At 51.2% G+C, this 57,027-nt stretch carries 56 protein-coding genes and 1 pseudogene (2 of these 57 running past the window's edge); 33 read left to right on the forward strand and 24 right to left on the reverse strand.

Annotated features, from left to right (window positions below):
• On the reverse strand, positions 1-634 hold the 5' portion of the coding sequence (locus tag ACJHX3_RS07970; protein ID WP_000559277.1) for a YciK family oxidoreductase. Its footprint begins 125 nt before the window's first position; the window shows 634 of its 759 coding nt (coding positions 1-634); its start codon is at positions 632-634; its stop codon lies off the left edge, out of view.
• Positions 635-853: 219 nt separating this feature from the next.
• On the opposite strand from ACJHX3_RS07970, the gene sohB reads away from it, so the two are divergent.
• Positions 854-1,903 (forward strand): protease SohB, encoded by a 1,050-nt coding sequence (gene sohB, locus ACJHX3_RS07975; RefSeq protein ID WP_000422045.1) that lies wholly within the window; start codon positions 854-856, stop codon positions 1,901-1,903.
• Positions 1,904-1,938: 35 nt separating this feature from the next.
• Here the strand turns inward: sohB and ACJHX3_RS07980 are convergent, their stop codons facing one another.
• The gene (locus tag ACJHX3_RS07980; protein WP_001031530.1) at positions 1,939-2,190 is read right to left on the reverse strand and encodes a YciN family protein; all 252 of its coding nucleotides are present in this window, start codon (positions 2,188-2,190) and stop codon (positions 1,939-1,941) included.
• Between the two features lie 379 nt (positions 2,191-2,569).
• Between ACJHX3_RS07980 and topA the strand changes: the two genes are divergently transcribed.
• The 6 genes from topA to acnA all read left to right on the forward strand — a co-directional run bounded on the left by topA (position 2,570) and on the right by acnA (position 10,029).
• Positions 2,570-5,167 carry a type I DNA topoisomerase gene (topA, locus tag ACJHX3_RS07985; protein ID WP_001295576.1) on the forward strand — a complete coding sequence of 866 codons (2,598 nt, stop codon included), beginning with the start codon at positions 2,570-2,572 and terminating at the stop codon, positions 5,165-5,167.
• A 210-nt stretch (positions 5,168-5,377) separates the two neighbouring features.
• Positions 5,378-6,352 carry an HTH-type transcriptional regulator CysB gene (gene cysB / locus ACJHX3_RS07990; protein WP_000776253.1) on the forward strand — a complete coding sequence of 325 codons (975 nt, stop codon included), beginning with the start codon at positions 5,378-5,380 and terminating at the stop codon, positions 6,350-6,352.
• A 318-nt stretch (positions 6,353-6,670) separates the two neighbouring features.
• Entirely contained in the window at positions 6,671-6,811 is a 141-nt protein-coding gene (locus ACJHX3_RS07995; protein ID WP_001300896.1) for a YmiA family putative membrane protein, read from the forward strand.
• A gap of 2 nt (positions 6,812-6,813) precedes the next feature.
• Positions 6,814-6,981, forward strand: coding sequence for a protein YciX (yciX, locus tag ACJHX3_RS08000; RefSeq protein ID WP_001469241.1), 168 nt, complete (start codon positions 6,814-6,816; stop codon positions 6,979-6,981).
• 113 nt (positions 6,982-7,094) lie between these two features.
• Positions 7,095-7,190, forward strand: coding sequence for a small membrane protein YmiC (gene ymiC, locus ACJHX3_RS08005; protein ID WP_001605341.1), 96 nt, complete (start codon positions 7,095-7,097; stop codon positions 7,188-7,190).
• A gap of 163 nt (positions 7,191-7,353) precedes the next feature.
• Positions 7,354-10,029, forward strand: coding sequence for an aconitate hydratase AcnA (gene acnA, locus ACJHX3_RS08010; protein WP_094321745.1), 2,676 nt, complete (start codon positions 7,354-7,356; stop codon positions 10,027-10,029).
• A 63-nt stretch (positions 10,030-10,092) separates the two neighbouring features.
• Here acnA and ribA read toward each other — a convergent pair whose 3' ends face one another.
• Positions 10,093-10,683, reverse strand: a complete 591-nt coding sequence (gene ribA, locus ACJHX3_RS08015) for a GTP cyclohydrolase II (RefSeq protein WP_001176295.1) — start codon at positions 10,681-10,683, stop codon at positions 10,093-10,095.
• 169 nt (positions 10,684-10,852) lie between these two features.
• Between ribA and pgpB the strand changes: the two genes are divergently transcribed.
• The 5 genes from pgpB (at position 10,853) to yciH (ending at position 14,505) form a co-directional block, all read left to right on the forward strand.
• The gene (gene pgpB / locus ACJHX3_RS08020; RefSeq protein ID WP_001256550.1) at positions 10,853-11,617 is read left to right on the forward strand and encodes a phosphatidylglycerophosphatase B; all 765 of its coding nucleotides are present in this window, start codon (positions 10,853-10,855) and stop codon (positions 11,615-11,617) included.
• A 148-nt stretch (positions 11,618-11,765) separates the two neighbouring features.
• Positions 11,766-12,074, forward strand: coding sequence for a lipopolysaccharide assembly protein LapA (gene lapA / locus ACJHX3_RS08025; RefSeq protein WP_000876284.1), 309 nt, complete (start codon positions 11,766-11,768; stop codon positions 12,072-12,074).
• Positions 12,075-12,080: 6 nt separating this feature from the next.
• The gene (gene lapB / locus ACJHX3_RS08030) at positions 12,081-13,250 is read left to right on the forward strand and encodes a lipopolysaccharide assembly protein LapB (RefSeq protein ID WP_094321746.1); all 1,170 of its coding nucleotides are present in this window, start codon (positions 12,081-12,083) and stop codon (positions 13,248-13,250) included.
• A 191-nt stretch (positions 13,251-13,441) separates the two neighbouring features.
• Positions 13,442-14,179, forward strand: coding sequence for an orotidine-5'-phosphate decarboxylase (pyrF, locus tag ACJHX3_RS08035; RefSeq protein ID WP_021501139.1), 738 nt, complete (start codon positions 13,442-13,444; stop codon positions 14,177-14,179).
• Positions 14,179-14,505, forward strand: coding sequence for a stress response translation initiation inhibitor YciH (gene yciH / locus ACJHX3_RS08040; protein ID WP_001353236.1), 327 nt, complete (start codon positions 14,179-14,181; stop codon positions 14,503-14,505). Before pyrF ends, yciH begins: the two co-directional genes overlap by 1 nt.
• 125 nt (positions 14,506-14,630) lie before the next feature.
• On the opposite strand, the gene osmB is transcribed toward yciH, so the two are convergent.
• The 3 genes from osmB to yciZ all read right to left on the reverse strand — a co-directional run bounded on the left by osmB (position 14,631) and on the right by yciZ (position 16,130).
• Entirely contained in the window at positions 14,631-14,849 is a 219-nt protein-coding gene (gene osmB, locus ACJHX3_RS08045) for an osmotically-inducible lipoprotein OsmB (RefSeq protein WP_000498253.1), read from the reverse strand.
• A 268-nt stretch (positions 14,850-15,117) separates the two neighbouring features.
• Entirely contained in the window at positions 15,118-15,867 is a 750-nt protein-coding gene (locus tag ACJHX3_RS08050; RefSeq protein ID WP_001088604.1) for a DNA-binding transcriptional regulator YciT, read from the reverse strand.
• Positions 15,868-15,956: 89 nt separating this feature from the next.
• Complete coding sequence (yciZ, locus tag ACJHX3_RS08055; RefSeq protein WP_001288368.1) at positions 15,957-16,130, reverse strand: protein YciZ; 174 nt, start codon at positions 16,128-16,130, stop codon at positions 15,957-15,959.
• Positions 16,131-16,166: 36 nt separating this feature from the next.
• Here yciZ and ymiD point away from each other — a divergent pair, with 36 nt between their 5' ends.
• The gene (gene ymiD, locus ACJHX3_RS08060; RefSeq protein WP_023148853.1) at positions 16,167-16,295 is read left to right on the forward strand and encodes a protein YmiD; all 129 of its coding nucleotides are present in this window, start codon (positions 16,167-16,169) and stop codon (positions 16,293-16,295) included.
• On the opposite strand, the gene pdeR is transcribed toward ymiD, so the two are convergent.
• On the reverse strand, positions 16,277-18,262 hold the full coding sequence (gene pdeR, locus ACJHX3_RS08065) for a cyclic di-GMP phosphodiesterase (RefSeq protein ID WP_000859966.1): 1,986 nt from the start codon (positions 18,260-18,262) through the stop codon (positions 16,277-16,279). The genes ymiD and pdeR overlap by 19 nt on opposite strands.
• Before the next feature lie 53 nt (positions 18,263-18,315).
• Here pdeR and ACJHX3_RS08070 point away from each other — a divergent pair.
• A pseudogene (locus ACJHX3_RS08070) lies at positions 18,316-18,419 on the forward strand (hypothetical protein).
• A gap of 76 nt (positions 18,420-18,495) precedes the next feature.
• Here ACJHX3_RS08070 and rnb read toward each other — a convergent pair.
• The 3 genes from rnb to fabI all read right to left on the reverse strand — a co-directional run bounded on the left by rnb (position 18,496) and on the right by fabI (position 22,557).
• Positions 18,496-20,430, reverse strand: coding sequence for an exoribonuclease II (rnb, locus tag ACJHX3_RS08075; protein WP_000484990.1), 1,935 nt, complete (start codon positions 20,428-20,430; stop codon positions 18,496-18,498).
• A gap of 67 nt (positions 20,431-20,497) precedes the next feature.
• Complete coding sequence (locus ACJHX3_RS08080) at positions 20,498-21,625, reverse strand: carboxymuconolactone decarboxylase family protein (RefSeq protein ID WP_001469240.1); 1,128 nt, start codon at positions 21,623-21,625, stop codon at positions 20,498-20,500.
• 143 nt (positions 21,626-21,768) lie between these two features.
• On the reverse strand, positions 21,769-22,557 hold the full coding sequence (fabI, locus tag ACJHX3_RS08085) for an enoyl-ACP reductase FabI (RefSeq protein WP_000506491.1): 789 nt from the start codon (positions 22,555-22,557) through the stop codon (positions 21,769-21,771).
• A gap of 477 nt (positions 22,558-23,034) precedes the next feature.
• On the opposite strand from fabI, the gene ACJHX3_RS08090 reads away from it, so the two are divergent.
• The 5 genes from ACJHX3_RS08090 (at position 23,035) to ACJHX3_RS08110 (ending at position 30,527) form a co-directional block, all read left to right on the forward strand.
• Positions 23,035-23,601 carry a TetR/AcrR family transcriptional regulator gene (locus tag ACJHX3_RS08090; protein WP_000202113.1) on the forward strand — a complete coding sequence of 189 codons (567 nt, stop codon included), beginning with the start codon at positions 23,035-23,037 and terminating at the stop codon, positions 23,599-23,601.
• A gap of 148 nt (positions 23,602-23,749) precedes the next feature.
• Positions 23,750-24,871, forward strand: a complete 1,122-nt coding sequence (locus ACJHX3_RS08095) for an efflux RND transporter periplasmic adaptor subunit (RefSeq protein ID WP_000873810.1) — start codon at positions 23,750-23,752, stop codon at positions 24,869-24,871.
• Positions 24,871-27,978, forward strand: coding sequence for an efflux RND transporter permease subunit (locus ACJHX3_RS08100; protein ID WP_162861432.1), 3,108 nt, complete (start codon positions 24,871-24,873; stop codon positions 27,976-27,978). The genes ACJHX3_RS08095 and ACJHX3_RS08100 overlap by 1 nt, the downstream gene beginning before the upstream one ends.
• 3 nt (positions 27,979-27,981) lie before the next feature.
• Entirely contained in the window at positions 27,982-29,355 is a 1,374-nt protein-coding gene (locus ACJHX3_RS08105; protein WP_094308112.1) for an efflux transporter outer membrane subunit, read from the forward strand.
• A gap of 8 nt (positions 29,356-29,363) precedes the next feature.
• Positions 29,364-30,527 carry a multidrug effflux MFS transporter gene (locus ACJHX3_RS08110; protein ID WP_094308113.1) on the forward strand — a complete coding sequence of 388 codons (1,164 nt, stop codon included), beginning with the start codon at positions 29,364-29,366 and terminating at the stop codon, positions 30,525-30,527.
• A 49-nt stretch (positions 30,528-30,576) separates the two neighbouring features.
• Here ACJHX3_RS08110 and sapF read toward each other — a convergent pair whose 3' ends face one another.
• The 9 genes from sapF to puuA form a co-directional block, all read right to left on the reverse strand.
• On the reverse strand, positions 30,577-31,383 hold the full coding sequence (gene sapF, locus ACJHX3_RS08115) for a peptide ABC transporter ATP-binding protein SapF (protein WP_000573407.1): 807 nt from the start codon (positions 31,381-31,383) through the stop codon (positions 30,577-30,579).
• Between the two features lies 1 nt (position 31,384).
• Positions 31,385-32,377: a peptide ABC transporter ATP-binding protein SapD gene (gene sapD, locus ACJHX3_RS08120; protein WP_001128858.1), complete on the reverse strand. Its 993-nt coding sequence runs from the start codon at positions 32,375-32,377 to the stop codon at positions 31,385-31,387.
• Entirely contained in the window at positions 32,377-33,267 is an 891-nt protein-coding gene (gene sapC, locus ACJHX3_RS08125; protein ID WP_001146160.1) for a putrescine export ABC transporter permease SapC, read from the reverse strand. The genes sapD and sapC overlap by 1 nt, the downstream gene beginning before the upstream one ends.
• Entirely contained in the window at positions 33,254-34,219 is a 966-nt protein-coding gene (sapB, locus tag ACJHX3_RS08130) for a putrescine export ABC transporter permease SapB (RefSeq protein WP_000583281.1), read from the reverse strand. The genes sapC and sapB overlap by 14 nt, the downstream gene beginning before the upstream one ends.
• Positions 34,216-35,859, reverse strand: a complete 1,644-nt coding sequence (gene sapA / locus ACJHX3_RS08135) for an ABC transporter substrate-binding protein SapA (RefSeq protein WP_001250213.1) — start codon at positions 35,857-35,859, stop codon at positions 34,216-34,218. Before sapA ends, sapB begins: the two co-directional genes overlap by 4 nt.
• Before the next feature lie 312 nt (positions 35,860-36,171).
• Complete coding sequence (locus ACJHX3_RS08140) at positions 36,172-36,417, reverse strand: YmjA family protein (protein ID WP_001015099.1); 246 nt, start codon at positions 36,415-36,417, stop codon at positions 36,172-36,174.
• 133 nt (positions 36,418-36,550) lie between these two features.
• Positions 36,551-37,936 carry a putrescine/proton symporter PuuP gene (gene puuP, locus ACJHX3_RS08145; RefSeq protein ID WP_001309476.1) on the reverse strand — a complete coding sequence of 462 codons (1,386 nt, stop codon included), beginning with the start codon at positions 37,934-37,936 and terminating at the stop codon, positions 36,551-36,553.
• Positions 37,926-38,090: a protein YmjE gene (locus ACJHX3_RS08150; RefSeq protein ID WP_120795382.1), complete on the reverse strand. Its 165-nt coding sequence runs from the start codon at positions 38,088-38,090 to the stop codon at positions 37,926-37,928. The genes puuP and ACJHX3_RS08150 overlap by 11 nt, the downstream gene beginning before the upstream one ends.
• Positions 38,091-38,238: 148 nt before the next feature.
• Positions 38,239-39,657 carry a glutamate-putrescine ligase gene (puuA, locus tag ACJHX3_RS08155; protein ID WP_001296746.1) on the reverse strand — a complete coding sequence of 473 codons (1,419 nt, stop codon included), beginning with the start codon at positions 39,655-39,657 and terminating at the stop codon, positions 38,239-38,241.
• A 211-nt stretch (positions 39,658-39,868) separates the two neighbouring features.
• Between puuA and puuD the strand changes: the two genes are divergently transcribed.
• The 5 genes from puuD to puuE all read left to right on the forward strand — a co-directional run bounded on the left by puuD (position 39,869) and on the right by puuE (position 45,439).
• Positions 39,869-40,633, forward strand: coding sequence for a gamma-glutamyl-gamma-aminobutyrate hydrolase (gene puuD / locus ACJHX3_RS08160; protein WP_024043811.1), 765 nt, complete (start codon positions 39,869-39,871; stop codon positions 40,631-40,633).
• Between the two features lie 26 nt (positions 40,634-40,659).
• Positions 40,660-41,217 (forward strand): HTH-type transcriptional regulator PuuR, encoded by a 558-nt coding sequence (gene puuR / locus ACJHX3_RS08165; protein ID WP_001278727.1) that lies wholly within the window; start codon positions 40,660-40,662, stop codon positions 41,215-41,217.
• A gap of 149 nt (positions 41,218-41,366) precedes the next feature.
• Positions 41,367-42,854: an aldehyde dehydrogenase PuuC gene (gene puuC / locus ACJHX3_RS08170; protein ID WP_001009163.1), complete on the forward strand. Its 1,488-nt coding sequence runs from the start codon at positions 41,367-41,369 to the stop codon at positions 42,852-42,854.
• Position 42,855: 1 nt separating this feature from the next.
• Entirely contained in the window at positions 42,856-44,136 is a 1,281-nt protein-coding gene (gene puuB, locus ACJHX3_RS08175) for a gamma-glutamylputrescine oxidase (RefSeq protein ID WP_000134848.1), read from the forward strand.
• 37 nt (positions 44,137-44,173) lie between these two features.
• Positions 44,174-45,439, forward strand: coding sequence for a 4-aminobutyrate transaminase (puuE, locus tag ACJHX3_RS08180; protein WP_094308114.1), 1,266 nt, complete (start codon positions 44,174-44,176; stop codon positions 45,437-45,439).
• A 119-nt stretch (positions 45,440-45,558) separates the two neighbouring features.
• On the opposite strand, the gene pspF is transcribed toward puuE, so the two are convergent.
• Positions 45,559-46,536, reverse strand: a complete 978-nt coding sequence (pspF, locus tag ACJHX3_RS08185; RefSeq protein ID WP_000852835.1) for a phage shock protein operon transcriptional activator — start codon at positions 46,534-46,536, stop codon at positions 45,559-45,561.
• A 166-nt stretch (positions 46,537-46,702) separates the two neighbouring features.
• Between pspF and pspA the strand changes: the two genes are divergently transcribed.
• The 8 genes from pspA (at position 46,703) to tyrR (ending at position 52,890) form a co-directional block, all read left to right on the forward strand.
• Positions 46,703-47,371, forward strand: coding sequence for a phage shock protein PspA (pspA, locus tag ACJHX3_RS08190; RefSeq protein WP_000511025.1), 669 nt, complete (start codon positions 46,703-46,705; stop codon positions 47,369-47,371).
• A 53-nt stretch (positions 47,372-47,424) separates the two neighbouring features.
• On the forward strand, positions 47,425-47,649 hold the full coding sequence (pspB, locus tag ACJHX3_RS08195) for an envelope stress response membrane protein PspB (RefSeq protein ID WP_001274963.1): 225 nt from the start codon (positions 47,425-47,427) through the stop codon (positions 47,647-47,649).
• Positions 47,649-48,008 (forward strand): envelope stress response membrane protein PspC, encoded by a 360-nt coding sequence (gene pspC, locus ACJHX3_RS08200; RefSeq protein WP_000907387.1) that lies wholly within the window; start codon positions 47,649-47,651, stop codon positions 48,006-48,008. Before pspB ends, pspC begins: the two co-directional genes overlap by 1 nt.
• An 8-nt stretch (positions 48,009-48,016) precedes the next feature.
• Positions 48,017-48,238, forward strand: coding sequence for a phage shock protein PspD (pspD, locus tag ACJHX3_RS08205; protein WP_001469239.1), 222 nt, complete (start codon positions 48,017-48,019; stop codon positions 48,236-48,238).
• A 74-nt stretch (positions 48,239-48,312) separates the two neighbouring features.
• The gene (gene pspE / locus ACJHX3_RS08210; protein ID WP_000473128.1) at positions 48,313-48,627 is read left to right on the forward strand and encodes a thiosulfate sulfurtransferase PspE; all 315 of its coding nucleotides are present in this window, start codon (positions 48,313-48,315) and stop codon (positions 48,625-48,627) included.
• 118 nt (positions 48,628-48,745) lie between these two features.
• A complete protein-coding gene (locus tag ACJHX3_RS08215) occupies positions 48,746-50,143 on the forward strand; it encodes a YcjX family protein (RefSeq protein WP_000825768.1) in 1,398 nt (465 codons plus the stop codon).
• Positions 50,140-51,201 (forward strand): YcjF family protein, encoded by a 1,062-nt coding sequence (locus ACJHX3_RS08220; RefSeq protein ID WP_000138728.1) that lies wholly within the window; start codon positions 50,140-50,142, stop codon positions 51,199-51,201. The genes ACJHX3_RS08215 and ACJHX3_RS08220 overlap by 4 nt, the downstream gene beginning before the upstream one ends.
• A gap of 147 nt (positions 51,202-51,348) precedes the next feature.
• The gene (gene tyrR, locus ACJHX3_RS08225) at positions 51,349-52,890 is read left to right on the forward strand and encodes a transcriptional regulator TyrR (protein WP_001296041.1); all 1,542 of its coding nucleotides are present in this window, start codon (positions 51,349-51,351) and stop codon (positions 52,888-52,890) included.
• Positions 52,891-52,933: 43 nt separating this feature from the next.
• Here tyrR and tpx read toward each other — a convergent pair whose 3' ends face one another.
• Positions 52,934-53,440, reverse strand: coding sequence for a thiol peroxidase (gene tpx, locus ACJHX3_RS08230; RefSeq protein ID WP_000084380.1), 507 nt, complete (start codon positions 53,438-53,440; stop codon positions 52,934-52,936).
• A 118-nt stretch (positions 53,441-53,558) separates the two neighbouring features.
• On the opposite strand from tpx, the gene ycjG reads away from it, so the two are divergent.
• The gene (gene ycjG / locus ACJHX3_RS08235) at positions 53,559-54,524 is read left to right on the forward strand and encodes an L-Ala-D/L-Glu epimerase (protein ID WP_001469238.1); all 966 of its coding nucleotides are present in this window, start codon (positions 53,559-53,561) and stop codon (positions 54,522-54,524) included.
• On the opposite strand, the gene mpaA is transcribed toward ycjG, so the two are convergent.
• The 3 genes from mpaA to ACJHX3_RS08250 form a co-directional block, all read right to left on the reverse strand.
• Positions 54,499-55,227 (reverse strand): murein tripeptide amidase MpaA, encoded by a 729-nt coding sequence (gene mpaA / locus ACJHX3_RS08240; protein ID WP_000219122.1) that lies wholly within the window; start codon positions 55,225-55,227, stop codon positions 54,499-54,501. The genes ycjG and mpaA overlap by 26 nt on opposite strands.
• Positions 55,228-55,517: 290 nt before the next feature.
• A complete protein-coding gene (locus ACJHX3_RS08245) occupies positions 55,518-56,156 on the reverse strand; it encodes an SDR family oxidoreductase (protein WP_000800181.1) in 639 nt (212 codons plus the stop codon).
• A 70-nt stretch (positions 56,157-56,226) separates the two neighbouring features.
• Positions 56,227-57,027: the 3' portion of an alpha/beta hydrolase gene (locus tag ACJHX3_RS08250; protein ID WP_024216688.1), read on the reverse strand. It continues 120 nt past the right edge of the window; only the last 801 of its 921 coding nucleotides appear in the window; its start codon lies beyond the right edge, outside the window; it ends in the stop codon at positions 56,227-56,229.

Genomic DNA, 57,027 nt, shown 5'->3' on the forward strand with positions numbered 1-57,027 from the left:
GTGGATCTTCGGTCGGGAAGGCGCTGGCACGCATTGCGGTGCGCGTACCGCCTGGGTTAATGCAGTTGACGCGCAGGCGCTGCTGATATTCATCGGCCAGTACCTGCATCATCCCTTCGGTGGCAAATTTCGACGCTGCATATGCGCCCCAGTTTGCACGCCCCTGACGTCCAACGCTTGATGAAGTAAAGACCAGTGAACCCGCGTCCGATTTGAGTAATAAAGGAAGCAGTGCCTGGGTGAGCATAAAGGTGGCATTAACGTTGACCTGCATGACGTCCTGCCAGACCTGCGGATTTTGTTCGCTCATTGGGCAAACATCGCCGAGCAATCCGGCATTATGCAAAACACCATCCAGGCGCGGATAATTAACGGCAATGCGCTGTGCCAGTTGTTGGCAATCTTCGGACGTGCAGGTCAGCAAATCGAGAATAAACCACTGTGGCTGACGCCCAGTTTCTTCGTTTATGTGGCTGGCTACCTGACGTAATTTTTCTTCATTACGGCCCAACAGAATCACTGTCGCACCATAGCGTGCATACGTCATCGCGGCTTCACGACCAATACCATCGCTGGCTCCCGTCACCAGGATAATGCGATCATTGAGTAAATCTTGTTTTGGCTGGTAATGCATGGCTACTCCTCAACGACGTTGTCTGTCGCGCTGCCAGTGTACTTTATGACTTTGGGGCTTTATGCCTGAAACAGAAGGGCATTTCAATCAGCCTGGGGCGATAACACCGCAAAATGGATACTTTGTCATACTTTCGCTGCAATAACATCTCTGCGAGACGGCTTAACATGCCTGTTGTAAACTGTGAGCCAAAGCGTTGTTTAACCAAGGTGGGGACTCGTGGAATTGTTGTCTGAATATGGTTTGTTTTTGGCGAAAATCGTTACCGTTGTGCTAGCGATTGCGGCGATTGCCGCCATTATTGTCAATGTTGCTCAACGTAATAAACGCCAGCGTGGCGAGTTACGGGTCAACAATCTCAGCGAACAGTATAAGGAGATGAAAGAAGAACTGGCCGCGGCGCTGATGGACTCACATCAGCAAAAACAGTGGCACAAAGCGCAGAAGAAAAAGCACAAGCAAGAAGCGAAAGCAGCAAAAGCGAAAGCCAAACTGGGCGAGGTGGCAACTGACAGTAAACCTCGCGTCTGGGTGCTGGATTTTAAAGGCAGCATGGACGCCCATGAAGTGAACTCGCTACGTGAAGAGATAACGGCGGTACTCGCAGCATTTAAACCGCAGGATCAGGTTGTGCTACGTCTGGAAAGCCCTGGTGGCATGGTGCATGGTTACGGGTTGGCGGCTTCGCAGCTGCAGCGTCTGCGTGATAAAAACATTCCTTTAACTGTTACGGTAGACAAAGTCGCTGCCAGCGGCGGTTACATGATGGCCTGTGTGGCGGACAAAATTGTTTCCGCACCGTTTGCTATTGTGGGTTCCATTGGCGTGGTGGCACAAATGCCCAACTTTAACCGCTTCCTGAAAAGCAAAGATATTGATATCGAACTGCACACCGCTGGGCAGTATAAGCGCACGCTGACCTTGCTGGGTGAAAACACCGAAGAAGGGCGGGAGAAATTCCGCGAAGAGCTGAACGAAACGCATCAGTTATTTAAAGATTTTGTGAAGCGTATGCGTCCGTCTCTGGATATTGAACAGGTGGCAACGGGTGAACACTGGTACGGACAACAGGCGGTAGAGAAAGGCCTGGTTGATGAAATCAACACCAGTGATGAAGTTATTCTTAGCCTGATGGAAGGCCGTGAAGTGGTCAATGTACGCTATATGCAGCGTAAACGACTCATTGACCGATTCACCGGCAGCGCGGCAGAGAGCGCCGATCGATTGTTGCTACGCTGGTGGCAGCGGGGTCAAAAGCCATTGATGTAAAAGACAAACGCGAGGCTAAGACCTCGCGTTTTGCTTTAATCAACCAGGTGATATTTTTCTGAAAGCACATGGGCCAGGTGTTTGAACATATTAAACACCGCGGTGCTTTTGGCTGTTGGCAATCCTTGTTCATCTAAAAAGTAGTCGCCGGTAAATACCAGCACGCCATTACGCTGCGTGACGCCGGTGGCTTCAATCCCTGCGAGCGTATCCTCATGCTCACGAATGATTTTGTTGGCCTCTTTCAACAGCGTTTCGCGGTCGATGGGTTGTGTCTCTTTGTTCATTATTTACTCCTTAAACAAGGACATTAGTCTACGCCAGGCATGGCTTGCAGACAAATATACCACGCTGGTGGCAAGAGCGCCTTACTGGCAACTTTGGATTTTGCATGCTAATAAAGTTGCGTATCGGATTTTATCAGGTACAGTGTGACGCTTTCGTCAATCTGGCAATAGATTTGCTTGACATTCGACCAAAATTCCGTCGTGCTATAGCGCCTGTAGGCCAAGACCTGTTAACTCAGTCACCTGAATTTTCGTGAACAGAGTCACGACAAGGGGTTGATATCCGCAGAGAGCGAGTCCATATCGGTAACTCGTTGCCAGTGGAAGGTTTATCAACGTGCGACGCATTCCTGGAAGAATCAAATTAGGTAAGGTGAATATGGGTAAAGCTCTTGTCATCGTTGAGTCCCCGGCAAAAGCCAAAACGATCAACAAGTATCTGGGTAGTGACTACGTGGTGAAATCCAGCGTCGGTCACATCCGCGATTTGCCGACCAGTGGCTCAGCTGCCAAAAAGAGTGCCGACTCTACCTCCACCAAGACGGCTAAAAAGCCTAAAAAGGATGAACGTGGCGCTCTCGTCAACCGTATGGGGGTTGACCCGTGGCACAATTGGGAGGCGCACTATGAAGTATTGCCTGGTAAAGAGAAGGTCGTCTCTGAACTGAAACAACTGGCTGAAAAAGCCGACCACATCTATCTCGCAACCGACCTTGACCGCGAAGGGGAAGCCATTGCATGGCACCTGCGGGAAGTGATTGGTGGTGATGATGCGCGCTATAGCCGAGTGGTGTTTAACGAAATTACTAAAAACGCGATCCGCCAGGCATTTAACAAACCAGGTGAGCTGAATATTGATCGTGTTAATGCCCAGCAGGCGCGTCGCTTTATGGACCGCGTGGTGGGGTATATGGTTTCGCCGCTGCTGTGGAAAAAGATCGCTCGTGGTCTGTCTGCCGGTCGTGTGCAGTCGGTGGCGGTCCGCCTGGTGGTCGAGCGTGAGCGTGAAATTAAAGCGTTCGTACCGGAAGAGTTCTGGGAAGTCGATGCCAGCACGACCACGCCATCTGGTGAAGCGTTGGCGTTGCAGGTGACTCATCAGAACGACAAACCGTTCCGTCCGGTCAACAAAGAACAAACTCAGGCTGCGGTAAGTCTGCTGGAAAAAGCGCGCTACAGCGTGCTGGAACGTGAAGACAAACCGACAACCAGTAAACCTGGCGCTCCTTTTATTACCTCTACGCTGCAACAAGCTGCCAGCACCCGTCTTGGTTTTGGCGTGAAAAAAACCATGATGATGGCGCAGCGTTTGTATGAAGCTGGCTATATCACATACATGCGTACCGACTCCACCAACCTGAGTCAGGACGCGGTAAATATGGTTCGCGGTTATATCAGCGATAATTTTGGTAAGAAATATCTGCCGGAAAGTCCGAATCAGTACGCCAGCAAAGAAAACTCACAGGAAGCACACGAAGCGATTCGTCCTTCTGACGTCAATGTGATGGCGGAATCGCTGAAGGATATGGAAGCAGATGCGCAGAAACTGTACCAGTTAATCTGGCGTCAGTTCGTTGCCTGCCAGATGACCCCAGCGAAATATGACTCCACGACGCTGACCGTTGGTGCGGGCGATTTCCGCCTGAAAGCACGCGGTCGTATTTTGCGCTTTGATGGCTGGACGAAAGTGATGCCTGCACTGCGTAAAGGCGATGAAGATCGTATCTTACCGGCAGTCGATAAAGGCGATGCTTTGACACTCGTTGAACTGACACCAGCCCAGCACTTTACCAAGCCGCCAGCCCGTTTTAGTGAAGCATCGCTGGTTAAAGAGCTGGAAAAACGCGGTATCGGTCGTCCGTCTACCTATGCATCGATCATTTCGACCATTCAGGATCGTGGCTATGTGCGAGTAGAAAATCGTCGTTTCTACGCGGAAAAAATGGGTGAAATTGTCACCGATCGCCTGGAAGAAAATTTCCGTGAGTTAATGAACTACGACTTTACCGCGCAGATGGAAAACAGCCTCGACCAGGTGGCAAATCACGAAGCAGAGTGGAAAGCTGTACTGGATCACTTCTTCTCGGATTTCACCCAGCAGTTAGATAAAGCTGAAAAAGATCCGGAAGAGGGTGGTATGCGCCCGAACCAGATGGTTCTGACCAGCATTGACTGCCCGACTTGTGGTCGCAAAATGGGGATTCGCACAGCGAGCACCGGGGTATTCCTTGGCTGTTCTGGTTATGCGCTGCCGCCGAAAGAGCGTTGCAAAACCACCATTAACCTGGTGCCGGAAAACGAAGTGCTGAACGTGCTGGAAGGCGAAGACGCTGAAACCAACGCGCTGCGCGCAAAACGTCGTTGCCCGAAATGCGGCACGGCGATGGACAGCTATCTCATCGATCCGAAACGTAAGTTGCATGTCTGTGGTAATAACCCAACCTGCGACGGTTACGAGATCGAAGAGGGCGAATTCCGCATTAAAGGTTATGACGGCCCGATCGTTGAGTGTGAAAAATGTGGCTCTGAAATGCACCTGAAAATGGGGCGTTTCGGTAAATACATGGCCTGCACTAACGAAGAGTGTAAAAACACACGTAAGATTTTACGTAACGGCGAAGTGGCACCACCGAAGGAAGATCCGGTGCCATTACCGGAGCTGCCGTGCGAAAAATCAGATGCCTATTTCGTGCTGCGTGACGGTGCTGCCGGTGTGTTCCTGGCGGCCAATACCTTCCCGAAATCGCGTGAAACACGTGCGCCACTGGTGGAAGAGCTTTATCGCTTCCGCGACCGTCTGCCGGAAAAACTGCGTTATCTGGCCGATGCGCCACAGCAGGATCCGGAAGGTAATAAGACCATGGTTCGCTTTAGCCGTAAAACCAAACAGCAATATGTCTCTTCGGAAAAAGACGGAAAGGCGACTGGCTGGTCAGCATTTTATGTTGATGGCAAATGGGTTGAAGGGAAAAAATAACCTTTAATTCTGTCAGGTTTTTATAAACAAAGGGTCGCGAAAGCGGCCCTTTTTTATTGCATATTATTTTTTCTTCACACCTATACACTAAGGCTATAAATGATATAGTGGTTATAGTTAGCACCTTTTTTATTATTAAATCGTATTAGTCACGCCGCCTGGTGTGACGAAAAAACGATGTTCTGATGGCGTCTAAGTGGATGGTTTAACATGAAATTACAACAACTTCGCTATATTGTTGAGGTCGTCAATCATAACCTGAATGTCTCATCAACGGCGGAAGGACTTTACACATCACAACCCGGGATCAGTAAACAAGTCAGAATGCTGGAAGACGAGCTAGGCATTCAAATTTTTTCCCGAAGCGGCAAGCACCTGACGCAGGTAACGCCAGCAGGACAAGAAATAATTCGTATCGCTCGTGAAGTCCTGTCGAAAGTCGATGCCATAAAATCGGTCGCCGGAGAGCACACCTGGCCGGATAAAGGTTCGCTGTATATCGCCACCACGCATACCCAGGCACGCTATGCGTTACCAAACGTCATCAAAGGCTTTATTGAGCGTTATCCTCGCGTTTCTTTGCATATGCACCAGGGCTCGCCGACGCAAATTGCTGATGCCGTCTCTAAAGGCAATGCCGATTTCGCGATCGCCACAGAAGCACTACATCTGTATGAAGATTTAGTGATGTTACCGTGCTACCACTGGAATCGGGCTATTGTAGTCACTCCGGATCACCCGCTGGCAGGCAAAAAAGCCATTACCATTGAAGAACTGGCGCAATATCCGTTGGTGACATATACCTTCGGCTTTACCGGACGTTCAGAACTGGATACTGCCTTTAACCGCGCAGGGTTAACGCCACGTATCGTCTTCACGGCAACGGATGCTGACGTCATTAAAACTTACGTCCGGTTAGGGCTGGGGGTAGGGGTCATTGCCAGCATGGCGGTGGATCCGGTCGCCGATCCGGACCTTGTGCGCGTTGATGCTCACGATATCTTCAGCCACAGTACAACCAAAATTGGTTTTCGCCGTAGTACTTTTTTGCGCAGTTATATGTATGATTTCATTCAGCGTTTTGCACCGCATTTAACGCGTGATGTCGTTGATGCGGCTGTCGCATTACGCTCTAATGAAGAAATTGAGGTCATGTTTAAAGATATAAAACTGCCGGAAAAATAATTTCTTGCGTTATTTTCGGCACCTTTTATGTAGCGAAGGTGCCGGAATATATTCTCTTTTGTTGCTTATTTGTATACCGTGCACAATATTTTTATCCCTCATATTTATAGGGTAAATCACCTGTAAAGTAGTGTCTAATTACCCGCCTCGCAAACTCGAGTTTTCAAATATCTATTTCAGGTCAAAAGATTGAATTATTCACTGGAGACGATTCGTAAATTCGCTGGATTTTTGACTAAAGTTTCTTTAGGATTTGTCTCATCGTATGATTAATTACACCAATCGTTCAACGTCTTGCTGATAAATGATGGCGATTATATGAGGTTAGCAATGCCTTCTGGAAATCAGGAACCCCGCCGGGACCCTGAATTAAAACGCAAAGCCTGGCTGGCGGTATTTCTTGGTTCTGCACTTTTCTGGGTGGTTGTCGCACTGCTGATTTGGAAAGTGTGGGGATAACTATGGTCGGTCAGGAGCAACTGGAGTCGTCACCATTATGTCAGCATAGTGACAATGAACCAGAAACGAAACGGGAATGTTCCGTCGTTATTCCAGACGACTGGCAACTAACAACGCAGCAGCAAGCCTTTATAGAACTGTTTGCTGAAGATGATCAGCCGAAACAATAATTATCATCATTCTTATTACCCATTTTTAATGAATTAAAGGGCTTTTAATACACCGCAGCAATAACAAGTTGAGTTATCTCAACACAAAGTAATAACCGTTAAAGGTGTAGCCTATGATCAACACAAATATGAAATATTGGTCCTGGATGGGCGCGTTTTCTCTGTCGATGTTCTTCTGGGCCGAATTCCTCTGTATCATTACTCACTGATCCCTGACCCCGCTGCGGCGGGGTTTTCATTTGCTTTGCCACAAGGTTTCTCCTCTTTTATCAATTTGGGTTGTTATCAAATCGTTACGCGATGTTTGTGTTATCTTTAATATTCACCCTGAAGAGAATCAGGGCTTCGCAACCCTGTCATTAAGGAGGAGCTATGTCGTCAACCCTACGAGAAGCCAGTAAGGACACGTTGCAGGCCAAAGATAAAACTTACCACTACTACAGCCTGCCGCTTGCTGCCAAATCACTGGGCGATATCACCCGTCTGCCTAAGTCACTCAAAGTTTTGCTCGAAAACCTGCTGCGCTGGCAGGATGGTAACTCGGTTACCGAAGAGGATATCCACGCGCTGGCGGGATGGCTGAAAAATGCCCATGCTGACCGTGAAATTGCCTACCGCCCGGCAAGGGTGCTGATGCAGGACTTTACCGGCGTACCTGCCATTGTTGATCTGGCGGCAATGCGCGAAGCGGTTAAACGCCTCGGCGGCGATACTGCAAAGGTTAACCCGCTCTCACCGGTCGACCTGGTCATTGACCACTCGGTGACCGTCGATCGTTTTGGTGATGATGAGGCATTTGAAGAAAACGTACGCCTGGAAATGGAGCGCAACCACGAACGTTATGTGTTCCTGAAATGGGGAAAGCAAGCGTTCAGTCGGTTTAGCGTCGTGCCGCCAGGCACAGGCATTTGCCATCAGGTTAACCTCGAATATCTCGGCAAAGCAGTGTGGAGCGAATTGCAGGACGGTGAATGGATTGCTTATCCGGATACACTCGTTGGTACTGACTCGCACACCACCATGATCAACGGCCTTGGCGTGCTGGGGTGGGGCGTTGGTGGGATCGAAGCCGAAGCCGCAATGTTAGGACAGCCGGTTTCCATGCTTATCCCGGACGTAGTGGGCTTTAAACTCACCGGAAAATTACGTGAAGGTATTACCGCCACAGACCTGGTTCTCACCGTTACCCAAATGCTGCGCAAACATGGCGTGGTTGGGAAATTCGTCGAATTTTATGGTGATGGGCTGGATTCACTACCGCTGGCGGATCGCGCCACCATTGCCAATATGTCGCCAGAATATGGTGCCACCTGTGGCTTCTTCCCAATCGATGCTGTCACCCTCGATTACATGCGTTTAAGCGGGCGCAGCGAAGATCAGGTCGAGTTGGTCGAAAAATATGCCAAAGCGCAGGGCATGTGGCGTAACCCGGGCGATGAACCGATTTTTACCAGTACGTTAGAACTGGATATGAATGACGTTGAAGCGAGCCTGGCAGGGCCAAAACGCCCACAGGATCGCGTTGCACTGCCCGATGTACCAAAAGCATTTGCCGCCAGTAACGAACTGGAAGTGAATGCCACGCATAAAGATCGCCAGCCGGTCGATTATGTTATGAACGGACATCAGTATCAGTTACCTGATGGCGCGGTGGTCATTGCTGCGATAACGTCGTGCACCAACACCTCTAACCCAAGTGTGCTGATGGCCGCAGGTTTGCTGGCGAAAAAAGCTGTAACTCTGGGCCTCAAGCGGCAACCGTGGGTCAAAGCGTCGCTGGCACCAGGCTCGAAAGTCGTTTCTGATTATCTGGCAAAAGCGAAACTGACACCGTATCTCGATGAACTGGGATTTAACCTTGTGGGATACGGTTGTACCACCTGTATTGGTAACTCTGGTCCATTGCCCGATCCTATCGAAACGGCAATCAAAAAAGGCGATTTAACCGTCGGTGCGGTGCTGTCCGGCAACCGTAACTTTGAAGGCCGTATCCATCCGCTGGTTAAAACTAACTGGCTGGCCTCGCCGCCGCTGGTGGTTGCCTATGCGCTGGCGGGAAATATGAATATTAACCTCGCTTCTGAGCCTATTGGTCACGATCGTAAAGGCGACCCGGTATATCTGAAAGATATCTGGCCCTCGGCACAAGAAATTGCCCGTGCGGTAGAACAAGTCTCCACAGAAATGTTCCGCAAAGAGTACGCAGAAGTTTTTGAAGGCACAGCAGAGTGGAAGGAAATTAACGTCGCACGATCCGATACCTACGGTTGGCAGGAAGATTCAACCTATATTCGCTTATCGCCTTTCTTTGATGAAATGCAGGCAACACCAGCACCTGTGGAAGATATTCACGGTGCGCGGATCCTCGCAATGCTGGGGGACTCGGTTACCACTGACCACATTTCTCCGGCGGGCAGCATTAAGCCCGACAGCCCAGCGGGTCGATATCTACAAGGCCGGGGTGTTGAGCGAAAAGACTTTAACTCCTACGGTTCGCGGCGTGGTAACCATGAAGTGATGATGCGCGGCACCTTCGCCAATATTCGCATCCGTAATGAAATGGTGCCTGGTGTTGAAGGGGGGATGACGCGGCATTTACCTGACAGCGACGTAGTCTCTATTTATGATGCTGCGATGCGCTATAAGCAGGAGCAAACGCCGCTGGCGGTGATTGCCGGGAAAGAGTATGGATCAGGCTCCAGCCGTGACTGGGCGGCAAAAGGTCCGCGTCTGCTTGGAATTCGTGTGGTGATTGCCGAATCGTTTGAACGAATTCACCGTTCGAATTTAATTGGCATGGGCATCCTGCCGCTGGAATTTCCGCAAGGCGTAACGCGTAAAACGTTAGGGCTAACCGGGGAAGAGAAGATTGATATTGGCGATCTGCAAAATCTACAACCCGGCGCGACGGTTCCGGTGACGCTTACGCGCGCGGATGGTAGCCAGGAAGTCGTACTCTGCCGTTGTCGTATCGACACCGCGACGGAGTTGACCTACTACCAGAACGACGGCATTTTGCATTATGTCATTCGTAATATGTTGAAGTAACGAGTATTTGCTTGCCGGTTATTTTGCTTCCGGCAAGCAAATGAATTACACAATGCAAGAGGGTTATTTGTTCAGCAAATGACCCATTTTCTCGGCTTTGGTATCGAGATAATGTTCGTTATTGGGGTTACGACCTACAATCAACGGTACGCGTTCAACAATATTAATCCCTGCTTCGGTCAGAATTTCGACTTTTTTCGGGTTATTGGTTAACAAGCGGACTTCATTGACGCCAAGGAGTTTGAACATATCAGCGCAAAGAGTGAAGTCGCGCTCATCAGCGGCGAAGCCTAACTGGTGGTTAGCCTCTACAGTATCGTAACCTTGATCCTGCAGTGCATAAGCGCGGATTTTATTCAGCAGACCAATGTTACGACCTTCCTGACGGTGATACAGCAAAATACCACGGCCTTCTTCGGCAATTTGCGTCAGTGCCGCTTCGAGCTGGAAGCCACAATCGCAGCGCAAGCTGAACAGGGCGTCACCGGTCAGACATTCGGAATGGACGCGCGCAAGTACCGGGGTATGCCCGGAAATATCGCCATAGACTAGCGCGACATGATCGTGTCCGGTTGCCAGTTCTTCAAATCCCACCATCAGGAAATCGCCCCATGGGGTTGGCAGTTTGGCTTCTGCCACACGTTTAAGCTGCATGAAATTCTCCAGATAATGCTGGTTCTGTATTGGCTTATTTTGCCATAACGAGAAGGGGTTCACCTAATCACGACGCGTCGATCGTTCACGGAATGGCACAAATCTGTCAATTTTTCCTGGAACTGGCATTTTCAGTTATGATTGTGGGACTTATCAAAAAGGAGAGGCCATGCGTTCGATTGCCAGACGTACCGCAGTGGGAGCTGCACTATTGCTTGTTATGCCAGTAGCCGTATGGATTTCTGGCTGGCGTTGGCAACCTGGAGAACAAAGTTGGCTACTAAAAGCGGCTTTTTGGGTTACTGAAACTGTCACCCAGCCCTGGGGCGTCATTACACATTTGATTTTATTCGGTTGGTTTCTCTGGTGTCTGCGTTTTCGCATTAAGGCTGCCATTATGTTATTTGCCATTCTGGCGGCGGCAATTCTTGTGGGACAAGGCGTTAAATCCTGGATCAAAGACAAAGTCCAGGAACCACGACCTTTTGTTATCTGGCTGGAAAAAACACATCATATTCCGGTTGATGAGTTCTACACTTTAAAGCGAGCAGAACGCGGAAATCTAGTGAAAGAACAGTTGGCTGAAGAGAAAAATATCCCACAATATTTGCGTTCACACTGGCAGAAAGAGACGGGGTTTGCCTTTCCTTCCGGTCACACGATGTTTGCTGCCAGTTGGGCGCTGCTGGCCGTTGGTTTGCTGTGGCCGCGTCGGCGAACGTTAACCATTGCTATCTTGTTGGTCTGGGCAACGGGAGTCATGGGAAGCCGCCTGCTGCTCGGGATGCATTGGCCACGCGATCTGGTGGTAGCTACGTTGATTTCGTGGGCGCTGGTGGCGGTGGCAACGTGGCTTGCGCAACGAATTTGTGGGCCATTAACACCACCTGCGGAAGAAAATCGCGAAATTGCACAACGGGAACAAGAAAGTTAACGCTGGTTGATTTTCCGAATTTAGCCCTTAAATCATCAACAATGCGCGTGGATGCCATTTCGCAGACGGCGCGAAAATGGTACTTTAAAGGGCTATTGCGGTAAGTTGACCATAATTTATTCGCTCTAACCACATAACGGGAAGTAATGTGAAATATTTACTCATTTTCTTACTGGTGTTAGCGATCTTCGTGATTTCGGTCACGTTAGGTGCGCAGAACGATCAACAGGTGACGTTTAATTATCTGTTAGCGCAAGGGGAGTACCGTATTTCCACATTGCTGGCGGTATTGTTTGCTGCGGGGTTTGCTATCGGTTGGCTGATTTGCGGTCTGTTCTGGCTGCGAGTTCGTGTTTCCCTGGCGCGCGCTGAACGTAAAATAAAGCGACTGGAAAACCAGCTTTCACCCGCGACTGACGTGGCTGTAGCGCCGCATTCGTCAGCGGCGAAGGAATAACTTTCTATGCTGGAGTTGTTGTTTCTGCTTTTGCCTGTAGCCGCTGCCTATGGCTGGTATATGGGCCGCAGAAGTGCGCAACAAAACAAGCAAGATGAAGCCAACCGCTTGTCGCGTGATTACGTAGCGGGGGTTAATTTTCTGCTTAGTAATCAACAGGATAAAGCGGTAGACCTGTTTCTCGATATGCTTAAAGAGGATACGGGTACTGTTGAAGCCCACCTTACGCTCGGAAACCTGTTCCGTTCGCGTGGCGAAGTTGATCGCGCTATTCGCATCCATCAGACCCTAATGGAAAGCGCCTCGCTGACCTATGAACAGCGTCTGTTGGCGATTCAACAACTGGGGCGTGATTACATGGCCGCCGGGTTATACGACCGCGCGGAAGACATGTTCAATCAACTGACCGATGAAACTGACTTCCGCATTGGCGCGCTGCAACAGTTGCTACAAATCTACCAGGCTACCAGCGAGTGGCAGAAAGCAATTGATGTTGCCGAACGCCTGGTGAAGCTGGGTAAAGATAAGCAGCGCGTCGAAATTGCTCATTTCTACTGCGAGTTAGCCCTACAGCATATGGCCAGCGACGATCTCGATCGTGCCATGGCCTTGTTAAAAAAAGGTGCGGCGGCAGATAAAAACAGCGCCCGCGTATCCATCATGATGGGACGCATATTTATGGCGAAAGGAGAATACGCCAAAGCCGTCGAAAGTCTGCAACGCGTGATATCCCAGGACAGAGAACTGGTCAGCGAAACGCTGGAAATGCTGCAAACCTGCTACCAGCAGTTGGGTAAAACTGCCGAATGGGCAGAGTTCCTGCAGCGCGCGGTGGAAGAGAACACCGGTGCCGATGCTGAACTGATGCTTGCGGATATCATCGAAGCGCGCGATGGTAGTGAGGCCGCACAGGTCTATATTACGCGTCAACTTCAGCGTCATCCGACCATGCGTGTGTTCCATAAGCTAATGAATTACCACTTAAATGAAGCGGAAAAAGGGCGTGCCAAAGAGAGTCTGATGGTGCTGCGTGACATGGTTGGCGAGAAGGTGCGTAGTAAGCCTCGTTATCGCTGCCAGAAATGTGGTTTTACCGCATACACCCTCTACTGGCATTGTCCGTCTTGTCGGGCTTGGTCAACCATTAAACCGATTCGCGGTCTTGATGGCCTGTAATTTTTAAAAAAATCCGACTTTAGTTACAACATACTAATTATTGATGTTCCATCGTGCTCCGGTAACTCGGGCGCAGAAAAGCCTGCCAGGGGAGAAATCGCAACTGTTAATTTTTTATTTCCACGGGTAGAATGCTCGCCGTTTACCTGTTTCGCGCCACTTCCGGTGCCCATCATCAAGAAGGTCTGGTCATGACGTTAACTGCTTCATCTTCTTCCCGCGCTGTTACGAATTCTCCTGTGGTTGTTGCCCTTGATTATCATAATCGTGATGCCGCGCTGGCCTTTGTCGACAAGATCGACCCACGCGATTGTCGTCTGAAAGTCGGCAAAGAGATGTTTACGCTGTTTGGACCTCAATTTGTACGCGAACTTCAACAGCGTGGTTTTGATATCTTCCTCGACCTGAAATTTCACGATATTCCCAACACTGCAGCGCACGCTGTCGCTGCTGCAGCTGACTTAGGCGTGTGGATGGTGAATGTTCATGCCTCCGGAGGGGCGCGTATGATGACCGCAGCGCGTGAGGCACTGGTTCCGTTTGGCAAAGATGCACCGCTTTTGATTGCTGTGACAGTATTGACCAGCATGGAAGCCAGCGACCTGGCCGATCTTGGCATGACACTGTCACCTGCAGATTATGCAGAACGTCTGGCAGCACTGACGCAAAAATGTGGCCTTGATGGTGTGGTGTGTTCTGCTCAGGAAGCAGTGCGCTTTAAACAGGTATTTGGTCAGGAGTTCAAACTGGTTACACCGGGCATTCGTCCGCAGGGGAGTGAAGCTGGTGACCAGCGCCGCATTATGACGCCAGAACAGGCGTTGGCGGCTGGTGTTGATTATATGGTGATTGGTCGCCCGGTAACGCAATCGGTAGATCCAGCGCAAACGCTGAAAGCGATCAACGCCTCTTTACAGCGGAGTGCATGATGAGTGATTCCAACAGCCGTCTGGTCTACTCAACGGAAACCGGACGTATTGATGAGCCAAAAGCGGCCCCTGTACGCCCTAAAGGCGACGGTGTGGTGCGTATTCAGCGTCAGACCAGTGGACGTAAAGGTAAGGGCGTTTGCTTGATTACCGGTGTCGATCTCGATGATGCCGAACTGACAAAACTGGCAGCGGAACTGAAGAAAAAATGCGGCTGCGGTGGGGCAGTTAAAGATGGAATTATTGAAATCCAGGGTGATAAGCGCGATTTATTAAAATCACTGCTTGAAGCGAAAGGGATGAAGGTAAAACTCGCCGGTGGTTAACATAAAAAGCCACGGATATATCCGTGGCTTTAGAATATTTTACTGTGTGTATTATTCACTTATTTCGTACTGAACAGAATCAAGCGTATTATAATTGCGAGTCGATAATCGACATTTATTTACGATTATTTACCGACCTGGTGACCAATAACACCACCGACGGCTGCACCACCTAATGTACCCAGCGTACTGCCATCGGTCAGTACTGCACCGCCTAATGCACCTGCACCCGCGCCAATTGCGGTGTTACGGTCTCGTTTAGACCAGTTAGAACAGGCACTCAGAGACATTGCCAGGGTAATTGCCAGAACAGCCGCGGTCATTTTTTTGCTCGTTACAAACATAATACTCTCTCCTGAATTTATGATTCACGGAAGTACGCTCTCTATAACTATAATAGCTAAGAATAAGCCTGGTGAAATTATTCCGTGAAATCCGCTCGCGCGCAGGGTTATATCACGCAGGTGATAATGACTTCCTGTTATATCGCTGATAATAATTTTATATGTTGAGAGTGTTAATAACAGGTAAATAGTCTTAATTATCAACCAGGAATCATCTTAGAGCGGATGATTTGCAAAACAGCAAATCATCCGTGGAGAAGGGAAATGGTTAAATGTCAACGACGTGAACGGTGAGTTTACTGTGCTCAAGATGCATCAGATCGCTGGCGCGTATTTTCGAATCGGTAATCACGCGATTGAATCGCTCAACGGGGCCGATGGAGTATGAATGTACAGCACCAAATTTCGAGCTGTCAGTCAGGACTATCGCTTCGCACTCTTTTTCCAGCACGGCATTGACCACATCGGTACGCATCATATCGCGACCGGTAAACCCAGTTTCAGGTTGCCAGCCATCAATCCCAATAAATGCTTTGCTGAAATGCACCTGTTGGATGCACTGGCGTGTCAAAGGACCAACCATACTTTCGCTTTTTTTCTGGTACACGCCACCGAGCAAAATGACTTCACAAGGCGCGTCTTTCAGCAAATGCGCGATGTAGCTGCTGACCGTGATGATCGTGACATTTTTCTTCTGCTCGCCCAGAGTCCGGGCGAGCAGGGCATTGCTGCTGCCATTTTCGATAAAGATGGTTTCGCCCGGTTGAACCAGTGACGCGGCAAACTCGGCGAGTTCACGCTTCAGCGTATAGTTGTTCATCATACGGGTTTCGACGTCATCACTATCAAGCGAAACTGCAAAACCATGTGCACGGCGGAGGTAACTCAGTTTTTCGAGGGTGTTGAGATCCTGGCGAATGGTAACTTCAGAAACTCCAGTGGCTTTTGCCAGATCGGTTACGCTAACCTGACCCTGGTCAATGACCATCTGTAGAATAGTTTGTTGTCGGGAATTCATCGCTGTAATTCTTATAACGTTATAATACTAAATAAAAAAATACTGACGCGCCGGGCATCCTCAAATAGGAAAACCTGAAGGCACGATTGTTAAATCTCCCACGGTGCCTTCGGGATGTCTGGCGTAGATTCAGCAACCTGGCGCAAGAGTTCTGCTTTAAGTATCTCGAGATTATGGATCGCAGAGTGGTAATCGCCTGCCACAAGGATATCTAACACAATATCAATACGTTCGGCAACGCGCTGGGCATCAAATTCAGACATCAAGGACATCCTTATAGCAAAAGGGGAAAATGAATAATGCAAAAATTGCCGCTAAAAGAGAAGTGTTTAACAGCAACGGCTAATTATCATCCGGGAATACGATATATAATGACGGAATATAGCGCTAAGTATATATATTCATCTACTTATGCGCGCTTCAGATAGCGTTTATACCAGCGTTCAAAGGCGACGGCGGGCATCGGTTTGGCAAACAAAAATCCTTGCCGCTCATTGATCCCGTTCTTGGTTAAAAAAGCATCTTCCTTTTTACTCTCCACTCCTTCAGCGATCACCTGAAGATTCAATGCCTGGGCCACAGCGACGATCGCCCGGACCAGCGACTGTGAGACAGGTTGTTTGTGAATATCTCGAACAAAAACCTGGTCAAGTTTAATCGCATCGATCGGAAAGCGCGCCAGTTGCGAAAGTGAAGAGTAGCCGGTACCAAAATCGTCCAGATGCACTTGCGCACCTAGTTGGCTAAATTGTTGAATAACAGAAAGTGCCAGTTCATCATTCTCAATCAGGCAGCTCTCCGTCAGTTCAACATCAATAGGGCAGTATTCAAAATTGAGTTCCTGGAGAACCTGTTTCAGGGCGGTGAAAATGGTTTGATCGGCGAGCTGACGTGCAGAAATGTTTACCGCCACTCGCAGGTTAATACCTTTATCCCGCCACTTTGCCACCTGGCGTACGACATCGAGAATCACCCAACGGCCTAAAGGCACAATTAGCCCTGACTCTTCGGCGTAGGAAATGAAGTCCAACGGTGGAATCAACCCACGTTCAGGTGACTGCCAACGTACTAGTGCTTCCAGACTGCGCACTTCGCCACGCCAGGTGATTTTCGGTTGATAGTGAATAACCAACTGATCGTTTTCCAGTGCTTTACGCAAGTTGGTATCCAGCCAGAGATATTCAAATACCCGCTGATTCATTTCTGGAGTAAAAACGCAAAATTGTCCTCGTCCGCCTTCCTTCGCTGTGTACATTGCTGTGTCGGCGTGACGAATAATAGCCGCGCTGTCCGAACCATGTTCGGGAGAGAGTGAAATACCCACTGAACAGCTGGTATAAACTTCAATTAAACCAATGCGGAAGGGGAGTCGTAAGCGAGTCAAAATTCGTGATGCCATTGCTTCCAGCGCGCTTTGTGAGGTATTGGATGCCAGTACCAGAAACTCATCGCCACCTGGACGCGCCAACACCTGATCATGTTCGAGACAGCTTAAAATGGCCAATGACACGTCGCGTAATAGCTGGTCACCAAACAAATGCCCATAAGCGTCGTTGACCTTTTTAAAATTATCCAAATCAAGATACACAACCCCAACTTTATTGTTATCTGCCTGATTAATGGCGTGATCGATTAACTCCTGCATTGCGTTACGATTCGGCAGTCCGGTGATACTGTCGGTATTTGCCAGAATACGCAGTCGCTCCTGAGCGCGGCGCTCTTCGGTAATGTCGGTGCCGGAACAGATTAAAAAAATCTCGTTCTTGCCACTGCCGCTGTGGACAAATTTATTGCGAAACAGAAACAGCCGCTGGCCTTTACGTGTTGGTATCCACAGTTCGACTTCATATGCATTGCCGCTTCGAAAAAATACACGGTTATTACGCCTGGATGCCGCAGCTTCACGACGGCTCATAAACAGTTTAAACACGCTTTGCCCAATTACGTCATGTTCTTTCAACCCTGTGTAATCTTCACATAACCGATTGAAGCGTTGGATATTCCCCCGGCTGTCGAGAATCACTATTGCGGAATGTGCTTCAGAAACTACCTGCTCAGCAAAGGAAAGCCCGTGTGATAAATCACGAGCAACTGCTGGTGTGTCATGCCATGCAGACGCGTTGCCAGCCCATTCCCGTTTATTGATTTTTCGTCCTACCAGATGCACAGAAAGATCGCTTTCATCGACGGTCAGACTCATCATCAGGCTGGAGGTGATGACCGTCATTTCCCTGATGCGAGCAGCCTGTTCGGCAGATAACTGCAACGTACGTTCAGGTTCTGTGGTTTCGGTGGTAGAAAAGCGCAAAACATCGCTGCTTTCCGTTAACCGCCAGTATGGATTGTGCGATCCGAGAAAGTTGTACAACGTTGTGGACTCCCTAACGGTTTTCATGATGCATATCCTCCGGTTAACAGCGGAGTCCGCGGTTAAATAAAAGGAACAACATGACTTACATGAAATTAACGGCGGCTAAACGCATTGTTTTTTTATATATTTATTTGTAATCCAGTTTTGGAAAAACGCCAGTTTTCAAACGAAAGTCAGTTAAAAATCTGCCGGGATATGACGAAGGTGGAGCGGGGAAATAAACGGCCCATTCATGAGGAATGGGCCGTGAAAGGAGATTACGCGACCGGGCGCGCAATAATGCTGCGGGTTTCCATGCGGACTTCGGCAATGGTGACGTCAATAACGTCAGTCACTTTGTAAGCCGTTTCACCTTTAATTTGTACAGTGCCGTTTTCCTGGCTGCAAACCAGTTCATCGCGCACAGCGTGTAAGAAAGGTGCCGGAATAAAGGCGATAGCGCCGTTATCAACCAAACGCACACGCATGCCGCCACGGCTGATATCGACAATTTCCGCCGCGAAACGGGTGTCGGTCCCGGCTTTGTCTTTCAGGAAGCGTGCGTATAACCAGTCGCCAACATCACGTTCTGCCATTCGGTTGAGACGGCGACGCTCGGCCATTTGGACAGTGATTTCATCCTGCGGACGCGTCGCAGTTTCGCCTTTGATAACCGCTTTCAGCAGACGGTGGTTGATCATGTCGCCATATTTACGGATCGGCGAAGTCCAGGTGGCGTATGACTCCAGACCGAGGCCAAAGTGAGGACCGGGTTCAGTGCTAATTTCAGCAAATGACTGGAAGCGACGAATGCGGCTGTCGAGGAAACCAGTTGGTTGCGCATCCAGTTCACGACGCAGTTTGCAGAAACCGTCCAGCGTGAGCACTTCTTCGGCATCGACATGCAGACCGTGGGTTTTCAGCAACGCTGCCAGCGCGTCGGCATTCGCCGGATCAAAGCCCATATGCACGTTATAGATGCCAAAACCGAGCTTATCGCGCAGTACGCGGGCCGCACAAATGTTAGCGGCAATCATCGCTTCTTCGACGATACGATTGGCAATGCGACGAGGCTCGGCGACGATATCCAGCACTTCACCTTTTTCACCGAGAATAAAGCGGTAATCCGGGCGATCTTTAAATACCAGTGCGTGGTTATGACGCCACTCACCGCGGCGTTGGCAAATTTGCGCTAACAAACGGACTTGTTCGGCAATTGCTTCACTTTCAGGCTGCCAGTCACCGGTATTTTCCAGCCAGTCAGAGACCTGGTCATACACCAGCTTCGCTTTGGATTCGATGGTGGCGGCAAAGAATTCGATATTATCTTCAATGGTGCCATCAGCGGAGAGCGTCATGCGGCATGCCAGTACCGGGCGGACTTCATTGGCGCGCAGTGAGCAGAGATCGTCCGAAAGCTCACGAGGCAGCATAGGGATGTTGAAGCCAGGCAGATAGTTGGTGAATGCGCGAATTTTCGCGGCTTTGTCCAGCTTGCTGCCTTCAGCAATCCACGCGGTTGGATCGGCAATCGCCACAATCAGCTGAAGTTTGTCATCCGGCAACGCCTTAGCGAAAAGGGCGTCATCCATATCTTCTGTGCTGGCACTGTCGATGGTGACAAAATCCAGCGCGGTCAGATCTTCACGAACCAGACCTTCATCGAGCATTTCGGTAGCGACGCCGTCTGGTGCTTCTTTTTCCAGATTATGGCGCGCAAGAGTAACCCACCACGGTACAAAGTGGTCGTCACCAAAAGTGATGTATTGTGTCAGTTCAGCATAGAAAGAACGATCGCCTTTCAGCGGATGACGGCGCATTTCGGCAACCGCCCAGTCGCCTTCTTTAAACTCGTGGTTCAGGCCACGGGCTGCGCGGCAAGGAATGGCGTCTTTTAAGAGTGGATGATCAGGAACGATGGCCAGACGGTCATTTTTGCCCTGAACTTTACCCACGAAACGAGTCAGGAACGGTTCAACCAGTTCTTCTGGCTCTGCGGATTCACGTTCTTTTTCACTGTGGATCACCGCGATAATTCGGTCGCCATGCATGACTTTTTTCATCTGCGGCGGCGGAATGAAATAACTTTTTTGCGCGTCGACTTCCAGGAAGCCAAAGCCTTTTTCTGTGGCTTTTACCACCCCTTCAGCGCGTGGCGTCTGGGAATGCAGTTGCTGTTTAAGCTGCGCTAGCAGCGGGTTGTCCTGAAACATAATTGTCTATTTTGGTGGCCATTAGAGCGGCTGACAGTTTTACGCGAATCTGTCTGACGCGGCAAGGTTAATATGTCTCACCCAACGCGATTTTTAAGCGATTTATCCAGCCACACAGCCCGCTCCATACCAGCAGATTAATAATCTGCGTTGATGATTTTTCGTGTTCGAGTAATGGGCTGAACTGGGCGGCGCTAAAGCGATCGGGTGCTCGGGTCAGCCATTGTATCGCCTGAACGGTAGCGCGCTCAACAGAATGACGGTCAGCCCATTGGTTAATTTCATTTTCGCCCTTGCGCAGAAGGGGGCTGATTTTTTTATATTCATTCGATGAATTCATACAGGCGGCAAAACAAGCAGGACTGCCATTAATACGCGCGCATAACAACGCCGCAAGCAGGTTACCCGGCTGTGTTTTAACCCGAGTGCTGTTTAACAACATTTCGAGAAGGGAAAGTGAAATAGGGTGGAGAGAGAGTGTTTCGGTCAGTTGGCAAAGTTCTGCAGTCGAACTTTTTGTGTACTCTTCAGGAAGTTTTTCCACCTCATAGCTGCTTCGCCAGCGTATTGATTCATCAGCAAACAGTGACGCGTCGGCGTAGTTTTGTATCTCCAGACCTGGTAACCAGCGTACCGGATGCCCGAGATAAGCCTGAAATGTCGCAATTGTCCGCGCCTGAAAGCCAATAAAACCAATGATTTGGTTAATGATTACACAGTCCCAGGCAGTAAGACCGACGTCATTCAGATGTTGGCGCGATCGGTTGTCGATAATAGAAGGCGAGCTGGCCAGTTGGCGGGCATATTGCGTGATTTGTGCCAACCGATGATTACTTTCCCTGGAGGAATCAGGCCCGGGGAGCGGCGTAAGTCGCGCCGAATAGTAGTTACATAACCGCTGGACGCCGCAAACCTGAGCAACCGTCAGGGCCGTCGACAAGCGTTCATAAGCGTTGAAGGTCTGTGAACGGGTCACGGTAAGCTGGTCAGGGAATAACTCCGCTGCAAGAACACGCGCAGGGTCCAGCCATGAAAGGAAGGGGGCCAGCGTTTTTTCATCAAGGATCACGTCGAGCAGAAAGGGATCGCTAACCTTTGCGGCTTCCGGGACCAGAGGCAGAACGTCATTCTCCGCAGTACTGGATTGCGTTTCATGATACCAGTGGCTTTTGCCGGTGATGTGGCGTTGTTCCATGGGCGCTCCTTGGTCGTAAAGGAAATCGTTATCCTGACGCAAGGCGGGAAGGGGAGAAAGACGGATCGGCGATAACAAATATCAGAAAGGTATAACAGAGATAACGGGCGGCAGAACGCCGCCCATCTTTACCAACAGAACGATTATTTCAGTTCGAGTTCGTTCATTGCAGCAATGCTGAAACCGCCGTCAACGTGGACCACTTCACCGGAGATACCGGCAGAGAGATCGGAGCACAGGAATGCCGCAGAGTTACCCACATCTTCAATAGTAACGGTACGGCGAATCGGGGTAACGGCTTCGCAATGAGCCAGCATTTTGCGGAAGTCTTTGATACCGGAAGCCGCCAGAGTACGGATCGGACCAGCAGAGATGGCGTTAACACGCACACCTTCCGGACCCATCGCGTTCGCCATATAGCGCACGTTTGCTTCCAGAGACGCTTTTGCCAGACCCATAACGTTGTAGTTCGGGATAGCGCGCTCAGCGCCAAGGTAGGAAAGGGTCAGCAGGGCAGAACCCGGATTCAGCATGGAGCGGCAAGCTTTTGCCATTGCAACGAAGCTGTAGGAGCTGATGTCGTGGGCAATTTTGAAGCCTTCACGGGTAACGGCATTAACATAGTCACCATCCAGCTGATCGCCAGGTGCAAAACCAATAGAGTGTACGAAACCGTCAAATTTCGGCCAAACTTTCGCCAGTTCAGCGAACATGGTGTCGATGCTGGTATCTTCTGCAACATCGCACTGCAGAACGATGTCAGAACCCAATTGAGCGGCAAATTCTTCTACGCGGCCTTTCAGTTTGTCGTTCTGGTAGGTGAATGCCAGTTCAGCTCCTTCGCGGTGCATCGCCTGAGCGATACCGTAGGCGATGGACAGTTTGCTGGCAACACCGGTTACCAGAATGCGCTTACCGGAAAGAAAACCCATAGCTTTAATCCTTATTGTTGATGCTTGTTGTGCCTGAAAATCAGGCGATTCGTTGTTTAAATAAACAGTACGAACAGATAAACGGTTATTATAATCAACCTGGCTGTGGGTGGCTATAGTTGCGCTTTCTGTTCCGGAGAGAAGCTGCGGTACAGAGCATTTTGCGTTATCTACTCTTGACGCCTGCAAGGGGGAGGTTGGGGGAATATCTTATAGAATCTGACTATGAAACTATTCGTATTAGCTCCGATAAGTTTGATGATGAAAACAGAACTGGCAACAACAAGTAGCATCCTTTCTGATGAATTGACCCCAACTTAATATTGTCAACTATCTTCACAGAATCTCCACAATCTCTTCATTATCAGAATATGCACCATGAATAAGATAAAAATACTTTCCATTACTTTGGAGAAACGTATAATCAGCAAAAATGAGAACGATCATTCTCACCAAGTGATAGGCCAGGAGACAGAAATGACCAGCAAGCTGGAGATACGCCACAAACAACGTCAGGATGAAATCATTAACGCCGCCCGTCGGTGTTTTCGTCGCTGCGGATTTCATGCCGCCAGTATGTCGCAAATTGCCAGCGAAGCTCAGCTTAGCGTGGGTCAGATATATCGTTACTTCGCCAACAAAGACGCCATTATTGAAGAGATGGTTCGCCGTATCATCGACTTTCGTATTGCCCAAATGGACATTGACGCGCGTACCGATCACTTCCCGGAAGTCCTTGCCTTGCGTAAATCCTTAAATGAGGACGACGACGCGCTGATGCTGGAAGTGGCTGCAGAAGCCACACGCAATCCGCGGGTTATGGCAATGCTTGAAGAAGCTGACGCCAGAATGTTCGCTAACGGTTGTGCACATATGAAAAGAATGCATCCCCATCTTAGCGACGAGCACATTCGTTGCTGCGTTGAAGTGTTTGCTACCATGATGGAAGGTACGGTTTATCGTCGTTTAACACCGCAAAAAAGCGATCCACAACATCTGCAGGAAATATATCAGGATATTGTTAGTATGTTGATAAATAAATAAGAACAGAATTAACCAATAGCGGGGGATATTAATCCCCCATATTTCATTGCGAAATTCATTTCGCGATGCGGGTTCGTTATAACTGAATATCCCTGACATATCCTCATTAATTTTAATGAGGAGGGTATTTCTCACCCTGGAGAAAATAATGAAGTATATAGCAACATCTGTAGTGGCAATGCTGCTCTTATCGGGTTGTGATAATACGCAAAGTAACAATTCATCCCCGTCAGAAACAGAAGTCGGCGTTGTTACAGTCAAATCTCAACCGGTCTCGGTAGTCAGTGAATTAACCGGACGCACCAGTGCTGCGCTCAGTGCCGAAGTACGTCCGCAGGTTGGGGGAATTATCCAGAAACGCTTATTTAAGGAAGGTGATCTGGTCAAGGCTGGACAGCCGCTCTACCAGATTGATGCGGCCAGTTATCAGGCTGCATGGAATGAAGCTCGGGCAGCATTACAACAAGCACAGGCACTGGTAAAAGCCGATTGCCAGAAAGCGCAGCGTTATGCCCGACTGGTGAAAGAGAACGGTGTTTCACAACAGGATGCTGATGATGCTCAGTCTACCTGTGCACAAGATAAAGCCAGTGTAGAGGCGAAAAAAGCCGCACTGGAAACTGCGCGCATTAATCTTGACTGGACCACGGTAACCGCACCGATTTCAGGGCGCATTGGCATTTCGTCGGTAACCCCTGGCGCACTGGTGACCGCGTCGCAAGATACAGCGTTAACGACTATTCGTGGTCTGGATACAATGTATGTCGACCTCACTCGCTCCAGTGTCGATTTATTACGTCTGCGTAAACAGTCACTGGCGACCAACAGTGACACCATGAGCGTCTCACTTATTCTGGAAGATGGCACAACCTACAGCGAAAAAGGGCGTCTGGAACTCACCGAAGTCGCTGTAGATGAGTCTACCGGTTCGGTGACATTACGGGCGATTTTCCCCAATCCACAACAGCAGTTATTACCGGGAATGTTTGTTCGCGCTCGTGTCGATGAAGGCGTGATGGAAGACGCTATTCTCGCGCCGCAACAGGGCGTCACGCGCGATGCTAAAGGCAATGCAACTGCGCTGGTGGTGAATAAAGACAATAAAGTAGAGCAGCGAACGCTCGAAACGGGAGAAACGTATGGTGATAAATGGCTGGTGCTGAACGGCCTGCACAACGGCGACCGACTGATTGTTGAAGGTTCTGCCAAAGTCACTTCAGGGCAGACCGTCAAGGCTGTTGAAGTTCAGGCTAATGGAGGCAACGCCTGATGTTTTCGCGCTTTTTTGTTCGCCGCCCGGTCTTTGCCTGGGTTATCGCCATTTTGATTATGTTGGCGGGGATTCTGGCTATTCGCACATTGCCCGTCGCGCAATATCCTGACGTTGCGCCACCGACCATTAAAATTTCAGCCACTTATACTGGTGCTTCTGCCGAAACGCTGGAGAACAGCGTGACTCAGGTTATCGAGCAACAACTCACTGGGCTTGATAATTTACTCTATTTCAGCTCAACCAGTAGCTCTGATGGTTCGGTCAGTATTAATGTGACCTTTGAACAAGGTACCGATCCAGATACTGCACAGGTTCAGGTGCAGAATAAAATTCAGCAGGCGGAGTCGCGCCTACCCAGCGAAGTGCAGCAAACGGGTGTTACGGTGGAGAAATCACAAAGCAACTTTTTGCTGATTGCTGCCGTGTATGACACCACTGACAAAGCCACCAGTTCGGATATCGCCGACTGGTTGGTTAGTAACGTTCAGGACCCGCTGGCGCGTGTTGAAGGTGTGGGGAGTCTGCAAGTCTTTGGCGCGGAATACGCTATGCGCATCTGGCTTGACCCGGCCAAACTGGCGTCTTACTCGCTAATGCCTTCAGACGTGCAAAGTGCTATTGAAGCGCAAAACGTGCAGGTTACTGCCGGGAAAATAGGGGCATTGCCTTCACCGAATACTCAGCAACTGACCGCAACGGTACGTGCGCAGTCTCGCTTGCAGACGGTGGATCAGTTCAAAAATATTATCGTGAAAAGCCAGTCAGACGGCGCAGTTGTTCGTATAAAAGATGTGGCTCGCGTTGAGATGGGCAGTGAAGATTATACCGCTATCGGCAAACTTAACGGTCACCCGTCTGCCGGGGTTGCTGTAATGCTTTCGCCCGGTGCGAATGCGCTGAATACGGCGACGCTGGTCAAGGATAAGATTGCCGAATTCCAGCGGAACATGCCGCAGGGATACGACATCGCATACCCGAAAGACAGCACTGAATTTATTAAAATCTCTGTAGAGGACGTAATTCAGACGCTGTTTGAAGCCATCGTATTGGTGGTTTGCGTGATGTATTTATTCCTGCAAAACCTGCGTGCCACACTGATTCCGGCGTTAGCTGTCCCCGTCGTTTTGCTGGGCACATTCGGCGTTCTTGCGTTGTTTGGCTATTCGATTAATACCCTGACGTTGTTTGCAATGGTCCTGGCGATCGGCTTGCTGGTGGACGATGCCATTGTGGTGGTGGAGAACGTCGAACGCATTATGCGTGACGAAGGGTTGCCCGCGCGTGAAGCCACGGAAAAATCAATGGGCGAGATTTCTGGCGCACTGGTTGCCATTGCGCTGGTGTTATCAGCCGTATTCCTGCCTATGGCCTTCTTTGGGGGATCTACGGGGGTAATTTATCGTCAGTTTTCGATAACCATTATCTCCGCAATGCTGCTTTCCGTGGTAGTGGCATTGACCTTGACTCCCGCCCTGTGCGGTTCCGTCCTCCAGCATGTTCCGCCACATAAAAAAGGCTTTTTCGGCGCATTTAACCGCTTTTACCGCCGTACTGAAGATAAATATCAGCGAGGCGTAATTTATGTCCTGCGCCGTGCTGCTCGAACGATGGGGCTTTATGTCGTACTGGGTGGTGGAATGGCCCTGATGATGTGGAAACTGCCGGGCAGTTTCTTACCCACTGAAGACCAGGGCGAAATCATGGTGCAGTACACGCTGCCGGCCGGGGCGACCGCTGCCCGTACAGCAGAAGTGAATCGCCAGATTGTTGACTGGTTCCTGATTAATGAGAAAGCAAATACCGATGTTATTTTTACCGTTGATGGTTTCAGTTTTAGCGGCAGCGGACAGAACACCGGGATGGCGTTTGTTTCGTTGAAAAACTGGTCTCAACGTAAAGGGGCAGAAAACACCGCCCAGGCTATCGCCCTACGGGCAACCAAAGAGCTGGGCACAATTCGTGATGCCACGGTATTTGCGATGACGCCGCCAGCCGTTGATGGGCTGGGGCAAAGCAATGGTTTTACGTTTGAATTGTTAGCTAACGGTGGAACCGATCGTGAAACACTGCTGCAAATGCGTAATCAGTTGATAGAAAAAGCGAATCAAAGTCCGGAGTTACATTCTGTACGCGCCAATGATTTGCCACAAATGCCGCAATTGCAGGTAGATATTGATAGCAATAAAGCGGTGTCATTAGGGTTGAGTTTGAATGATGTCACCGACACCCTGTCCAGTGCGTGGGGCGGTACTTATGTGAATGACTTTATTGACCGTGGTCGTGTGAAAAAAGTCTACATTCAGGGCGACAGCGAATTTCGTTCCGCGCCGTCAGACTTAGGTAAATGGTTTGTGCGCGGCAGCGATAACGCCATGACACCATTCTCTGCTTTTGCGACCACCCGCTGGCTGTATGGACCGGAAAGACTGGTGCGCTACAACGGCTCGGCAGCCTATGAAATTCAGGGGGAAAATGCGACTGGCTTTAGTTCCGGCGATGCAATGACAAAAATGGAGGAACTGGCAAACAGTCTTCCTGCGGGAACAACCTGGGCCTGGAGTGGTTTGTCATTGCAGGAGAAACTGGCCAGCGGTCAGGCATTGAGTCTGTATGCAGTTTCTATTCTGGTGGTTTTCCTCTGCCTTGCAGCACTGTACGAAAGCTGGTCAGTCCCGTTCTCGGTCATTCTGGTGATCCCTCTGGGGCTTCTTGGCGCGGCGCTGGCGGCCTGGATGCGTGATTTAAACAACGATGTTTACTTCCAGGTGGCGCTATTAACCACTATCGGCTTGTCGTCGAAAAACGCCATTCTGATTGTGGAATTTGCTGAAGCGGCGGTTGCAGAGGGCTATTCCTTGAGTCGTGCGGCATTACGCGCGGCGCAGACTCGTTTACGCCCAATCATCATGACCTCGCTGGCGTTTATTGCGGGGGTAATGCCGCTGGCGATAGCAACCGGCGCAGGGGCGAACAGCCGCATCGCCATTGGTACGGGCATTATTGGCGGCACGCTGACCGCTACATTACTGGCCATTTTCTTCGTTCCTCTGTTTTTTATACTGGTGAAACGTTTGTTTGCCGGTAAACCGCGCCGTCAGGAGTAAGTTATGTTGCGTCGTTCTCTTATTTTTCTGGTGTTGTTGAGTGCGGGATGTGTCTCGCTCGATCCTCACTACAGTACGCCTGAATCCCCAATCCCGGCGACCTTGCCGGGAGCACAGGGCCAGGGAAAGGCAATCAGCCATGACTGGCAGCAGGTGATCCACGATCCCCGATTGCAGCAGGTGGTGACTATTGCACTGAACAGTAACCGCGATGTGCAAAAAGCGATTGCTGATATTGACTCAGCACGGGCGCTCTATGGGCAAACTAATGCGTCGTTATTCCCGACGGTGAATGCGGCCTTAAGTTCGACCCGCAGTCGTTCGCTGGCGAATGGTACGGAAACCACTGCCGAGGCTGACGGCACGGTGTCCAGTTTTACGTTAGATCTGTTTGGTCGTAATCAGAGTTTATCTCGGGCGGCGCGAGAAACCTGGCTTGCCAGTGAATTTACAGCCCAGAACACCCGTTTAACGCTGATTGCTGAAATCAGCACCGCTTGGCTGACACTGGCGGCCGATAACAGCAACCTGGCCCTGGCAAAAGAAACGATGGCCAGTGCAGAAAACTCATTGAAAATTATCCAGCGCCAGCAACAGGTTGGCACTGCGGCAGCGACAGATGTCAGTGAGGCGATGAGTGTTTATCAGCAAGCACGCGCCAGCGTTGCCAGCTATCAGACACAAGTGATGCAGGATAAAAATGCGCTGAACTTACTGGCAGGTACAACGCTTGAGGAAAATTTGCTACCGGGAACACTGGAAAGCCTGCCGGAACAGATGATAAGTCTGGTTCCTGCGGGAGTGTCATCTGACGTTCTGCTGCGTCGTCCGGATATCCAGGAAGCGGAACATAATTTGAAGAGCGCCAATGCCGATATTGGCGCGGCGCGGGCTAACTTTTTTCCGACGATTTCGCTGACTGCCAGCGCTGGTGTTGGCAGTGACGCATTGTCGTCGTTGTTCAGCCACGGAATGCAGATCTGGTCATTTACGCCATCGGTCACATTACCGCTGTTCACTGGCGGAAGTAATCTGGCGCAGCTTCGTTACGCAGAAGCACAAAAGCGTGGACTCATTGCCACCTATGAAAAAACCGTTCAGAGCGCATTTAAAGATGTCGCTAACGCACTGGCGCGGCGGACCACGCTTGAAGAGCAACTGGATGCACAGCGCCAGTCTGTTAAAGCTGAGCAACAAACGGTCGATGTTGGCTTGCGTCGCTATCAGGCGGGTGTTGGTGATTACCTGACCGTGTTGACGGCGCAGCGCAGCTTGTGGAGCGCACAGCAGGCGCTGCTGGCACTGCAACTGACTGATTTTACAAACCGAATCACGCTCTGGCAGTCGCTGGGCGGCGGCATGTCATCACTCAAGTAAGGAATAATATGGCTAGAGTCTCTCTTTCATGGGCATTGATTCTTGGTCTTTTAGCCGGTATCGGCCCGATGTGTACCGATCTTTATTTGCCGGCTTTGCCGGATATGTCTGAGCAACTGGCGGCAACCACGACCATAACGCAATTAACCCTGACCGCATCGCTGATCGGTCTTGGCGTCGGACAACTGTTATTTGGCCCTCTGAGCGACAAATTAGGGCGTAAACGTCCGTTAATCTTGTCGTTGCTATTGTTTATTGTTTCTTCCATTTTGTGCGCGACAACGAACAATATTTACTGGCTGGTGGTCTGGCGTTTTATTCAAGGGATCGCGGGGGCGGGTGGTTCGGTGCTCTCTCGTTCTATTGCTCGTGACAAATATCAGGGAGTAACGTTGACCCAGTTTTTTGCGCTGTTAATGACGGTGAATGGCCTGGCACCGGTGTTGTCGCCAGTGCTGGGCGGGTACATTGTCAGCACTTTTGACTGGCGCACTTTATTCTGGGTAATGGCTGAAATTAGCACCGTACTGTTGCTGGGCTGCCTGTTATTTATTAATGAGACCTTGCCAGAAAATAAAAGGGGCTCATCATTGCTATTAACCGGACGAAGCGTGGTGCAGAACCGCCGTTTTATGCGCTTTTGCCTGATTCAAAGTTTTATGCTGGCCGGTTTGTTTGCATATATCGGCTCTTCGTCGTTCGTGTTGCAGAAGGAATTTGGCTTTAGTCCAATGCAATTTAGCCTGGTGTTTGGCCTTAACGGCATCGGACTTATCATTGCTTCATGGATCTTCTCGCGCCTGGCGCGACGGATTAACGCGATGACATTGTTGCGAGGTGGCCTGATAGCGGCAATTTTGTGTGCAATGCTCACGGTCTTATGCGCATGGATACAATTGCCCATTCCGGCACTGGTGGCATTATTTTTCACCATCGCATTTTGTAGCGGCATCGGCACTGTTGGCGGGGCAGAGGCTATGAGTGCAGTAGGGACGCAGGAATCTGGAACGGCGTCTGCGTTGATGGGGATGAGCATGTTTGTCTTCGGCGGTATAGCCGCGCCATTGTCGGGAATTGGCGGAGAAACACTGTTAAAAATGAGTCTGGCAATTACGGTGTGTTATACGCTGGCATTGCTGGTTGCTCTCACCAGAATCGACAATCAAAAGTAATGAACACCTCATCCTGAGGGGGGCCCCTGTCAGGATGAGGCGCAAAACACTAACGGTCCTTACGCCACGCATCTGCCGTCAATGCCTCGCCAAAATGACCGGCGATCAGCCGTTTGGTGAGTTCATGCAGCGGCGATGCCAGCACATCGGCGGTGCTGCCTCGCTCGACAACCTCGCCCTGATGCATCACCAGCACCTGGTCGCTAATGTGCTTCATCATTCCGATATGCTGGGTAACATAAATATACGAAATGCCCTGTTTTTCCTGTAACTCAAGCATCAGATTAATCAACTGCGAACGCATCGACATATCCAGTGAGGCGAGGGCTTCATCGGCAATAATGACTTTTGGGCGCAATATCAGCGCGCGCGCCAGCCCCAGACGCTGTTTTTGCCCGGGTGCCAACATATGCGGATAGTAACTGACGTGATCCGGTAGCAGCCCAACCATACGCATCGTTTCAATAATCTGTTTGCGACGCTGTTCAGGTTCCAGATCGGTGTTCAGACGCAGTGGAAAATCCAGAATTTGCGAGATACGTTGACGGGGATTCAACGAGGTCGAAGGATCCTGAAAAATCATGCGAATACGCTGACTGCGGAAGGAATAATCGCCAAAATGCAGCGGATGATCGTCAATCAATAACTCGCCGCTGGTAGGTTCTATCATTCCCGCCAGCATTTTTGCCAGCGTGGATTTACCAGAACCATTCTCGCCAATGATCGCCAGTGTCTGGCCTTCACGTAGCGTAAAGCTCAAGGGTTTTACCGCTTCTACGGTCTGACGACGAAACCAGCCGGTCCGGTAGCGGAACGTTTTACTTAAATTACGCACTTCAAGCAACGTTTCGATCATCTCACTCTTTCTCCATGTTCAGCGGGAAATGACAGGCATAGAGATGATTTTTCGCCCCCGTCAAACGTGGCGTCACAATGCATTCTCGTTGTGCATACGGGCAACGCGGCCCCAGACGACACCCAATCGGTAACTGTTCCAGCAGTGGGATAGCGCCGGGCAGCGTATTGAGGCGACTTTTATGCGGCATCGCGCTGCCGAAGTCTGGTATCGCGCGGATCAGCGCCTGGGTATAAGGATGATGTGGCATTGTCACCAACTCCTTACTTGGCGCGGTTTCCACCGTTTGACCGCAGTAAAGCACGTTAATTTTATCCGCCCATTGGCTAAGCATTTGTAAGTCATGGCTGATAAGCAAAATAGTGGTATTGCTGTTTTGGTTGAGACGCGTCAGCAGGCGAAAGATTTGCGCCTGGGTTGTTGGCTCCATTGAGTTTGTCGGTTCGTCAGCAATCAGCAGACGCGGTTGATTCGCCAGTGCAATGGCTATCATCACTTTCTGACATTCACCTTCGGTCAACTCATAGGGAAAACTGCGCATCGCATCTTTGTGATCTTTAATCCCCACGCGGTGCAGCAGTTCAATGGCACGGCGTTTGCGCCAGCCAAAACGCTGCCACCAACGGCCTTTATAGGTCCAGGCTGGGATGTTTTGCATCAACTGGCGACCCACACGTTCTGAAGGGTCAAGACACGACTGCGGTTCCTGGAAAATCATCGACACGTTGTGACCAACCAGCTTGCGCCGTTCGCGTGCGGAGAGACGCAGCAAATCGATATCATCAAAACGCATACGGTCAGCAGTAACACGCCAGTTATCTTTATTCACCCCACAAATCGCTTTCGCAATCAAACTTTTGCCGGAACCGGATTCACCAACAAGACCGCGGATTTCACCTTCGGTTAAGGTCATACTTACGCGGTCGACGGCTTTAACCCACTCATCACCGGTTTTAAATTCAATGGTCAGGTTACGAATATCGAGTAATGGCATTATTCCACCCCCGCAATAATTGCACGACGGACACCGTCGCCAAGGAGGTTAATCAACAGCACGCTAATCATAATTGCCGCACCTGGCAGCATGACAGTCCACGGGGCGACATAAATCAGTTCCAGCGCATCACCGAGCATCGCTCCCCATTCAGGCGAGGGGAGTTGCGCGCCGAGATCGAGAAAGCCCAGCGCGGCGATATCGAGAATTGCCATCGACAGTGCGCGGGTGATCTCGGTGACCAGCCCGGCGGTGATGTTTGGCATCACAGCAAACCAGAGAATATTCAGCGTTGATGCGCCATCCAGACGGGCGGCGATGACGTACTCTTTTTCCAGTTCGTCATGCACCATGCTGTAAATCGAACGTACCATACGCGGCAGTAGCGCCAGCCAGACGGCAAACATGGCGTGAGACAAACTCGGTCCGGCAAACGCTACAACGATAATTGCCAGCAGCAGGGAAGGGATCGCCAGTAAGGTATCCAGAATATGGTTAAGCACCGCTGAGCGTAGGCCGTGCGTCGCCCCGGCGAAGGTGCCCAGTATCAGGCCGCAGATCGTCGCGGCAAGCGTCACCACAAATGCGCCGCCTACGGTTGGCGCAGCTCCGCTCAGTAAACGGCTTAAAACATCGCGTCCGAGGTCGTCAGTCCCAAGGAAGAAAGAAACTTCGCCATAGCGCGACCATGACGGCGGCAATAATTGATAACCGAGAAATTGCTGATCGATGCCGTAAGGCGCAAACCAGCCGCCAAAAATACACAGTACAGCCAGCCCCGCGCAGCCGTACAGGCCGACCATCGCAGAGGCGTCACTATAAAATTTGCGCCAGGCGGTACGCAGCGTGCCCGGCGGGCGCTTTTCGCTGTATACGCTATCGTAAGGCATACCATTCCTTATGTTTCAGAGGGTTAGCCATGGCACCCAAAATATCAGAAATCACGTTAACAATAATGACCAGTGAACCACACACCATCACTCCGGCGGAAATGGCTGCGTAATCCTGCTGGCGGATGGCGTTAATTAACCAGCGGCCTAAACCCGGCCAGCTAAAAACCATTTCGGTGATCATCGCCAGCGTCAGCATGGTAGAAAACTGTAAGCCCAGGCGAGGAATAACCGGAGGTAACGCGTTATGCAGAACGTGGCGACGCAAAATAGTAAAGCGCGACAAACCGCGGGTCGCCGCTGCTTTAACATAGTTCTGGTCATACACTTCGATAGTGCTGATACGCATCAGTCGGATCACTTCAGTTGTTGGCGCAACCGACAGGGTGATCACGGGCAATATCATATGGCGGATTGCGCTCATGACCATTTCATCCCGCCATGGTGAGTCCGAAAGCCAGGCATCAATCAACGCAAAACCGGTAATCGGTTTCACTTCGTAGAGCAGATCGAAACGCCCTGAAACGGGCAACCAACCTAGCGTGAGTGAACAAAACAGCGTCAACAGAAGCGCCAGCCAGAACACCGGGATTGAAAAGCCCAGTAAGGCGATGGCGTTGATCAAGTTATCCTGCCACTTATGGCGCGTAATCCCGGCAATCATCCCCACGGGGATGCCAACAATCAGCGCAAAACCGAAGGCGAGGATGCACAGTTCCATCGTCGCCGGGAAGACCTCTTTTAACTGTTCGGCAATCGGTTGACCGTTAATGCTGGAAACACCAAAATCCCAGTGGATCAGGCCATTAAACCAGAACACCCAGGCATTCCACAGTGACGCGCCTTGTAACGGCGCGTGTGGAGTGAAATAGCTCAAGCTGAAGCCAACGAAGGTCAGCAGGAACAAGGTGACAATCAATAACAAAATGCGGCGTAAGGTGAAGATAATCATGGTTTTTTCACCTCATCCTGTTTCTCGCGATACACCCCAGCAAAGGAGGCGTTACCAAACGGGCTAAGTACCAGACCTTTGATATCGTACCGATAGGCCTGCAAACGCAATGACGACGCCAGCGGCAAAATGGGCAATTCCTGCGCCAGAATACTCTGCGCTTCGTCATAGGCTTCGATGCGCGCCGCCAGTTGCTGCGAGGAGAGCGCCTTACGCAATACGCTGTCGAATTTCGGATCGCACCAGTGGGCGAGGTTGGTCTGCGAATGAATTGCCGCGCAGCTCAGTAACGGACGGAAGAAACTGTCCGGGTCGTTACTGTCCGTCGCCCAACCGGATAACGTCAGGTCATGGCTCATATCCATCAACCGCGCCTCCTGAAAACGACCTTCTACCGGCACAATCACCACTTTTACGCCAACCTGTGCCATATCCGCCTGAATCAGTTCGGCGGTTTTCAGTGGACTGGGGTTCCACGCCTGCGAACGTGTGGGCACCCACAGTTTCAGCGTTAAGTTTTCCAGCCCCAACGCCTTCAACTGTTCGCGCGATTTTGCCGGATTGTATTCAGTAATTTTAGCCTCGTTGTCATAGGCCCACGAGGCTCGCGGTAAAATAGAGGCCGCCGTTTCAGCCGTACCATAATAGATGGATTGCATCAGACGCTGGTTATTGATCGCCAGTGCCAGCGCATGGCGGACAGCGGGATTATTTAGCGGCGGTTTAGCGGTGTTAAATGCCAGATAGGCGACATTCATCCCTGGACGCAGCGTTAAACGCAAGCGTGGGTCGTCACGCAAAATGGATAGCTGACTGGCAGCAGGCCAGGCCAGAACGTCGCACTCTCCGGTCAGGAGTTTCGACAGACGTCCGGTACCGCCGGAGCCTAAATCCACCACCACCTGCGGCATTAACGGTTTGCCGCGCCAGAAGTCATCATGACGTTGTAGGCGAATAAATTGCCCGGCGCGGTATTCCGACAACTGATACGGTCCAGTGCCGACCGGCTGACGGTCGAGTTGTTCCTGACGATCTTCTTTCTCTAACTTCCGGGCATATTCTGCCGACATGACCGATGCATAATGGGTCGCCAGGTGCCACAAAAAAGAAGCATCCGGCTGGGCGAGTCGGAACTCAACCGTATGATTATCCAGTTTGCGGACGCTTTTCACGTTATCGGCAAATTGCAGGCTGTCGAAGTAGGGGAAGTTGCTGCCGTTGACGTTATGCCACGGGTTGTTGCGGTCAAAAATTCGCTGGAAGGTAAACACCACATCGTCGGCATTCATTTTACGAGTGGGAGTAAACCAGTCGGTTTTTTGAAACGGAACATCGCGACGCAGGTGGAAGCGATAGGTCGCGCCGTTATCGAGAACTTCCCAGCTTTCGGCAAGTTCCGGCATCAGGCGATAGGTATAGGGATCGACATCCAGCAGTCGATCATAAAACTGGGCGGCAAGGGTATCGACAATTAACCCACTGCTCGCTTTGGATGGGTTAAAGGTGTTGACTTGCCCGCTGACGCAATAGACAAAACCGCTGTCGCGGATATCTGCATGCGGGGGGGATTCAGGCGCGGCGATTGCCTGACCACTCACAAGTCCAGCAATCACCAAAAGAGACGATAATACCTGGCGCATAATATTAAGGGATTTTATGTAAAGAGGCTATCTTACTAATATTTAATGACATTTGCCATTACCGTTTGTGTTCAGGGGTCGTAATGAGGGCCGTGTGGTTGGTCGTTGAACAGGTGACGTCGCCATCTGTTCAACATTCGTACCCGTGATTTCTCTATAACTATAACTCACAGAACAACTTAGCGAGGAGCAGAGCGGTACGATCGTGAGAAACCCATTAAAGCACGCTGCAGTGCGTGTCATTTTTAGCCGGATGCGGCGTGAACGCTTTATCCGGGCAACGATACTGACCGAGCGTCTGCAATGAAATAATTACTCATTACCCCATTGATTCAAAAACTCTGCGATCTCATCAATGCGTACGGGATTAATCCCCGCTTCAGCAGCCATTTCATGTTGGGCTTCTTCGCTGATCTCTTCATTGTTCATCAAACGGGTGAGCAGTAACTGGAAGTAGTGGGCCAGCGGTGTGCGTTCAGCGTCGGCGACAGGCTCTGCGCATTCGGTCGCGTACTCATCGGCAATATCAAAATATTTTAGCGGGATATCGTGGTTCATTATTTGCCCCTGGGGTTAATGCGCTAAGCATAAGGGCGGATGATAGCACTCGTGATCCGGGTCATACATCTTTTTATAGTTAATGGCGCGGCGCATTACCCTCAGGCAGGATAATGCGCCGCGCATCCGACTATTACGTTTCGCTCACCGGCGTTCTGTCACCATCATACAACGGCACTTTGCGATAGCGGCGGATCAGATACCACAAATATGCGCCGCCTAACGAAGCCCATACCAGACCGAGTGTCAGTGACGTTGACTCGAGGTTAACCCACAGCACACCCACCGTCAGCGCGCCAACCAGCGGCATCAGCAAATAGTGAAAGTGATCCTTCCAGCTTTTATTCATTCCTTTACGCCGCCAGAAATGATTAAACACCGACAGGTTAACGAAGGTAAACGCCACCAGAGCACCGAAGTTAATCAATGCTGTCGCGGTGACTAAATCAAAGAACAGCGCCGACAGCGCAACAATCCCGACCATAATGACGTTCAGTGCCGGAGTCCGCCATTTTGGGTGCACATAGCCAAACACGCGCTCCGGAAACACATTGTCACGCCCCATCACATACAGCAGACGCGACACGCTGGCGTGCGACGCCAGGCCAGACGCTAACGTGTTCACAAACGTGGTGCAGAGGAAAATCGACTGGAAGAGCTTGCCGCCGACGTACAGCGCAATTTCAGGCAGTGCGGCGTCCGGGTCTTTAAAGCGGCTGATATCGGGAAAGAACAGCTGCATAAAGAACGACGCAGCGATAAAGATAACGCCGCCGTATACCGCCGTCAGGAAGATGGCTTTCGGGATCACGCGTGCGGCGTCCGGCGTCTCTTCCGAAAGCGTGGTCACCGCATCGAAACCGAGGAAGGAGAAACAGACAATCGTCGCCCCGGTAATAATCGGGATCAGGTGCGCGTTCTCGCTGATAAACGGCTGAAGTGACCAGACGGTGCCAACGCCTTCTCCTTTATGCAGTCCCTGAACCACCAGGAAGATAAACACCACCATGATGGAGATTTGCACCAGTACAAACAGGGTATTGAAGTTAGCGACCAGGTTGACGCTCTTCAGATTCGCGGCGGTTAAAATGGCGACGAAGGTTACCACCCACACCCACGGCGGCACTTCCGGGAAGAGGGCGGAGAGATAGATTTTCGCCAACAAAACGTTGATCATTGGCAAAAAGAGATAATCCAGCAGTGATGACCAGCCGACCATAAATCCGACGTGCGGGTTAATCGACTTTTGCGCGTAGGTATAGGCCGAACCGGCCTCCGGAAACTGGCGAACCAGTTTGCCGTAGCTGATAGCGGTAAACAGCACGCCCGCCAGCGCCAGCAAATAGGACGCCGGAACGTGACCGTCGCTAATGCCGGAGACAATACCAAAAGTATCAAATACGGTCATCGGCGTGAGATAGGCCAGACCCATCATCACCACCTGCCACAATTTCAGTGATTTTCGCAGACGGGTTTTGCCAGATTGCGCAGCAATAGTCAGTGGTGAATTAATAGCCATAGTTGCTGCCTCCCCTGCGTAATAAGGTTTGCGGTCGTGTCGACCTGAAATCAAACCTGTTTAGCAAGGGAAGCAAAGGGGGCGGAGTCCAGTCAGTCGCAGGAGGGGCGCATACGCAGCCTCCCTCGCCATGCGGGGATTTAATCATCGGCATCATCTCATTTCCTCGTCACAGTCTTAATCGTTAACGGAAGCCCGTTGCCGCCTGCGCTCCATAACGCGACATCCGGAAAATGTCTGGATTACCAGCAAATGTCAGGCCTGGCTCCGCTCAGGCCGATGAAACAACCCCGCAAGGGGTATTACGCGTTTTTCAACATCCACTCAATTTCTGTTTCTGTGATGAGGCGCTCAAACTGCAACAGCTCATCATTTTTACAGGCGTGATAGACATGGCAAAACCGTTCGCCTAAATAGCGGCGCAGGTGATCATTCTCGATAAACTCACCCAGGGCATCGCTCTGGCGAATCGGGAAGGGTAAGCCTTCCTGTTCCAGCCCGTTACCTTCGACTTCTTCCTGTAATGGCAGTTCGTTATCAAGGCCATGCAAAATACCGGCAAAAATCGCCGCCATCACCAGATACGGGTTGGCATCGGCACCCGCCACGCGATATTCCACGCGGTGATTATGGCGATCGCCGCAGGGAATACGCAGGGCAACGGTGCGGTTGTTATGGCCCCACGACGCCTGCGTCGGCACATACATTCCCGGCTGGAAGCGGCGATACGAGTTCACGTTTGGTGCCAGCAACGCCATTGATGACGGCATCAGGTCAATCATCCCGGCGAGCATCTTTTTCAGCAGCGGCGAATCTTCGCCTTCCGCGTCAGAAAGCACGTTCTCGCCACGATTATTTTGCATACTGATATGGATATGCATCCCGCTGCCCGCGTGCTCTTCATACGGCTTCGCCATAAAAGTGGCGTGCATCTTATGCTTTTCTGCCATCAGACGCACCAGGCGTTTTAGTGCCAGCGCATCATCGCAAGCTTCCAGCACGTTATCGGTATGGTAAAGATTGATTTCAAACTGACCTGGCGAGGCCTCGGCGACCGCGCCATCTGCCGGAATCAGCTGTAACTGCGCCAGCTCATCAATATCATTGAGCACGTCGGCGAAGTGGTTGAGGTTATCAACGGAGTAAACCTGGCTTTGTGTATTGCGGTCATCGGTGCCGGGCGCGCAGGGCGGTTGCAGATACCCTTCAGCGTCGCGCTGGCGATCCAGTAAATAGAACTCCAGCTCTACCGCTACGACAGGGAACAATCCGCGCTGGCGCAGCTGCTGCCACAGGCGGTTAAGAACGTTCCGCGGCTCAACGTCAAAGGGAGCGCCATCTTCATCGACCATGGTCAGAAGCATCTGACCGATAAACTCTGGATCGGCGGCAGAAGGAGTTAAGGAACCGAGAACAGGAACACAGGTACGATCCGGCTCGCCCATTTCCTGACCCAGACCTGCTTCTTCTACTACGTTGCCCAGAATATCCATTGCAAATACCGAGGCCGGGAAATAACACCCTTTCTCGAGCTTCTTCAGGCTTGAAACAGGAATACGCTTTCCACGGAAGCAACCATTTAAATCGGTAAGTAAAACATCAACATATTGTGTATTCGGGTAGCGCTCCAGGTAGCGTTTCACTTCCTGCGTAAAGGCGCTACCCCGCCTCTCTTCTGACTGCTGAACAAAGTTCTCTACTTCAACGATATTGGTTTCCATGATTCTTCGCCTTTGGTTTGTTTTCCGCTCGTTATCAAAGCGTAAAATATAATGACCACTATTCGAATCTGTATGCAAACTAAATGTTTGTCAAATGTTAAATTGAGTTTGCAAAAATGAAAACCCACTGCTAGATTGAAAAAATATTGAACATAAAGGTCATTTAAAGCGCAGTAATGGCGATAATTTAGTCCACTTTGTGAGATTGAGCATGGAAAATATAATGAACAATCCGGTTGTCGGTGTCGTAATGTGCAGGAACAGGCTTAAGGGTCATGCGACCCAGACTCTGCAAGAAAAGTACCTGAATGCCATCATCCACGCAGGCGGCTTGCCAATTGCGCTACCACATGCGCTGGCGGAACCGTCGTTACTTGAACAACTTTTGCCGAAACTCGATGGTATTTATCTTCCTGGTAGTCCCAGCAATGTGCAGCCGCACCTATATGGTGAAAACGGCGATGAGCCTGACGCCGATCCCGGGCGTGATCTTCTGAGCATGGCGTTAATTAATGCCGCACTCGAAAGGCGCATCCCCATTTTCGCCATCTGCCGGGGTTTACAGGAACTGGTGGTGGCAACCGGTGGTTCGTTGCATCGCAAGCTGTGCGAACAGCCTGAATTGCTGGAACATCGGGAAGATCCCGAACTGCCGGTGGAGCAGCAATATGCGCCGTCGCATGAAGTTTTGGTTGAAGAGGGGGGATTACTGTCTGCGTTGTTACCTGAATGTAGCAACTTTTGGGTAAACTCTCTGCATGGACAAGGGGCGAAGGTCGTTAGCCCACGGTTGCGTGTTGAAGCTCGCTCGCCGGATGGCTTAGTTGAGGCGGTTAGCGTCATCAATCATCCTTTTGCGCTGGGCGTACAGTGGCACCCGGAATGGAACAGTAGCGAGTACGCGCTTTCGCGTATATTGTTCGAGGGCTTTATCACCGCTTGTCAGCACCATATCGCTGAAAAACAGCGACTCTGACCACTACAGTTTAAGGAAATGCAAATATGAGTGATGAGGGACTGGCGCCAGGAAAACGCTTGTCGGAAATCCGCCAGCAGCAGGGGCTTTCACAACGTCGTGCCGCCGAACTCTCCGGGCTGACTCACAGTGCTATCAGTACGATAGAACAAGATAAAGTCAGCCCTGCCATCAGTACGCTGCAAAAGCTGCTGAAGGTGTATGGTCTGTCACTCTCGGAATTCTTTTCCGAGCCGGAAAAACCTGATGAGCCGCAGGTCGTCATTAATCAGGACGACTTAATTGAGATGGGCAGTCAGGGTGTGTCAATGAAGCTGGTTCATAACGGTAACCCGAATCGCACGCTGGCGATGATCTTTGAAACTTACCAGCCGGGCACAACCACTGGGGAAAGAATTAAGCATCAGGGTGAGGAAATAGGCACTGTACTGGAAGGTGAAATTGTTCTGACGATTAATGGTCAGGATTACCACCTCGTCGCGGGGCAAAGTTATGCCATTAATACCGGCATCCCGCACAGTTTCAGTAATACGTCGGCAGGTATTTGCCGAATTATCAGCGCCCATACGCCCACCACGTTTTAATCTTTTTGTTCTGTAAGCCGGGTAAGCGCAATGCGCCCGGCAATCCATAAAGAATGTCGCCAGAAATAAACGGGCATGCGGCCCGGGGATCTCTGCGCCCTGACGTTCACAAACTGCATATATCTGATAGACGTGAAACAGGAGTCATAATGAATTTTCATCATCTGGCTTACTGGCAGGATAAAGCGTTAAGTCTCGCCATTGAAACCCGCTTATTTATTAACGGTGAATATACTGCTGCGGCGGAAAATGAAACTTTTGAAACCGTTGATCCGGTCACCCAGGCACCGCTGGCGAATATTGCCCGCGGCAAGAGCGTCGATATTGACCGTGCGGTGAGCGCAGCACGCGGCGTGTTTGAACGTGGCGACTGGTCACTCTCTTCTCCGGCTAAGCGTAAAGCGGTGCTGAATAAACTCGCCGATTTAATGGAAGCTAACGCTGAAGAACTGGCGCTGCTGGAAACGCTTGACACCGGCAAACCGATTCGTCACAGCCTGCGTGATGATATTCCCGGCGCGGCGCGCGCCATTCGCTGGTACGCCGAGGCTATCGACAAAGTGTATGGCGAAGTGGCGACCACCAGTAGCCATGAGCTGGCGATGATCGTGCGTGAACCGGTCGGCGTGATTGCCGCCATCGTGCCGTGGAACTTCCCGCTGCTGCTGACTTGCTGGAAACTCGGCCCGGCGCTGGCGGCGGGAAACAGCGTGATCCTAAAACCGTCTGAAAAATCACCGCTCAGTGCGATTCGTCTCGCGGGGCTGGCGAAAGAAGCGGGGCTGCCGGATGGTGTGTTGAACGTGGTGACGGGTTTTGGTCATGAAGCCGGGCAGGCGCTTTCGCGCCATAACGATATCGATGCCATTGCCTTTACTGGCTCAACCCGCACCGGGAAACAGCTGCTGAAGGACGCGGGCGACAGCAACATGAAACGCGTCTGGCTGGAGGCGGGCGGCAAAAGCGCCAACATCGTTTTCGCCGACTGCCCGAATTTGCAACAGGCGGCAAGCGCCACCGCCGCAGGCATTTTCTACAACCAGGGCCAGGTATGCATCGCCGGAACGCGTTTGTTGCTGGAAGAGAGCATCGCCGATGAATTCTTAGCCCTGTTAAAACAGCAGGCGCAAAACTGGCAGCCGGGCCATCCACTTGATCCCGCAACCACCATGGGCACCTTAATCGACTGCGCCCACGCCGACTCGGTGCATAGCTTTATTCGTGAAGGCGAAGGCAAAGGGCAACTGCTGCTGGATGGCCGTAACGCCGAGCTGGCTGCCGCCATCGGCCCGACGATCTTTGTAGACGTAGACCCGAATGCGTCCTTAAGCCGCGAAGAGATTTTCGGCCCGGTGTTGGTGGTCACGCGTTTCACATCAGAAGATCAGGCGCTTCAGCTTGCTAACGACAGCCAGTACGGCCTCGGCGCGGCGGTATGGACGCGCGACCTCTCCCGCGCGCACCGCATGAGCCGTCGCCTGAAAGCCGGTTCCGTCTTTGTCAATAACTACAACGACGGCGATATGACCGTGCCGTTTGGCGGCTATAAGCAGAGCGGCAACGGTCGCGACAAATCCCTGCACGCCCTTGAAAAATTCACTGAACTGAAAACTATCTGGATAAGCCTGGAGGCCTGAAATGACCGAACATACCAGCAGTTATTACGCCGCCAGTGCGAATAAATACGCGCCATTCGACACACTGAATGAGTCGATTTCCTGCGATGTTTGCGTGGTTGGCGGCGGCTATACCGGGCTTTCCTCCGCGCTGCATCTGGCGGAAGCGGGCTTTGACGTGGTGGTTCTTGAAGCCTCACGCATCGGCTTCGGCGCAAGCGGACGCAATGGCGGGCAGCTTGTGAACTCCTACAGCCGCGACATCGACGTGATCGAAAAAAGCTACGGCATGGATACCGCCCGTATGCTCGGCAGCATGATGTTCGAGGGTGGCGAGATCATCCGAGAACGTATCAAACGTTATCAGATTGACTGCGACTATCGCCCCGGCGGCCTGTTTGTGGCGATGAATGATAAACAACTCGCCACACTCGAAGAGCAGAAAGAGAACTGGGAACGCTACGGCAATAAACAGCTGGAGCTGCTGGACGCCAACGCTATTCGCCGCGAGGTCGCCAGCGATCGCTACACTGGTGCGCTGCTGGATCACAGCGGTGGGCATATTCACCCGCTAAACCTCGCCATTGGTGAAGCCGATGCCATCCGCCTGAACGGAGGGCGCGTGTATGAGCTTTCCGCCGTGACGCAGATCCAGCACACCACGCCAGCCGTGGTGCGGACTGCCAATGGTCAGGTGACGGCGAAGTATGTGATTGTCGCCGGGAATGCGTATCTGGGCGATAAAGTAGAGCCGGAACTAGCGAAACGCAGCATGCCGTGCGGCACGCAGGTGATCACCACCGAGCGGCTGTCGGAAGATTTAGCCCGTTCGCTGATCCCGAAAAACTACTGCGTTGAAGACTGTAACTATCTGCTTGATTACTACCGTCTTACCGCCGATAACCGCCTGCTGTACGGCGGCGGCGTGGTCTACGGCGCGCGCGACCCGGATGACGTTGAGCGCCTTGTGGTGCCGAAACTGCTGAAAACCTTCCCGCAGCTGAAGGGCGTGAAAATTGATTACCGCTGGACGGGCAACTTCCTGCTGACCTTGTCGCGCATGCCGCAGTTCGGTCGCCTCGATACCAACATCTACTACATGCAGGGCTACAGCGGCCACGGCGTCACCTGTACCCACCTCGCCGGGCGTTTGATTGCTGAACTGCTGCGCGGTGACGCCGAGCGTTTCGACGCCTTCGCCAATCTGCCGCATTACCCGTTCCCCGGCGGGCGCACGCTGCGCGTTCCGTTTACCGCGATGGGCGCGGCTTATTACAGCCTGCGCGATCGTCTGGGCGTTTAATTTCCGATTAACAGTGAAGAGTCAAAAGGTGTGAAACATGAGCAACAATGAATTCCATCAGCGTCGTCTTTCTGCTACCCCTCGCGGGGTTGGCGTGATGTGTAACTTCTTCGCCCAGTCGGCAGAAAACGCCACGCTGAAGGACGTAGAGGGCAACGAATACATCGATTTCGCCGCAGGCATTGCGGTGCTGAATACCGGGCATCGCCACCCTGATCTGGTCGCGGCGGTGGAGCAGCAATTGCAACAGTTTACCCACACGGCGTATCAGATTGTGCCGTACGAAAGCTACGTCACGCTGGCGGAGAAAATTAACGCCCTTGCCCCGGTGAGCGGGCAGGCTAAAACTGCGTTCTTCACCACCGGTGCGGAAGCGGTTGAGAACGCGGTGAAAATCGCCCGCGCCCATACCGGACGCCCTGGCGTGATTGCGTTTAGCGGCGGCTTCCACGGTCGTACATATATGACCATGGCGCTGACCGGAAAGGTCGCGCCGTACAAAATCGGCTTCGGCCCGTTCCCCGGTTCGGTGTATCACGTACCTTATCCGTCAGATTTACATGGCGTTTCAACGCAGGACTCCCTCGACGCCATCGAACGCTTGTTTAAATCGGACATTGAAGCGAAGCAGGTGGCGGCGATTATTTTCGAACCGGTGCAGGGTGAAGGCGGTTTCAACGTTGCACCAAAAGAGCTGGTTGCCGCCATTCGCCGCCTGTGCGACGAGCACGGCATTGTGATGATTGCCGATGAAGTGCAAAGCGGCTTTGCGCGTACCGGTAAAATGTTTGCCATGGATCATTACGCCGATAAGCCGGGCTTAATGACGATGGCGAAAAGCCTGGCGGGCGGGATGCCGCTTTCGGGCGTGGTCGGTAACGCGAATATTATGGACGCGCCCGCGCCGGGCGGGCTTGGCGGCACCTACGCCGGTAACCCGCTGGCAGTAGCCGCCGCGCATGCTGTGCTCAACATTATCGACAAAGAATCACTCTGCGAACGCGCGAATAAACTGGGCCAGCGTCTGACAAACACGCTGATTGTTGCCAAAGAAAGCGTTCCGGCCATCGCGGCAGTACGCGGTCTGGGGTCTATGATTGCGGTAGAGTTTAACGATCCGCAAACGGGCGAGCCGTCAGCGGCGATTGCACAGAAAATCCAGCAACGCGCGCTGGCGCAGGGGCTGCTCCTGCTGACCTGTGGCGCATACGGCAACGTGATTCGCTTCCTGTATCCGCTGACCATCCCGGATGCGCAATTCGATGAGGCAATGAAAATTTTGCAGGATGCGCTGAGCGATTAATAGCCCAACGCAATAATGTCTGATGCGCTGCGCTTATCAGGCCTGCAAACAACGTATTGATTATGTATGCCGGATAAGGCGTTCACGCCGCATCCGGCAAGTTGTATTGCCCAACTTCGCTAAATCTGGTGCTTTTTCAACAACGCGCGGAACTGATGATAGGTTAACCCAAGTAATTCAGCCGCGCGCTTCTGGTTATATTTCCCTTGTTGCAAACTGAGTTGCAGCAACTCTTTTTCCTGCTGCATCTGAAACTCACGTAAATCCAGCGGCAGCGTTGGAAGCGAGGTGGTTTCTGAAACGGCGATAGCGTCTTCAGGCGGACGCCGTTTAAAGGGATCAATAATAATGTCATCAAGCGGATAATCGCTGGTGCCGTGGCGATACACCGAACGTTCCACCACGTTTTTCAATTCACGAATATTTCCCGGCCAGCGATAATTCAGCAATGTTTCTCTGGCGCGCTCCGTAAACCCCGGGAACAGAGGCAGCTTGATTTCCCGACACATCTGAATGGCAAAGTGTTCTGCCATCAGCATAATGTCGCTTTCGCGCTCGCGCAGGGGCGGCAGTTGCACTACATCGAAAGCCAGCCGGTCGAGCAGGTCAGCGCGAAAAGTACCTTCATTGACCATCGCCGGGAGATCGGCATTCGTCGCGCATACCAACCGCACATTCACCTGCAATGGCTGGCTGCCGCCAACGCGCTCCAGTTCACCGTACTCAATCACGCGCAATAATTTCTCCTGCACCATCATCGGTGCCGTAGCGAGTTCATCAAGAAATAGCGTACCGCCGTCGGCACGTTCAAATCTCCCTGGATGACGTTTTTGCGCACCGGTAAACGCGCCCGCTTCGTGACCAAACAGTTCGGAATCCAGCAGATTTTCATTTAACGCCGCGCAGTTAAGGGAAATAAACGGCCCCTGCCAACGGGAGGAGAGATAATGCAGACGGCTGGCAATCAGCTCTTTACCTGTGCCGCGCTCGCCGATGATGAGCACCGGTTTGTCCAGCGGTGCGAGATGCGAAACCTGTTCCAGCACTTCGAGAAAGCTGTTCGCCTCACCGAGTAAATTATCTTTGTATTCTGCCATGATGAAATTCGCCACTTGTTAGTGTAATTCGCTAACTCATCCTGGCATGTTGCTGTTGATTCTTCAATCAGATCTTTATAAATCAAAAAGATAAAAAATTGGCACGCAAATTGTATTAATAGTTCAGCAGGACAATCCTGAACGCAGAAATCAAGAGGACAACATTATGGGTATTTTTTCTCGCTTTGCCGACATCGTGAATGCCAACATCAACGCTCTGTTAGAGAAAGCGGAAGATCCACAGAAACTGGTGCGTCTGATGATCCAGGAGATGGAAGATACATTGGTTGAAGTGCGTTCTACTTCGGCGCGTGCGCTGGCAGAAAAGAAACAGCTGACTCGCCGTATTGAACAAGCGTCGGCGCGTGAAGTTGAATGGCAGGAAAAAGCCGAACTGGCGCTGCTGAAAGAGAGAGAGGATCTGGCGCGTGCGGCGTTAATTGAAAAACAGAAACTGACCGATCTGATTAAGAGCCTGGAACATGAAGTGACGCTGGTGGACGATACGCTGGCACGCATGAAGAAAGAGATCGGCGAGCTGGAAAACAAATTGAGCGAAACACGCGCTCGCCAGCAGGCATTGATGTTACGCCATCAGGCGGCAAACTCGTCGCGCGATGTGCGTCGTCAGCTGGACAGTGGCAAACTGGATGAAGCAATGGCTCGTTTCGAATCTTTCGAACGTCGAATTGACCAGATGGAAGCGGAAGCAGAAAGCCACAGCTTCGGTAAACAAAAATCGCTGGACGATCAGTTTGCCGAACTGAAAGCCGATGATGCAATCAGCGAGCAACTGGCACAATTAAAAGCCAAAATGAAGCAAGACAATCAATAATAACATCCAGGCGGCGTCCGAACGCGCCGCCGCTCATCGTCTAAGGAGTCCTTATGAGCGCGCTATTTCTGGCTATTCCGTTAACCATTTTTGTGCTGTTTGTTTTACCGATCTGGTTATGGCTGCATTACAGCAATCGTTCTGGTCGCAGTGAATTGTCGCAAAGTGAGCAGCAGCGATTAGCGCAACTGGCTGATGAAGCAAAACGGATGCGCGAACGTATTCAGGCGCTGGAATCTATTCTTGATGCAGAACATCCGAACTGGAGGGATCGCTAATGGCGGGCATTAATCTCAATAAAAAATTATGGCGTATTCCGCAGCAGGGCATGGTACGCGGCGTTTGCGCCGGGATTGCCAACTATTTTGATGTACCGGTAAAACTGGTGCGTATTCTGGTGGTGCTGTCGATTTTCTTCGGTCTGGCGCTGTTTACCCTGGTTGCTTACATCATTTTGTCATTTGCGCTTGATCCAATGCCGGACAACATGGCCTTTGGTGAGCAGCTACCTTCCAGCAGTGAATTGCTGGATGAAGTCGACCGTGAACTGGCGGCAAGTGAAACGCGTTTACGCGAGATGGAACGTTATGTCACTTCCGATACTTTCACGTTACGTAGCCGTTTCCGTCAACTGTGAGGAAAGTTATGAATATTCGCTGGCAACAGGCCGGGCAAAAGGTGAAGCCTGGTTTCAAATTAGCAGGCAAGCTGGTACTTCTTACCGCACTGCGCTATGGCCCGGCGGGTGTAGCTGGCTGGGCGATAAAATCAGTTGCTCGCCGACCACTGAAAATGTTGCTGGCCGTGGCGCTGGAACCGCTGTTAAGTCGGGCTGCCAATAAACTGGCGCAGCGTTATAAAAGGTGAGGGGAGTTTCGCAAAAATTGTTAAAGCTAAGGCATATTATGGATGGCAATTTTCATCCATAGAAGGACGCTTACATGTTTAAAAAAGGCTTACTTGCTCTGACACTGGTGTTTTCACTGCCCGTTTTCGCCGCTGAACACTGGATCGATGTTCGTGTTCCAGAGCAGTATCAGCAAGAGCACGTTCAGGGGGCCATCAATATTCCCCTGAAGGAAGTAAAAGAGCGCATTGCCACCGCCGTTCCGGATAAAAACGACACCGTGAAAGTGTATTGCAATGCCGGACGCCAGTCAGGGCAGGCAAAAGAGATCCTTAGCGAGATGGGATATACCCACGTTGAGAACGCCGGTGGCCTGAAAGACATCGCAATGCCGAAGGTCAAAGGTTAACAAATTACTTATTGAGCGGTGTAAACAACGCCGCTTATTCATTTGATAAATCAAAATTAACCCACATTATTATCTCCAGTATCTAATCCTTTCTACAGCTTTCTGGCACAGGACAGCAATGAAGCGACTTAAAAATGAACTTAATGCGCTGGTGAATCGGGGTGTCGACAGACATCTGCGCCTCGCTGTAACCGGACTTAGCCGCAGCGGCAAAACAGCGTTTATCACCGCGATGGTTAATCAGTTGCTCAATATTCATGCCGGAGCACGTTTGCCGCTTTTAAGTGCGGTGCGTGAAGAGCGCCTGCTGGGCGTAAAACGCATTCCCCAGCGTGACTTTGGCATTCCGCGCTTCACCTATGATGAAGGGTTGGCGCAGTTATATGGCGATCCTCCCGCCTGGCCGACGCCTACGCGCGGCGTCAGTGAAATTCGCCTGGCGTTACGTTTTAAATCGAACGATTCGCTGCTACGCCACTTTAAGGACACCTCCACGCTGTATCTGGAAATTGTGGATTACCCCGGCGAATGGTTGCTCGACCTGCCGATGCTGGCGCAGGACTATTTAAGCTGGTCGCGCCAGATGACGGGCTTACTCAATGGTCAGCGCGGCGAATGGTCGGCGAAATGGCGAATGATGTGCGAAGGGCTGGACCCGCTAGCGCCTGCCGACGAAAACCGGCTGGCAGACATTGCCGCCGCCTGGACCGAGTATCTCCACCACTGCAAACAGCAGGGGTTGCACTTTATTCAGCCTGGGCGCTTTGTCTTGCCGGGAGATATGGCAGGAGCACCCGCGCTGCAATTCTTCCCGTGGCCGGATGTCGATGCCTGGGGCGAGTCCAAACTGGCGCAGGCCGATAAGCATACCAATGCCGGAATGCTGCGCGAGCGGTTTAATTATTACTGCGAGAAAGTGGTGAAGGGGTTCTATAAGAATCATTTTCTGCGCTTTGACCGCCAGATTGTGCTGGTGGATTGCCTGCAGCCTCTCAACAGTGGGCCACAGGCATTTAATGATATGCGTCTGGCGCTGACGCAGCTGATGCAAAGTTTCCACTACGGGCAGCGAACCCTGTTCCGGCGTTTGTTTTCGCCGGTTATCGATAAGCTATTGTTTGCTGCGACTAAAGCAGACCATGTGACCATCGATCAGCACGCCAATATGGTTTCATTACTGCAACAACTGATTCAGGATGCCTGGCAAAATGCAGCGTTCGAAGGGATCAGCATGGACTGCCTGGGGCTGGCGTCAGTTCAGGCGACCACCAGCGGCATTATTGATGTTAACGGTGAGAAAATCCCGGCGCTGCGCGGTAATCGACTCAGCGATGGCGCACCGCTCACTGTTTATCCTGGCGAAGTTCCCGCACGTTTGCCTGGTCAGGCGTTCTGGGATAAGCAAGGCTTCCAGTTTGAGGCGTTTCGTCCGCAGGTGATGGATGTCGACAAACCGCTGCCGCATATTCGTCTTGATGCTGCGCTGGAATTTTTAATAGGAGATAAATTGCGATGACCGAACCGTTAAAACCACGTATTGATTTCGACGGTCCACTGGAGGTCGATCAGAATCCAAAATTCAGGGCGCAGCAGACCTTTGACGAAAATCAGGCGCAAAATTTTGCCCCGGCCACGCTCGACGAAGCGCAGGAAGAAGAGGGGCAAGTTGAAGCGGTGATGGACGCAGCGTTACGTCCGAAACGCAGCCTGTGGCGCAAAATGGTGATGGGCGGGTTGGCTCTGTTTGGCGCAAGCGTTGTCGGGCAGGGCGTGCAGTGGACAATGAACGCCTGGCAAACTCAGGATTGGGTAGCGCTGGGTGGATGTGCCGCTGGGGCATTGATTATCGGCGCTGGCGTAGGTTCTGTGGTAACAGAGTGGCGGCGCTTATGGCGCTTGCGACAGCGCGCCCATGAACGCGACGAAGCGCGCGATTTGTTGCACAGTCACGGCACGGGTAAAGGCCGCGCATTTTGCGAAAAACTGGCGCAGCAGGCGGGCATCGACCAGTCGCATCCGGCACTGCAACGCTGGTATGCCTCAATCCATGAAACGCAAAACGATCGTGAAGTGGTCAGCCTGTATGCTCATCTGGTCCAGCCGGTTTTAGATGCCCAGGCGCGGCGCGAAATCAGCCGTTCGGCGGCGGAATCAACGTTGATGATTGCGGTCAGCCCGCTGGCGCTGGTGGATATGGCGTTTATCGCCTGGCGCAATCTGCGTTTGATTAATCGCATCGCCACGCTGTATGGCATTGAACTGGGATATTACAGCCGTTTGCGCCTGTTTAAGCTGGTATTGCTGAATATCGCTTTCGCCGGAGCCAGCGAACTGGTGCGTGAAGTGGGGATGGACTGGATGTCGCAAGATCTCGCTGCGCGTTTGTCTACCCGGGCAGCTCAGGGGATTGGTGCAGGACTTCTGACGGCACGACTGGGGATTAAAGCTATGGAGCTTTGCCGCCCTCTGCCGTGGATTGACGATGACAAACCTCGCCTCGGGGATTTCCGTCGTCAGCTTATCGGTCAGGTGAAAGAGACGCTGCAAAAAGGCAAAACGCCCAGCGAAAAATAATGCAATATCGGGTGCTGACCGGATATCTTTACGCCGAAGTGCCCGTTTTTCCGTCTTTGTGTCAATGATTGTTGACAGAAACCTTCCTGCTATCCAAATAGTGTCATATCATCATATTAATTGTTCTTTTTTCAGGTGAAGGTTCCCATGCGTCTGGAAGTCTTTTGTGAAGACCGACTCGGTCTGACCCGCGAATTACTCGATCTACTCGTGCTAAGAGGCATTGATTTACGCGGTATTGAGATTGACCCCATTGGGCGAATCTACCTCAATTTTGCTGAACTGGAGTTTGAGAGTTTCAGCAGTCTGATGGCCGAAATACGCCGTATTGCAGGTGTTACCGATGTCCGTACTGTCCCGTGGATGCCTTCTGAACGTGAGCATCTGGCGTTGAGCGCGTTACTGGAAGCGTTGCCTGAACCTGTGCTCTCTGTCGATATGAAAAGCAAAGTGGATATGGCGAACCCGGCGAGCTGTCAGCTTTTTGGGCAAAAATTGGATCGTCTGCGCAACCATACCGCCGCGCAATTGATTAACGGCTTTAATTTTTTACGCTGGCTGGAAAGCGAACCGCAGGATTCCCATAACGAGCATGTCGTTATTAATGGACAGAATTTCCTGATGGAGATTACGCCTGTTTATCTTCAGGATGAAAATGATCAACACGTCCTGACCGGTGCGGTGGTGATGTTGCGATCAACGATTCGTATGGGCCGTCAGTTGCAAAATGTCGCCGCCCAGGACGTCAGCGCCTTTAGTCAAATTGTCGCTGTCAGCCCGAAAATGAAGCATGTTGTCGAACAGGCGCAGAAACTGGCGATGCTAAGCGCGCCGCTGCTGATTACGGGTGATACCGGCACCGGAAAAGATCTCTTTGCGTATGCCTGTCATCAGGCAAGCCCCAGAGCGAGCAAACCTTACCTGGCGCTGAACTGTGCGTCTATACCGGAAGATGCGGTCGAGAGTGAACTGTTTGGTCATGCTCCGGAAGGGAAGAAAGGGTTCTTTGAGCAGGCGAACGGTGGTTCGGTGCTGTTGGATGAAATAGGGGAAATGTCACCACGGATGCAGGCGAAATTACTGCGTTTCCTTAATGATGGCACTTTCCGTCGGGTTGGCGAAGACCATGAGGTGCATGTCGATGTGCGGGTGATTTGCGCTACGCAGAAGAATCTGGTCGAACTGGTGCAAAAAGGCGTGTTCCGTGAAGATCTCTATTATCGTCTGAACGTGTTGACGCTCAATCTGCCGCCGCTACGTGACTGTCCGCAGGACATCATGCCGTTAACAGAGCTGTTCGTCGCCCGCTTTGCCGACGAGCAGGGCGTGCCGCGTCCGAAACTGGCCGCTGACCTGAATACTGTACTTACGCGTTATGCGTGGCCGGGAAATGTGCGGCAGTTAAAGAACGCTATTTATCGCGCACTGACACAACTGGACGGTTATGAGCTGCGTCCACAGGATATTTTGTTACCGGATTATGACGCCGCAACGGTAGCCGTGGGCGAAGATGCGATGGAAGGTTCGCTGGACGAAATCACCAGCCGTTTTGAACGCTCGGTATTAACCCAGCTTTATCGCAATTATCCCAGCACGCGCAAACTGGCAAAACGCCTCGGCGTTTCGCATACCGCGATTGCCAATAAGTTGCGGGAATACGGTCTGAGTCAGAAGAAGAACGAAGAGTAAGCGCGAATATGCCTGATGGTGCAACACCATCAGGCATATTAACTTATGCTTTCAGTACAGCCAGAGCTGCTTCGTAATCCGGCTCGGTGGTGATTTCATCCACCAGCTGGCTGAAAATCACATTGTCATTTTCATCAATAACCACAACGGCACGCGCTGCCAGACCTTTCAGTGGGCCATCAGCAATTGCCACACCGTAGGCTTGCAGAAATTCAGCGTTACGGAAAGTGGAGAGGGTGATAACGTTGTTCAGACCTTCTGCGCCGCAGAAACGAGACTGGGCGAACGGCAGATCGGCAGAGATACACAGCACAACGGTGTTGTCGATCTCGGTTGCCAGTTGGTTAAACTTACGTACTGATGCGGCGCAAACACCGGTATCAATACTCGGGAAAATGTTCAGCACTTTGCGTTTACCCGCAAACTGACCGAGGATGACGTCAGACAGATCTTTTGCCACGAGAGTAAAAGTCTGCGCTTTGCTACCCGCCTGGGGGATGGAGTTGGCGACTGTAACCGGGTTGCCCTGGAAATGAACGGTTTGTGACATGATTATCTTTCCTGTTTACATATAGTTAACGTCACACCTAGTTTATGCTAACTGTCAATAACACAGCAAACGCTATTTGCGCTTAATCCGCAGACCACCGCGACAACAAGGAGTAAACATGAGAACCGTTAAGGTAGTTGAGGAAGCCTGGCCCTTACATACCCCGTTTGTGATTGCCCGGGGAAGTCGCAGTGAAGCGCGCGTGGTGGTGGTTGAACTGGAAGAAGAAGGTATTAAAGGCACCGGTGAATGCACGCCGTATCCGCGTTATGGAGAAAGTGATGCCTCGGTAATGGCGCAAATTATGAGCGTCGTACCGCAATTAGAGAAAGGGCTGACACGGGAGGAGTTGCAAAAAATTCTCCCTGCCGGCGCAGCACGTAATGCGCTGGATTGTGCATTGTGGGATCTGGCGGCGCGAAAACAGCAGCAATCGCTGGCTGATTTGATCGGCATAACGCTTCCCGAGACAGTTATCACTGCACAGACGGTAGTCATCGGTACGCCTGATCAGATGGCCAATAGTGCATCAACACTCTGGCAGGCAGGCGCGAAATTACTGAAAGTGAAGCTGGATAACCATCTTATCAGTGAGCGGATGGTGGCAATTCGCACCGCTGTGCCCGATGCGACGCTGATCGTTGATGCAAATGAATCCTGGCGTGCAGAAGGGTTGGCGGCGCGTTGCCAGCTATTGGCGGATTTAGGCGTTGTGATGCTTGAACAACCGCTTCCTGCGCAGGACGATGCGGCGTTGGAGAATTTTATTCATCCGTTACCGATTTGCGCAGATGAAAGTTGTCATACTCGTAGCAATCTGAAGGCGCTGAAAGGGCGCTATGAGATGGTTAACATTAAGCTTGATAAAACCGGTGGTCTGACGGAAGCGCTGGCGCTGGCGACTGAAGCACGTGCACAAGGTTTTAGTCTGATGCTGGGCTGCATGTTGTGTACCTCTCGTGCCATTAGCGCCGCTTTACCGCTGGTGCCGCAGGTCAGTTTCGCCGATCTTGACGGACCGACCTGGCTGGCGGTAGATGTGGAACCGGCGCTTCAGTTCACGACGGGCGAATTGCATCTTTAGGATGCCAGCGCAGCAAGTTTGCCATCGCAAAGAGATATTTTTCGCTGGCTTCGTCGGAGGAGATGGGCGGAAACTCTGCGGTGATGCAATGCAAGTTGAGATCTGCACACCAACTACCGAAAGAGCCAGGTGTTTCATAACCGACGCTGGTTACCAGAGGCAATTCAAACGCCTGGGCCAGCCATTCGCCTAATTCGCTGTGTCTGGGATCTTCAATACAGGCCAGCGGATCGTGGAATGAGACCACCCAGGCGGGTTGAATGCGGTGTATAAGCTGGCACAGCGCCTGGGTTTCAGGTTCAGAGCCAGGTTTGTCACCTGTCAGCAATACGACATCACGTTCTTCAGCGGCGCTGTTCCAGCGATAAACGGTTTCACCTTCCTTCCAATTCGCCGCCGGAAAGTTTCTGTTTAAATCCACACCATTAGCATTGGCCCGTAACCCCAACTGGCAGCCGTCAGGATTCACACACAGCACCACATGATGACGGCGCAAAGAAGGTGTCAACGTCCGCAGAGCACAGGAGAGCGTGACGACCGAAGAGTTTTCATCACCGTGAGTGCCAGCCAGAATCAAACCACTTTCGCGGCTGGCTGCAGGGGCAGGAAACCAGATTAACGGCGCGCCCAATAATGAACGCCCGTAATGTTCTGTTCCGGGCGGAAATGCGCCGCGTTCGGCGCGTGGGCGGGTTACGGTCATGATCGTCTCTGGTTCAGGAAGTATTACAGGCAGTGTTGTGCAAATTTTGCGGATTATCAAATCCTTTTCTTCAACGCTATGTCATCGATCTTGTATCACTTTTTTGCCGAAAGTTGTTTGCATTTTCATTGATGTGCAGATATTAGAATTGTCGTAATGTTATATACATGGCGTATTTTATTCTTACTGGTTCTACACATGTTAATCGCATCTGATTGATCAGTTCACCTTAATAAGTTTAATAAATCGTACTGCACATAGTACAGTACGAAGGTAGCTATATAATTGATTTACATGAAGAATGGCTTATCGCCATCAGTCCCGGGTTGATTGATGCCTATATTCTCACCAATGTGTTTCTCAGGTTTATCGATGATATCTGTAATTAATGCTGCGACACTCTTACGTGATACGATCGTACCTTTGAATGGTTCATTGCGTGAGGTAAGCTCATAATCAATAATATCTTCATCAGTCAGCCAGGCAGGGCGAAGAATTGTATATTCCAGTCCAGAAGCCTCAATTGCATCCGCAGCCCTGCGGAATGGTTTTAGGGGCTCACCAATAACTGCATTATTCCATTCGCCAAATTTTCCTGGAACTTCATCATAAATACCGAGGGAAAGAACAAAGATCAGACGTTTAACATCACAGGCTTTCATCGCAGCGATCACTGAATTTGCCTGAATATCTAAATCTTCCCCCGTAAGGTTGGCATACACAACATCCTGTCCCTCCATGGCCAGCTTCAGTGCTGCATGATTCAGTACATCCCCCATAATAATCTGGCTATTAGTTGGATAGGGTTTGTGGATTTTTGCTGGCTGACGGGCAAATAAAGTTTGTTTAATGGTTTGTTTATCTGCCAGTTGATTAATCACATGGCGGGCTATCTGACCGCCAGCACCAAGAATCAGTACATTTTTCATGAAACTTTTCCCAGATTATTGGCAGTAATATGCCAGGCCATATCACTATTGCGGATTTGAATATGTTTCATTACAGAGTTTCCTCAAAGAACGGAGCTAATACTGAAATTGCTTCAGCCACATAGACTTTGCCGTCATAAAGATCCATATGGTTTGCGCCTTCAACAATGTGATAGCGTTTATCCTGGCTTGATGCTCGATCGTACAGGTCGTCACTCATCCATTTGCTCCCTGCCTGGCTGCCCGCCACAATCTGTATCGGCTGAGTCAGGTACACTTCCGCCATATGGTAAGCATCATAGGTAATAATCTGGTTAAGGCTGCGCAAAGTAGCGTAACCCGGTGCTGTTGGATACTGCGCGCGAGGGGTGTGGTAATACTCCCAGGCCTGACGCAGTTCTTCGTTCGGCGCATCGGACTCCTTCATTGGTGCCAGTGGCATAGTGGCGTATTCTCCGCTGCTAATATCGCTGGTTCGGGCGTTTGAACCCGCGTCAACGTATGGTAGGGCATCAATAGATTTCACATTGTTTTCCCAACCATTACGGAACATCGAACCAATATTGACCGCACTAACAGTACCGATGGCCTTGATGCGGCGATCCTGAATTGCAGCATTGGCTGTATATCCTGCACCGGCACAAATTCCCATCGCACCAATTCGGCTATTGTCGACATAAGAAAGCGTTGTCAGGTAATCAATCACGGCACTGACGTCTTCAGTACGAATGTATGGGTTTTCTAACTGACGCGGCTCGCCGCCGCTTTCACCTTGATAAGATGCGTCATAAGCAATAGTGACAAATCCCTTTTCCGCCAGTTTTTCGGCATAGGTTCCGGCCGTTTGCTCTTTAACGCCCCCACCTGGGTG

It is taken from the genome of Escherichia sp. WS1265, from assembly GCF_046487585.1.
Lineage (GTDB): Bacteria > Pseudomonadota > Gammaproteobacteria > Enterobacterales > Enterobacteriaceae > Escherichia > Escherichia coli.

Bases quoted from the DNA above. Each gene is read 5' to 3' on its own strand.
- pspF (WP_000852835.1), bottom strand. From the start codon at position 46,536: ATGGCAGAATACAAAGATAATTTACTCGGTGAGGCGAACAGCTTTCTC.
- sapB (WP_000583281.1), bottom strand. From the start codon at position 34,219: ATGATTATCTTCACCTTACGCCGCATTTTGTTATTGATTGTCACCTTG.
- pspE (WP_000473128.1), top strand. From the start codon at position 48,313: ATGTTTAAAAAAGGCTTACTTGCTCTGACACTGGTGTTTTCACTGCCC.
- pspC (WP_000907387.1), top strand. From the start codon at position 47,649: ATGGCGGGCATTAATCTCAATAAAAAATTATGGCGTATTCCGCAGCAG.
- yciH (WP_001353236.1), top strand. From the start codon at position 14,179: ATGAGTGATTCCAACAGCCGTCTGGTCTACTCAACGGAAACCGGACGT.
- yciX (WP_001469241.1), top strand. From the start codon at position 6,814: ATGGTCGGTCAGGAGCAACTGGAGTCGTCACCATTATGTCAGCATAGT.
- topA (WP_001295576.1), top strand. From the start codon at position 2,570: ATGGGTAAAGCTCTTGTCATCGTTGAGTCCCCGGCAAAAGCCAAAACG.
- ACJHX3_RS08080 (WP_001469240.1), bottom strand. From the start codon at position 21,625: ATGGAACAACGCCACATCACCGGCAAAAGCCACTGGTATCATGAAACG.
- ACJHX3_RS08220 (WP_000138728.1), top strand. From the start codon at position 50,140: ATGACCGAACCGTTAAAACCACGTATTGATTTCGACGGTCCACTGGAG.
- ACJHX3_RS07980 (WP_001031530.1), bottom strand. From the start codon at position 2,190: ATGAACAAAGAGACACAACCCATCGACCGCGAAACGCTGTTGAAAGAG.
- ymiD (WP_023148853.1), top strand. From the start codon at position 16,167: ATGCAAAAATTGCCGCTAAAAGAGAAGTGTTTAACAGCAACGGCTAAT.
- sapA (WP_001250213.1), bottom strand. From the start codon at position 35,859: ATGCGCCAGGTATTATCGTCTCTTTTGGTGATTGCTGGACTTGTGAGT.
- tpx (WP_000084380.1), bottom strand. From the start codon at position 53,440: ATGTCACAAACCGTTCATTTCCAGGGCAACCCGGTTACAGTCGCCAAC.
- ACJHX3_RS08245 (WP_000800181.1), bottom strand. From the start codon at position 56,156: ATGAAAAATGTACTGATTCTTGGTGCTGGCGGTCAGATAGCCCGCCAT.
- pgpB (WP_001256550.1), top strand. From the start codon at position 10,853: ATGCGTTCGATTGCCAGACGTACCGCAGTGGGAGCTGCACTATTGCTT.
- yciZ (WP_001288368.1), bottom strand. From the start codon at position 16,130: ATGTCTGAATTTGATGCCCAGCGCGTTGCCGAACGTATTGATATTGTG.
- puuD (WP_024043811.1), top strand. From the start codon at position 39,869: ATGGAAAATATAATGAACAATCCGGTTGTCGGTGTCGTAATGTGCAGG.
- sapD (WP_001128858.1), bottom strand. From the start codon at position 32,377: ATGCCATTACTCGATATTCGTAACCTGACCATTGAATTTAAAACCGGT.
- tyrR (WP_001296041.1), top strand. From the start codon at position 51,349: ATGCGTCTGGAAGTCTTTTGTGAAGACCGACTCGGTCTGACCCGCGAA.
- osmB (WP_000498253.1), bottom strand. From the start codon at position 14,849: ATGTTTGTAACGAGCAAAAAAATGACCGCGGCTGTTCTGGCAATTACC.
- puuA (WP_001296746.1), bottom strand. From the start codon at position 39,657: ATGGAAACCAATATCGTTGAAGTAGAGAACTTTGTTCAGCAGTCAGAA.
- puuC (WP_001009163.1), top strand. From the start codon at position 41,367: ATGAATTTTCATCATCTGGCTTACTGGCAGGATAAAGCGTTAAGTCTC.
- ymiC (WP_001605341.1), top strand. From the start codon at position 7,095: ATGATCAACACAAATATGAAATATTGGTCCTGGATGGGCGCGTTTTCT.
- puuR (WP_001278727.1), top strand. From the start codon at position 40,660: ATGAGTGATGAGGGACTGGCGCCAGGAAAACGCTTGTCGGAAATCCGC.
- lapB (WP_094321746.1), top strand. From the start codon at position 12,081: ATGCTGGAGTTGTTGTTTCTGCTTTTGCCTGTAGCCGCTGCCTATGGC.
- ACJHX3_RS07995 (WP_001300896.1), top strand. From the start codon at position 6,671: ATGAGGTTAGCAATGCCTTCTGGAAATCAGGAACCCCGCCGGGACCCT.
- acnA (WP_094321745.1), top strand. From the start codon at position 7,354: ATGTCGTCAACCCTACGAGAAGCCAGTAAGGACACGTTGCAGGCCAAA.
- pyrF (WP_021501139.1), top strand. From the start codon at position 13,442: ATGACGTTAACTGCTTCATCTTCTTCCCGCGCTGTTACGAATTCTCCT.
- rnb (WP_000484990.1), bottom strand. From the start codon at position 20,430: ATGTTTCAGGACAACCCGCTGCTAGCGCAGCTTAAACAGCAACTGCAT.
- pspB (WP_001274963.1), top strand. From the start codon at position 47,425: ATGAGCGCGCTATTTCTGGCTATTCCGTTAACCATTTTTGTGCTGTTT.
- puuP (WP_001309476.1), bottom strand. From the start codon at position 37,936: ATGGCTATTAATTCACCACTGACTATTGCTGCGCAATCTGGCAAAACC.
- ACJHX3_RS08105 (WP_094308112.1), top strand. From the start codon at position 27,982: ATGTTGCGTCGTTCTCTTATTTTTCTGGTGTTGTTGAGTGCGGGATGT.
- pspA (WP_000511025.1), top strand. From the start codon at position 46,703: ATGGGTATTTTTTCTCGCTTTGCCGACATCGTGAATGCCAACATCAAC.
- ACJHX3_RS08150 (WP_120795382.1), bottom strand. From the start codon at position 38,090: ATGCCGATGATTAAATCCCCGCATGGCGAGGGAGGCTGCGTATGCGCC.
- ACJHX3_RS08110 (WP_094308113.1), top strand. From the start codon at position 29,364: ATGGCTAGAGTCTCTCTTTCATGGGCATTGATTCTTGGTCTTTTAGCC.
- pdeR (WP_000859966.1), bottom strand. From the start codon at position 18,262: ATGAAAACCGTTAGGGAGTCCACAACGTTGTACAACTTTCTCGGATCG.
- cysB (WP_000776253.1), top strand. From the start codon at position 5,378: ATGAAATTACAACAACTTCGCTATATTGTTGAGGTCGTCAATCATAAC.
- puuE (WP_094308114.1), top strand. From the start codon at position 44,174: ATGAGCAACAATGAATTCCATCAGCGTCGTCTTTCTGCTACCCCTCGC.
- ACJHX3_RS08095 (WP_000873810.1), top strand. From the start codon at position 23,750: ATGAAGTATATAGCAACATCTGTAGTGGCAATGCTGCTCTTATCGGGT.
- pspD (WP_001469239.1), top strand. From the start codon at position 48,017: ATGAATATTCGCTGGCAACAGGCCGGGCAAAAGGTGAAGCCTGGTTTC.
- ribA (WP_001176295.1), bottom strand. From the start codon at position 10,683: ATGCAGCTTAAACGTGTGGCAGAAGCCAAACTGCCAACCCCATGGGGC.
- ACJHX3_RS08140 (WP_001015099.1), bottom strand. From the start codon at position 36,417: ATGAACCACGATATCCCGCTAAAATATTTTGATATTGCCGATGAGTAC.
- mpaA (WP_000219122.1), bottom strand. From the start codon at position 55,227: ATGACCGTAACCCGCCCACGCGCCGAACGCGGCGCATTTCCGCCCGGA.
- ycjG (WP_001469238.1), top strand. From the start codon at position 53,559: ATGAGAACCGTTAAGGTAGTTGAGGAAGCCTGGCCCTTACATACCCCG.
- ACJHX3_RS08050 (WP_001088604.1), bottom strand. From the start codon at position 15,867: ATGAATTCCCGACAACAAACTATTCTACAGATGGTCATTGACCAGGGT.
- fabI (WP_000506491.1), bottom strand. From the start codon at position 22,557: ATGGGTTTTCTTTCCGGTAAGCGCATTCTGGTAACCGGTGTTGCCAGC.
- puuB (WP_000134848.1), top strand. From the start codon at position 42,856: ATGACCGAACATACCAGCAGTTATTACGCCGCCAGTGCGAATAAATAC.
- ACJHX3_RS08100 (WP_162861432.1), top strand. From the start codon at position 24,871: ATGTTTTCGCGCTTTTTTGTTCGCCGCCCGGTCTTTGCCTGGGTTATC.
- sapF (WP_000573407.1), bottom strand. From the start codon at position 31,383: ATGATCGAAACGTTGCTTGAAGTGCGTAATTTAAGTAAAACGTTCCGC.
- sapC (WP_001146160.1), bottom strand. From the start codon at position 33,267: ATGCCTTACGATAGCGTATACAGCGAAAAGCGCCCGCCGGGCACGCTG.
- ACJHX3_RS08215 (WP_000825768.1), top strand. From the start codon at position 48,746: ATGAAGCGACTTAAAAATGAACTTAATGCGCTGGTGAATCGGGGTGTC.
- ACJHX3_RS08090 (WP_000202113.1), top strand. From the start codon at position 23,035: ATGACCAGCAAGCTGGAGATACGCCACAAACAACGTCAGGATGAAATC.